Here is a 55,275-nt window from a genome sequence, read left to right as displayed (position 1 = left end):
TTTCTTGGTCGTGCAGCACGGCCAAGCCCATTCGCGCGTCGTTAATTTCGGTGAGCTGGTGATCTAAAGCGCCAGTTGGGCACACTTTGACGCAGGGAATATCCTCACACATTTCGCAAGGAATATTGCGTGCAGCAAAATACGGCGTTCCCCAGCCTATGCCTTGCCCTAAGCTGGCGAGTTTCAAGGTGTCGTAAGGACAATCGCGAACGCATAAACCGCAACGCACGCAAGCACTTTGAAACTGCGTTTCGGGCAAAGCTCCGGGCGGACGTAATGCTTGTACCGGCAGTGCTTTCGCTTGTTGACTGGCCAAAACCCCCAAGCCGCTAGACAGCACTAGGGCGCCACCACAGGCGGCTGCACTATTTTTTATAAACTGTCGTCGATTTGGTGTTGCTTTCATTTTATAAAGGTATTGCCATCCAAATCATTGCTAGCAATGTTTAGAAGGCAATACCCATCTCCCATTAGGCTTTAACGACTTTAACCGCACATTTTTTGTAGTCGGTTTCTTTAGAAATTGGACACGTTGCATCCAAAGTCAGCTTGTTGACCAAACGGCCTTCGTCAAAGAATGGAATGAAGATCAAACCCACTGGTGGTTTATTACGACCGCGCGTTTCGAGGCGCGCTTTGATTTCGCCGCGACGTGAAGCCACTTTGACCACCATACCGCGCTGCAAACCGCGTTTTTTGGCATCATTCGGATTCATAAACACCATCGCTTCGGGTACTGCTTTATGCAGCTCAGGAACGCGGCGCGTCATCGTGCCGGTATGCCAATGCTCTAGCACACGACCGGTACATAGCCACATATCAAAGTTGGCATCCGGCATTTCTGCTGGCGGATGATACGGTAGCGCGATGATGTTGGCGCGGCCGTCTTTGTTACCGTAAAAGCGTACGCCTTCACCTTTTTTCACATAAACGTCATAGCCTTCACGGTAGCGCCATTTGGTTTCTTTACCGTTCACCACCGGCCAGCGTAGACCGCGTGCTTTATGGTAAAGATCGAATGGGCCTAGATCATGCGCGTGGCCGCGACCAAACTGGGCGTATTCTTCAAACAAGCCTTTTTGCACGTAAAAACCCGCCAACTTGGCTTCAAAGTTTTCAAAGCCTTTTTGCAAATCAGTGTTTTTAAATTGATTGACCTGACCATTCATAAACAAGATGTCGTATAAGGTTTTGCCTTTTACGCTGCTTTGTTTGGCGATCAAATCGGCTGGCCAAACTTCTTCCACTTTGAAGCGTTTGGCAAATTGCATCAGCTGCCACAAATCAGATTGTGCTTCGCCCGGGGCATTGACTTGTTGACGCCAGAATTGCGTGCGGCGCTCGGCATTACCAAATGCACCTTCTTTTTCCACCCACATTGCGGTTGGCAAGATCAAATCGGCCGCCAAAGTTGACGCAGTTGGATACGGATCAGACACCACGATAAAGGTGTCTGGACGACGCCAGCCTGGGTAGAGTTCTTCGTTAATATTTGGGCCAGCTTGCATATTGTTATTGCAAAGCTGCCAGTAGACTTTGACTTTGCCGTCTTTAATCGCGCGCGCCATGGCTACGGCGTGCAAACCGATCTTGCCCGGAATCGTGCCATCGGGCAGCTTCCAGATTTTTTCGGCGGTTTTGCGATGTTCTGGGTTGGTCACCACCATATCGGCTGGCAAACGATGCGCAAACGTACCGACTTCACGCGCGGTACCACAGGCTGAAGGCTGGCCAGTCAATGAGAATGGGCTATTGCCGGGCTCGGCGATTTTGCCGGTGAGCAAGTGAATGTTGTAAATCATATTGTTCGCCCAAGTACCACGGGTGTGCTGGTTAAAGCCCATGGTCCAGAACGAAGTCACTTTGATTTTTGGATCGGCATAGAGTTCAGCCAAAGCAATCAAGCGGTCTTGCGGGATGCCACATAATTTACTGACTTTATCCACCGGATAGTCAGCAACAAATTTAGCAAACTGCTCAAACGAATAATCACTCATATCGTTTGGATTGCCCTTAGGCTTACCGTCGGCACCTGGGTAACCGTTGGCGGTGGCTTTGCTTTCTAATGGATTGTTCGGGCGTAAACCGTAGCCAATATCGGTCGTGCCGAGCTTAAATTTGCAATGGTCTTTAACGAATTTTTGATTCACTCGACCAGTAGAGATGATGTGATGACAGATGAAGTTCATCATCGCCAAATCGGTTTGTGGCGTGAAGACCATGCCATAACCACTGTCGGCCAATTCAAACGAGCGATGCTCGTAAGTTGAAAGCACTGATACTTTAACTTTCGGGTTGGATAAACGGCGGTCGGTAATGCGGCTCCATAAAATGGGATGCATTTCGGCCATATTCGAGCCCCACAACACAAATGCGTCGGCGACTTCGATATCGTCATAACAGCCCATCGGCTCATCCATACCAAAGGTACGCATAAAGCCAGTCACTGCCGAAGCCATACAATGGCGTGCATTAGGGTCCAGATTATTACTACGGAAACCACCTTTCATGAGCTTGGCTGCCGCATAGCCTTCCCAAACGGTCCACTGGCCTGAGCCAAACATCGCAATCGATTCTGGGCCGCTAGTCTTGAGCGCGTCTTTCCATTTCAATTCCATGATGTCGAACGCTTCATTCCAGCTCACTGGCGTGAATTCACCGTTTTTATCGTATTTGCCGTTCTTTTTACGCAATAGCGGCTGAGTTAAGCGATCTGAGCCGTACATGATTTTAGAAAGGAAATAGCCTTTGATGCAGTTTAAACCGCGATTGACTTCGGCATCAGGGTCGCCCTGTGTGGCCACCACGCGGCCATTTTGCGTGCCGACCAAGACGGCACAGCCAGTACCACAGAAACGACAAGGTGCTTTGTCCCAACGAATCGCGTCTTTACCATCACCTGCCATTGCCGGCAGGGTTTTGGCGGGGGCGGCTTGTGCTAACGGAATACCCGCGCTGGCGGCGGCAGCAGTAACAGCGGATATTTTAATAAAGTCACGGCGGTCTAAACTCATGCTCATTGCTCCTGTTTTAATGTTTTTGGCGGCGCGTTTTCTTCGTCGCAATATTCATAGGCCAACGTGGCTGAGGCGACGTTGGGGATGTTTTGAATTCGGGTCAGCATTTCTGTGCAGCGCACACCGGGTACGTCTTCAACGGTGATAATCAGCTTGCCTTCATGCTCGACGTGAATCTCAACGCCGGGCACTTGAACGACTGCGGCTTTGACTGCGTCAAGTTGGCCAGGAACGGCGCGGATCACGAGGCTGAAAATATTCATACAAGACACTCCCTTATTTGGATGCTTTGGCTGGGGCAAGGGGCAAAGCACGCGCCGCAACCGGTACATTGCTCGGTTTGAATTCGCGGCTGTGCCACTTTGCCGATAGCCAGTTCAAAGTGGATGGCTTTGGCATCACAACTTTCGCCGCAAATTCGGCAATCAACGCCGTGTTGCGCGAGGCAGCGATCATCGATGCTGGCGCGTAAATGCCAAGGCGTACAACGATCTAAATCGAGCGCCTTGCTCTGGCACACGGTGGTGCAATCGGCACAGAATGTGCATTCACCCTGTGAAAAATTGATCGTCGGAAAACCACCGCTACCCAGTTGAATAATGTGGCTGGGACAAGCTCTGACACAGTCGCCACAACGTGTACAGCGAGTAAAAAAATCCTCTGCTGACCATGGCGGTGCCGGCGTGGTCGACGTTTGTGGGCGGCGGCCTCGTAATAGATTGCGGCGTGATACATCCACAGCAGCATTCAACCCTATAATTAGATAAAAATAAGGGTATTCGGTGGCTCTAAAGCCGACAATGCCCTTAAGGGGGTAGGGTTTTTCTTTTGAAATTAACGTATTGCTTTGGAGGTAGGTCGATAGTTTGGCTAGGTTGCCTAAAGCAGGGTGGCGTGGTGTACTCGAGTTTTGCTGGCCAACTCGGCATGACAAGCCATGTGATCGAGGCGCAGCGTGCTTGCTTTGTGTGAATTGTTGTGCGGATTGACGATTGTTTTTGCTGTTGAATCACCGCACTATCGTGAGTATGGAAATTTGGAGGTATGGTTTTTGCGCATCATGAATTATTTTCGGCAAGCTTCAATCTTGCGCTTCATTACACAAGCCTTGCTTTTCATGGTTTTGCCCGCTTTTTTAGCTTTATTCTTAAGTTGGGTTACCGTGGTGTATTCGACAGGGGAAGGCACGGCGATCAATGTCGCGGGTTCACTGCGCAAGCAAACCTATCTGATCGTGGCTACCCATTTGGCTTCGCCATCGCATGTTTCGAGCAATATGCCGGCATTGCAGCAAGCCGTCCAAGAGTTTGAGCGCGATTTATATGGCCCCGAATTACTCAAAAACCTTTCGACCGACCCGAGTGACTCCGTTCGCCATGCGTATGATCAGCTAGAAAAAGCATGGCGTACTGAGGTCAAAGGCATTTTGGCTGCACCGCATACCAATGATAATTTGCTCTCTAGAGCGGTGCATTTTGTGGATTTGATTGATACCTATGTGCAAGCCATAGAAGCCAAACACGAGGCGCGTTTACAGTGGTTGGGACAGATTCAGTGGATTGCGATGGGCAGTATGGCGATTGTATTTGTGCTGACTTTATTGTGGCTCACTCGGCGAGTGACTCGGCCTTTAGTCGCCATGGCCGCAGCTGCCGAAAAAATCAAACAAGGGGATTTAAGCGTTCAAGCCCCTGAAGACGGCGCCGGTGAAATTACGCTATTGGGCCAAGCGATGAATCATATGGTGGCTGAGCTGGCGCTCGGCATCGAAGTGCTGGAAGCGCGCGTGCTCGAAAAAACCCAAGCTTTATCGCAAAATCAGCGCAGCTTAGAGTTGCTGTATAGCACCAAGCAGTTATTGTCCGACCAAGAGCCAAATCAGGCGACGTTTGATCAGGTCTTAGTGGATGTTGGCGCTTTAATCGAGCTGGAGCATGCGGCGATTTGTCTCACTGAAACCGAACAAGCACCTCAAGCTTTCCGCTTGGCTTTAATACCGAGCACTGCCGCTGAAAACTGCGATAAAAATGATTGTGCCAACTGCGTTGAAGGCGTGAACGCCACAGCACAATCGAATAACACCCCAGTGTTTCAGCTCACCGATGGCATTAATAATTACGGCATTATGCCGATTCAGCTTAAAACTCAGCAGGCTTTACTTGATTGGCAGCAGCAGTTACTTGAAGCCGTGGCGCGGCAAATCGGTACGGCGCTGGCCAATGCCAAACGCAAACAAGATTTGCATCGCTTGGCGCTGCATGACGAGCGCAGTGTGATTGCGCGCGAGTTGCATGACTCTTTGGCGCAATCGCTGTCGTATTTAAAAATCCAAGTGGTGCGTTTACAAAATCAGTTCCCTGAGGCGCAGCGCAGTGATACCGCTAATGCGGCATTGTTTGAACTGCGTGAAGGTTTAAATGGCGCTTATCGACAATTGCGTGAGCTACTCAATACCTTTCGCTTACAAATGAACGAGCGTGGTTTAACCGAGGCGTTGGAAAAAACCGTCAGTGAATTTGTCGATCGAGCACAGCACAGTATTAGCCTTGATAATCGTTTGCTCGGCGTTGAATTGGCGGCGCATGAAGAGATACATATTTTGCAAATTGTTCGCGAAGCCTTGGTCAATATCGAGCGCCATGCCGAGGCGCAGCATGCTTGGGTAAGTTTGGCTTGGGATAATGAACAGATTGTGGTCAAAATCGCCGATGATGGTGTGGGTTTAGCCAACTATCCAGAGCGTAAGCAGCATTATGGTTTGGGCATCATGCGCGATCGCGCGACCAATTTAAATGGTGAATTACAATTTTTACGCCGTGAGCCCTGTGGCACACTGATAGAACTACGCTTTATTCCGACTACGCCGTTTGCGGCGTCTAATTCAACGCAACCGACTTGAGAATCGAGAAAATGAACGAACAATTTAATGTCATCGTAATCGATGATCACCCGCTATTTCGTAAAGGTGTGGTGCAGCTGTTGGCACTCGATCCACGATTTGTCGTTGTGGGCGAAGCCGCCAGCGGCGCAGAAGGACTGCTGTTGGTGCAAGAACACAATCCAGATTTAGTGATTTTAGATTTGAATATGAAAGGTATGGACGGGATTGCCACGCTGCGCGCGATGAAGGAGCTCGATATTGATTCGCGCATTGTGATGCTCACCGTATCGGATCAATCCTCCGATTTGGTCGCCGCAGTGCGTGCGGGTGCGGATGGTTATTTATTAAAAGATATGGAGCCCGAAGAAATCGTCGCGCGTTTGGCCGAAGCACTTGACGGGCAAATGGCGATTCCAGAACGCTTGGGACGCGCCTTGGCTTTGGCTTTGCGTGAAGACGATGGCAGCGAGCGTAATGCGATGTTGGCATCATTGACCGATCGCGAGCGCGAAATCTTAGTATGTTTGGCGCATGGACTATCGAATAAATTAGTCGGTCGTGAGCTGGGCATTGCCGAAGGCACGGTTAAGGTGCACGTGAAAAGCTTGCTTAGAAAACTCAGCTTTCGTTCCCGCCTTGAAGCGGCGATATGGGCTGTGGAGCTGGGGATTAAGTAGGTATATTAATACAGAGTATTCTGTATATGCTCTGTGATTAAATACCTAATAAAAAATGACTTTGTTCAGATTACGTGTTGATGATTTTAAGTGCCTGCGGCACGGCTGTTTACAGTCGCAGTCAGTGGCGGAAACCCTAGCTCTTTGCTCGTCAAAGAGTTAGGGGAAAAGAAAGGCGATTTTGATCTCGCCCAGCTCCTTTGTGAGCTCTGCACCCAGCGTCGCTGTCGTGAGCCAAACGATATAGCTGTTGATGTCTCTGCTACAGAAGAGCAGCGTAGGAGCTGGCTTGCCAGTGAAGGTTCTCCTTATTGAGCTCGCATTCGCGGGCAAGCCCGCTCCTACAAATACCGCGCTTTGTATGGGCGTCTACCGCCCTCAATCTTGAAAAGCGCATAAGCCGCGGCTGCAGATCAAACGTCAACAGACCCTCAGGTCTGCTGGCGTTGAAGCTGGTTATTCTCTAGGCTAACTCGTCCTAAGCCGCGCATTTATTGCGCGGTTTTTGCTTTGCACGAGGCGAACCAATCGAGCTCGGTTTGATACAGTGACGTTTTAATGTCGAGTAAGCCTAAGGTCGAGTGAAATAGATTGTCGTGCGAATAGGCTTGCCCCGCTTTCTTTTGCATGCAGCCTAAGTCGATCTTGGCTTGCTGCGCAAATTCAGGCGATAGCCACATCATGGCAGGCACATGAGTTTGCTCGCTCGGTGCCAGCATATACGGCGCGCCATGCAGGTATAGGCCATTCTCGCCTAGTGATTCGCCGTGGTCAGACAGATACATCATGGCTGTATCAACGCGATGGCTATTTTTGCGTAATAGATCAATGACATTCGACAACACATAGTCGGTATACAGCAGCGAATTGTCGTAGCTATTGAGAATTTGTTCTCGGCTGCAACGGTTAAGTTGTTTGTCATTGCAGGTTGGTTGAAACTTTGCAAATTCCGGTGGATAGCGTTTGAAATACGCTGGGCCATGACTGCCCATCATATGCAGCACAATGACCGCGTCTTGCTGTTGAGCGTCGATTTTTTCTTGCAGCCCAGTAAGTAGCACTTCATCCAAGCACTCGCCGTCTTTACACAGTTTTGGATCGGCGGCCGCGGTCGCAATCGTGGTTTCATTGGGAACGCGATCACACGTGCCTTTGCAGCCTGATTGATTGTCGCGCCACAGCACTTGATAACCGGCTCTTTGCACCACATCAAGCAACCCTTGGTGGCTTTTAGCTTGTTTTTCGCTGTAGTTGTCTTTGCCAAATTTAGAGAACATACACGGCAGCGAAACAGCGGTATCGGTACCGCACGAGCTCACTTGTGGCAGGTTAATCAAGCCGGCTTGTTGCTTAAGCAGCGGATTGGTTTCTCGCTCATAGCCATTGAGTGAAAAATTAGCGGCTCTGGCGGTTTCACCAACGACAATAATGGTGAGTTTAGGGCGACTTTGCGGTAGCGGCGTATATTTGGCGTCGGTGCCAATTGCGGCAACGACAATGGGTTTGATATTCACGCTGTGTTTTAAATAGTTAGAGCTGGCTTGGATAAAATTCATTGGCGTAATTAAAAAACGCAATTCGCGGTTATTGCGAAACACCGAAGCAAAGTCTTTATAAAAGCCCAAGCTCACCAGCAATAGCAGCACAATACTGCCCACAATTACACTGGTTTTAACCATGGCTTCACGGCGAAATGGTCGATATTGAATCGGCGTTTTCCATAGCAGATACAGTGGCAAGCCACCTAAAACCAGCCAATACAAGGCCATTTTTAGGGTGAGTAAATCTAAGGTTTCGGTCAGATTGGTTTGCGCGGCATTACGCAGCATGCCGCCGTTAATCATGATGCCAAATTGCGACATGAAATACACCACAACCGGGGTAATCACGAGCAAGACACTTAAAACCGGCTTAAGCACATAGGGCAGAGCCAGCAGGTTGAGAAATAGATTGAGCACCAAGATTAAAAATAGCGCGCCAATCAGCATAAACAGCCAACCGGCGGCAGTACTCGGGTTTTGTATCGTATACAGCTGCTGCCAAAAAACACTATTGCAGGCAAAAACAAAAAATAGCGCAGCAATCAAACTGAGTTTTTCGCTGGTTAAAGCTTTAAATTTAAACATGCGTCAATTCCATTTTGCGTACAGGGGGCCATACGCAGTACCAAAGTAATAAAACCACCCAGATCGTCCACAACGTCCATAAATTGTGCGACAAAAAGTGTGCGCCGCGCATCATTTGCGCCCAGCCCATGGCCGTGCCAAAGATTAAACCTGCGGCTAAGCCAGCATAAGCCCAGCGCCGATTCAGATCGAGTAAGCCAAAATAAAACGCCAACAAAGCATAACCACCCGATGCATGACCGCCGGGCATGCACTGCCCGGGTTTAGCGCCGATGGGCAGTGCGCCCCACAAAGGAATTTCAGCGGCATCCCCGCCGTAAAGACTTAAATCCCACGGACAGGCATGATTGCTGAAAGATTTTAAAATCGAGATGCTGAGCGCAGCCAGCCCCATACCGCATAAAATCCAGCCAATTCGGCGGCGATGGGCGTGGATTTTTGGGTATTTCCAGCTTGCTAGCCATGCAGCGAGCAAGAGTAGCGCAGGTAAAATCATCAAGTTTTTTAGGCCTTGATGCATAAATTGGCTTAGAAAAGCTTGGTCTTTGAGGAAAAAACGCTGCTGAAGTGGATCAAAATACGGCGCGATCAGCGCATGATCCCATTGCGTTTGTGGATAAATCAGGGCGAGAAATACGCCGCTGACAACGGCGATGAGCCAATGCCATGGCAAAAATGGGAAACGCTGACGCATATTCATTTAGCTGGCAGGCCAGCTTGGCAAAATAAGAGGTGCTTAGTGTAGCGATACTTTTACTGGCGTGTCATAAAAATATTGTATCCAAATATGTAAGGTTTACAGGATGCTGTAGTTTTTAATTACTACATAAGTCAATTTTGCATTGTCGTGTATTCGTGCGGGAGGAATCGCAATGGAATCGGTTGATCAACTCAAGGGTCTTGGTCCAAAAAGTCGAGCAATGTTGGCGAAAATTGGCATTCACACCGCGCAGCAATTACGCGATGCCAATGCCTTTGAGGTGTACGCACAGTTGCGGCAAGTGGTGCCGAATGTTTCGCTCAATATGCTGTACGCGCTCTTTGGTGCGCAAGAAGATGTGTCTTGGCAAAGCATCAAAAAAGAGCGAAAAACCGAGATTTTGCTGCGGCTAGATGATATGGGAATTGCGCCAAAGCAAAAGTAAACCGGTGCTGATTTTAAAGAGCGTCGGCAAGAAAAATGGCACAGCGTTGCGGCTGTGCCATTGAAGTAGAACTCAAACTATTTTAGGGGTGGGCCGCAGCGGTGGGGCTTGAGGCTTGGCGCTCTTGGAGCGTGCGAATCTCACCTTTGAGCCAGACTTCATCTTCTGAGCCCGGATCAAGTAAAGCCAACAATTGCTTCCACCAGCGGATGGCCGAAGCGTAATCGCCACGCTCAACGGCAGCGCTGCCTGCCAGCATGAGTGCATCGGGCTCGCTGGCATTCAAATCGAGCGATTTCACCAATAGTTCAGTGGGTCGTCCGGTAAAACCATTGTTTTCAATGGCCAATACGCCAGCAAAACGGGCTAATTCACCTGGGTCTTTTTCCAGTAAAGGCCAGGATTTTTCATACGCTTGGGCGGCCTCGGTATAGCGCGCTTGTGCGCGATAGCTGCGTGCCAGCATTAACCAGCCGGCGGTATCATTGGGCTCGAGCGCCATTCTCGCTTCGAGTTTTTTGACCATGCTATCGACTTCGGCTGGGCCAACATTCGGGCTTTGATGCGTGCTTGGATCGAGCGCAGCAGGCGTGCCGATTTGAAAATAAAGCCCAGCCGCAGCCAGTGGCAAGACGATGGCAAGAATCAGTGCAATCTTGTTCGCTGGCAGCGTTTTTTGCTGTTCGCTGCTGGCATCAGAGCGACCCACTTCGGCCACTAATCGCGCTTCGGCTTCTTGTTTTGCGGACTCAAAATCATCTTGGCTTAAACGACCATTGTGCAAATCGTCATCGAGTTCTTCTAAAATCGTGGCATGCAAAGCATAGCGCGAACGGCGAATATCACCGGCCGCAGAGCGACCACGCAATAAAGGCCAGACTAGCATCAGTAAGCAAAGGACAATGAGCAGCGCGCACAGTAAAGTGAAAATGCCAATATTAGTCGCGGTCATGATTCTTCCCATCAAATTCTTGTTGCAATGCTTTAATCGCATCGGCGTCGGGTTTTGCCGCAGGCGGCGTGATGCGGCGCAGGCGCAGCCACAATAAAATCAAGCCGACAATTAGTAGCGCGGGTGGCAATAGCCAAAGTAATACAGTGCGCGCTTTAAAGGGTGGGCGGTAGGTTACAAAGTCACCGTAGCGATCAGTTAGATAACTGATGATTTCTGAATTATCTTTGCCCAGTGCGATCTGCTCGCGTACTTCGCGGCGTAAATCTTCCGCCAAGGGCGCTTGTGAGCTGGCTAAGCTTTCGTTTTGGCAAACGAGGCAACGCAACTCGGCAGATAACTCAATCAATCGCGCTTCGGCATTGGGATTGCTAGCGATGGATGAGGCGGTTTTGGCCGACACGGTGAGCGAGAACGCTAGCAGCAGCGGCATGAGCCAATAAAAAGAGTGCTTCATCGTTGGGCCTTTTGTAGCTCGGGCAAGAGTTTGTCTTTAAACACTTGCTGGGTGACTGGACCAATGTGTTTGTACACAATGCGACCGGCTTTATCGATGACAAAGGTTTCTGGCACGCCGTACACGCCATAATCCACGCCAACGCGGCCTTCACGATCGGCAATGACAACTTTATACGGATTGCCGCGCAGCGCCAGCCAATCTTTGGCATCTCGATCTTGGTCTTTGTAATTCAAACCAACAATTGGGAAGTCATACGATTTGGCGATGTCGTTCAGCACCGGGTGCTCTTGAATGCAGGCGCTACACCATGAGGCCCACACATTCAGTAGCCACGCCTTGCCTTTGAGCTCGCTCGGCGAAAACTGGCCTGGCGTATCGAGTCGATCTAATTCAAATTGCGGCGCGGGTTTACCGATTAACACCGAAGGCAGTTCACGCGGATTAAGCGTGAGCCCAATCCCAAGCAATACCGCTAAGCCAAAGAAAATCATTAGAGGTAGGTAGCGTTTCATGCTGATTTACCCCATTTTTTTTGCCGGTAACGGCGATCACTCAGCGCAATGATGCCGCCCAAGCCCATTAAAATGCAGCCATACCAAATCCAGCCCACTAGCGGTTTGTAGTGAACGCGAATTAACCAATCGTCTTTAAACGGGTCTTTGCCCAAAGGCTCGCCAAGCGATACATAAATATCTTTAATCGGCGTGTGATGAATCGCCGCTTCAGTCATTGGCATTTGGCTGGAGAAATACTGCCGTTTTTCAGGTAGTAAAACGCTTTCGACCTTGTCATTTTTGCTTAGCGTTAATCGCCCAACTAAGGCCGAAAAATTACTTGCTCGTGCCGAATTCACTGCGTCAAAGCGCAAGGTATAGCCCGAGATCGGATGCGTATCGCCCATCGCCATACGTAAATCATCTTCGTGCTCATAGCTCGATACAATCGTCACGCCAGCCACAAACACCGCCATCCCCAGATGGGCGATATGCATGCCCGAGAATGCTGCCGGTACTTTGCAAAAAGCTTGCCACCAAGAAGCACCATGCCGATGATTGCTGATTAAACGTAAACTCCAATCCCGTGCAGCAGTCAGCGCAATCCATAGCGCCACCGCCAGCGCCAGCGCCACGCCCCAGCGCCATTCGCCCCACAAGAGTGGCAAAAGTGCGCCGCCGACCAAGGCCAAAATCAACGGTAGTTGAATCGCCAGCCATAAAGTATGTGCGTCTTGATATTTCCAGCGCACCGTGCCGCTCAGCCCCATAAGGATGAGCGCTGGCATCATCAATGGAATAAACACACTATTAAAATACGGTGGGCCAACCGAGAGTTTGCCTTGCCCTAGCGCATCAATCAGCAAGGGGTAGAGCGTGCCAAGAAACACCGTTGAACAAGCGACTACCAGAATCACATTATTGGCTAGCAATAATGCTTCGCGAGAGCGCCAGCTAAATGCGCCACCGCCTTCTAGTAACGGGGCACGCCAAGCGTACAGCGCCAAAGAAGTACCGATCACCAAGCATAAGAAAATCAAAATAAACAAGCCACGCGCTGGATCAGTGGCAAAAGCATGCACCGAGGTTAAAACACCGGAGCGAACTAAAAAGGTACCGAGTAATGATAGAGAGAACGTGCCAATCGCCAGCAAGACCGTCCAATGCTTAAACGCATTGCGCTTTTCGGCCACGGCTAAAGAGTGAATCAAAGCGGTACCGGCTAACCACGGCATAAATGACGCGTTTTCGACCGGATCCCAAAACCACCAGCCGCCCCAGCCCAGCTCGTAATACGCCCAAGCGCTGCCGAGCATAATGCCCAAAGTCAGCGAAACCCAAGCGGCCAAAGTCCATGGTCGACTCCAACGCGCCCAGCTGGCGTCTAAGCGCCCAGAAATCAGCGCGGCCACGGCAAAAGCAAACGCGACTGAAAAACCGACATAACCCATATACAGCAATGGCGGGTGGAAAATCAGCCCTAAATCTTGCAATAGCGGGTTTAAATCAGCGCCATCAGCCGCCGCAGGCAATTGGCGAATAAATGGGTTGGAGGTGAATAAAATAAATAAATACAGCCCCGAGCCAATCCAGCCCAAAACGCCGCCGACCAAGGCTTGCACCGATAGCGGCAAGTTTTTCGCAAATACGGCGACCGCCGCACCCCAGCCTGCCAGCATCAATACCCACAATAACAGCGAGCCTTCATGGCCACCCCAAACTGCGGCGAATTTGTAAAACACCGGCAACAAGCTATTGGATTGTCGAACCACATAACGAATCGAAAAATCATCTTGCAAAAAAGCCGTCGCCAATAAGGCAAAGGCGATACTGGTGAGCAGCAACTGCAAGACCGCCGCCGGACGCGCAACGCGCATCAGCGGCAGATTATTATGAATACCACCCCAAATACCGAGTGTGCCTTGGGCTATCGCCACCAGCAGCGCCAAGATCAGCGCAAAGCTACCGAGTTCACCAATCATTGTTGTTCCTTATTGTGCTGCGAAGCTTGGCTGGCCGCGTGGGCTTTATTGTTGGCTGCCGTAATATGCGCTTGATTGACCGCTTCTTGCGCTTCGGGTGGCATATAGTTTTCGTCATGTTTGGCGAGCACTTCGCTGGCGATAAACGTGCCATTTTCCCAGCGCCCTTGCGCGACCACGCCTTTACCTTCTTTAAATAAATCCGGCAAAATACCGCGATATTGCACGGGGATATTTTGTGCGGTATCGGTGATGATAAATTGCATCGTTACGCCATCGGCAGCGCGCGCCAAGCTGTTTTCGGCGACCATGCCGCCAACGCGAAATGCGCTATTTTTTGGGGCTTCACCGGCGATAATTTGCGTCGGTGAATAAAAGAAAACCAGATTTTGTCGGAACGCATTCACAACAAAAAAAGTCACTAAGCTCAATGCAATGAGCGCGCCGATAATCCATGCGGCGCGTTTACGTCTGGGGGTCATGATGCATCCTTGCTGACTGCGGGGGAGGTTGGGTTCATCTGCTGAATCGTTGCTGCTCGGCGTATTTGCCGCACGATTTTGCGACGTTGGGTTTTAATTAATACCCACTCTAGGCATAGGGCTGCAGTACATGCAAAAAATGAGCCCCATACATATACCCCATGGTTTCCCATGGCGATAAAATCACTTAAATTATTCCAATACATCGCGGCTCCTAGGCTTTATTCGCAGAGATGGCGAGTAATTCTTGCACCCAGCGTGTGCGCGCTTCGCGCTGCAAAATCAAATTACGCACTCGGCTTAGCGTGGTGGTGATTGAATACATCCATGCCGCCAGCGACATCAGCAGCATGCCAATGAGCATGGTGCTGGCCATGGTGCTGCCTTTTTCAATTGAAATCGACGCGCCCTGATGCAGCGTATTCCACCATTTCACCGAAAAATAAATCACCGGCACATTAAACACGCCAACAATCGCCAATACCGAGCCGGCTTTATCGGCGCGATCGGGCTCATCAATGCTGCGGGTGAGGGCGATAAAACCCAGATATAGGAAAAACAGCAGCAACATCGATGTTAGCCGTGCATCCCAAACCCACCATGTTCCCCACATTGGCTTGCCCCATAGCGCGCCGGTGAATAGCGATAAAAATGCCATTAAAGCGCCGGTTGGCGCCAAGGCTTGCGCCATCATGGCCGATAGCCGCGTGCGTAAAATCAAATGCATCACCGACCAAAAAGCCATTGCCACATAAATCAGCATCGCCATCCAGCTGGTCGGCACGTGCAAGAAAATAATTCGATAGCCTTCACCTTGCTGGGCATCAGCTGGCGCAATCGCAAACCCCAGCCACAGGCCAGCAATGGCCAACAGCACCGCTAGCGTTGCAAATAATGGAATCAATCGACCCGCTAAAGGGTAAAACTGATACGGTGAAGCAAAATGAAAAATATTGAGCCAACGCGGCCCATCGGCATGGGGTTTCATTGCAGTCCTAAAGTTGAGTTTGGCATTATTCCACCGCCAATTTAATCGCCATCGCCGCCAGCCAAGGCGCCAAAAACAGCGATCCGCAAGCAATGGCCGCCAGCAAAGAGAGCTCGGCATAGCCGTTTAAACCGCCGGCTACGGCAGCTACCGCGCCACTACCAAAAATCAGCACCGGCGCATACAGCGGCAAGACCAATAGCGCCAGCAGCATATCGCCTTGGCGCACCCCTAAAGTGAGTGCCGCGCCGATACTGCCTAGTGCGCTCAGTACTGGCGTGCCGATGAATAAGGTCGCCATTAGCATCAGCAATAAATCGCTACTTAAGCCGTATTGCACGCCAAGCAAGGGCGCGATTAAGGTGAGCGGCACACCGGTGGTTAACCAATGGGCGACGATTTTGCCGGCCACCATCATGCTCGCTGGTGCTGGGGCGAGCAGTAATTGCTCTAGCGTGCCGTCTTGCCAATCGGCTTGAAATAAACGTGGCAAGGCGAGCAAATTGGCCAAAATGGCGGCAACCCATAAAACACCGGGGCCGATGCGGCTTAATAATTTGGCTTCAGGGCCAATCGCCAATGGAAACAAACACGCGACCAAGACAAAAAATACCAGCCCGACCAATAAATCACCGCGCTGTTGCCAAGCCAAAAATAAATCCCGCCGGATCACCGTACAGAAAAAAGCCCAACTGCTCATAGCGGCCTCGTGAGGGTGAATTCCCTTACCTGCTTGATTGTGCAGGGTAATTTCTGGTGTGAAGTGAAAATAACAAGCCCACCTTGCTGGCAATGTGTATTAATCCACTCTCCCAGCTCGCTTTGTGCCGCGGTATCGAGTGCAACAAAAGGCTCGTCAAGTAGCCACAGTGGCCGTGGCGTGGCCAGCAATCTGGCTAAGGCAGCGCGTTTTTTTTGTCCTTGCGACAAGCTGCGCACTGGTAGATCACATTGCTGTAATAAGCCTACTTTGGCCAAAGAGTGCAAAATTGCCGCCTCTGATAATGGATTACCAGCGATTTGTGCCGCCCAATGTAAATTTTGGTATGGACTGAGCAAGTCTTTCAGCGCATCTTTATGCCCTAAATAATGCAGCTGGCTGTGGTAATCGTCGCCAAGCTCAGTGAGCGCTTGGCCTTGCCACAAAATCTGGCCTTGATCAGGCTGAGAAAGACCCGCCAGCATTTTAAGTAAACTGGTTTTACCGATGCCGTTTTCGCCGCGCAAATGAATGCAATCTCCCGCCTGAAGGGCGAAAGAAAGATCCGAAAAAAGGGGGCGATCACCGCGCTGCGCAGCAATTTGGTCGATTAAAATCATAGGCTTAGTATACGGATTCACTGTTTATTACAGGTGGGTATTTGGTTCTATCTTAGGCTACCCCCAAAGAGGTAGTCCTTAATGCAAGCTGCAGATTAAAAAAAATATTTTATAGTGTTTAATTGTCTTAGCGGTTTTGCTGCCACCACTAAGGCTATCTACATCAGCAAAATTGCGCTTTGAATGATTGCTTTGACTACACTGTCAGAACGGCCCTCATGGCTCGACTGAGTCAATATGCCGTGTGACTCACGTGCATTTAACTTGCTGAAGTCAAAAGGAAAAATATGTCAACGTCCATCTTATCGAGTTCGACCGCTTTGCAAGACCGATTTGGCCGTGCCATACGTTATTTGCGGCTGTCGGTGACCGATCGCTGCGATTTACGCTGTAATTACTGTTTGCCCAAAGGTTTTGACGATTACGAAGAGCCCAAAAACTGGCTCAACTTTGATGAAATGACCCGCTTAGTCGGCATCTTTGCCAAAGCGGGGGTATCGCGAGTTCGCTTAACTGGCGGCGAGCCTTTATTACGCCGCAATTTGCCGCAATTGGCCGCCCGCTTGGCCGCTTTACCTGGCGTAGAAGACCTGTCTTTATCGACTAATGCCACTCAGCTGGGTAAACACGCGGTAGCGCTCAAAGCCGCAGGCGTTAAGCGCATCAATGTTAGTCTGGATTCACTGGATAAGGGCTGTATTAATACCATCACCGGTCGGGATAGTTTCGACGCGATTATGGCTGGAATTATGGCAGGCAAGGCCGCAGGCTTTGCGCCGATCAAGCTCAATATGGTTGCTATGCGCGGCGTAAACGAGCATGAAATTGAGCGTATGGTGGCTTTTTGCCTCGAAAACGGCTTTATTTTGCGTTTAATCGAAGCCATGCCGATGGGCGACACCGGCCGCAACGCGCAATATATGGATCTGAACCCAATTCGTGAGCAATTGGTGTCGCAGTTTGATCTGATTCCAGAAGTTGCCGAATTGGGTGGTGGGCCAGCGCGTTATTGGCAAACGCAAGATGGCAGTGGCCGAGTCGGTTTTATCACCCCAATTTCACAGCATTTTTGCGCCACGTGTAATCGAGTGCGTTTGTCGGTCGATGGCACTTTGTATATGTGTTTGGGCCAAGAAGAAAAATTTGAATTCGCGCCCTTATTGCGCGGTGGCGCAACGGATGAAGAAATCCTCGCTGCCTTGCAGCATGCGATTGAGTTAAAACCCGAAAAACATGAATTTAAAGAGCAGCCCGGCAAGATTATCCGTTTTATGTCGCAAACGGGTGGCTAGGTATTGGGCTGTGGCCATTGCTGGCCAATGCTTGTGTTGATATACGGTGGTATGTAGGTCGGATAAGGCGCAGGCCTTGTCCGATTTTTTTGTTTGAAGTTTTGAGAAGTGTGCTGGTCTTGGGTTGGTGTTTGCTGTGAGTTGGTTGCGGGGGGTTATGTGCCTGCGGCACGGTGGTTTGGGTGCGCGGGCTGCCGCGCGGCAGGTCTCTTTCTTTTGCTTCTCCAAAAGAAAGAGACGAAAGAAAAGGAGCCCCGAGCGCGCATCGGTCCCCGATGCCCTCGATTGTCGCAAGCCAAACGAAAAACCGTTCTTCTCGCTCCGCACTCGGTGCGCTTAAACGGGATGGAAAACCATGACGCCATCATTAACGTGCTTGGTCGCGTGATTTGCTTGGCATAGCAGGTTGGATTCGGGATTTAATTTTTATTATGTATTTGATTGTAGCCATTGATCCAAAATACTTTGCTGGCAATACATAGTGATTATTTCGCGCTAGTTGGTCTGGGTCTTAAAGGTCTGTTAAAAACGAACACTGAGCACGAAGCAAGAAAAGTGAGTGCCGCGGCGCATAGTCGCTGACGATGCTTGGAAGCAAATGAAATGAGTAGGTTAAACTGTCGTTTCTGAACGCATGGCGATTATTTTAAATTTAAATACTGAAAAGTGAGCGATATGACCCACATCCTCGGTATTACTGGTTATTCCGGTTCGGGTAAAACCACGCTGATTGAAGCATTGCTGCCGGAACTTGCCCAATTGGGTTGGCGGGTGAATGTGATTAAGCATTCACATCATGATTTGGAGCTGGAGCCGCCGCGTAAAGATAGCGCGCGGTTTCGCTCTGCTGGCGCAGGCGAGGTGATGGTGGTGTCGCCGTTTCGCTACGTGATTGTGCATGAACTGCGCGGTGCGGCTGAGCCTACGCTGGCCGAACAAATTGCACGGTTGGCGCCAGCGGATTTGACCTTGTTAGAAGGCTTTAAATCCGAAGAAATCCCCAAAATAGAAATCTGGCGCGAGGCCAATGGCAAACCACTGCTGTATCCAGATCATGCCAGTATTGTCGCCATCGCGACAGACAGCAAGCTTGAGCAGGCTATACCCCATCTTGATTTGAATGACGTGCCAGCATTGGCGCAGTTTATTTATGCTTTTTTTGCCACTGAATCTCGCGGCGTTTGAATTTAAATTGCGCATCACGAGTGATGTCTTACGTGGCAGGATCCTTGTGTGCTGTGTTGATCTCAATGACGCGTTTTATGGCGGGCGAAGCGCCGCAGCCGTGGTGGGCGTTTACTGCTGAGCGTAAGTGCAGTTTTAAAATTTAATAATGATTGGAGTTTTTATGCTGGATTTTGCGACTGCCCTAGCGAATTTATTGGCGACTGCGCGCCGAGTGAGCGAGTTTGAACATCTGGATTTATTGGCGGCCAATGGCCGAATTTTGGCGCACGATGTGATTTCGCCGCTGGCGGTGCCAGGCTTTGATAACAGCGCGATGGACGGATATGCGCTCAATATCGCCGACTTTAACTCCCCACCAGCGGATTTTTTGCTGAGCCAGCGTATTGCCGCTGGTGAGGTTGGACAGGCACTCGCGGTGGGTGAGGCGGCGCGGATTTTTACTGGTGCACCGATTCCGGCTGGCGCCAATGCGGTGGCGATGCAAGAAGTTTGCAGCGTGACCGATGGTCGAGTCGCGGTGGCGATGCCGCTGAAAAATGGCGCGAATATTCGCCGCGCCGGTGAGGATATAGCGGCGCAATCGGTGGTGTTGACTGCCGGAACTCGTTTGGGCGCGGCAGAAATCGGTTTGGCGGCGTCGATCGGTTGCCCGACTTTGCCGGTGGTGGCGCCACTGAAAGTGGCGCTTTTGAGTACTGGCGACGAGCTGGTTGAGCCGGGCAAGCCACTGGCGGCGGGGCAGATTTATAACTCTAACCGCTATGCGCTACATACTTTGCTGCAAAACTTAGGCTGCGCGGTGACTGATTTTGGCATTGTCGGCGATGATAGGGCGGCGACGATTGAATTACTGACGATTGCCGCCGAGCAAAACGATGTGGTGATCACGTCTGGCGGAGTATCAGTCGGTGAAGAAGACCATGTAAAGGCTGCGGTTGAATACCTAGGGTCACTGGATTTATGGAAAATCGCCATGAAGCCGGGTAAACCATTTGCCCATGGCCGAATTGGTGGGGCTGATTTTATTGGTTTGCCGGGTAATCCAGTGTCGAGCATGGTGACATTTTTAATGCTGGTACGCCCATTTTTATTAGCGCGCCAAGGCGTAACAGCACTTGATCCGGTCAGTTTGCCGCTGATCGCTGCATTTGATTGGAAAAAATCCGGAGATCGCCGTGAGTTTTTGCGAGTGCGTTTGAATTCGGCCGGCCAAGTGGAGTTATTCCCACGACAAGGATCGGGCGTGTTGACGTCGATGGTATGGGGCGATGGTTTGGTGGATTTGGCGGCAGGGCAAACAATTAGCGCTGGCGATACGGTGACTTACTTGCCCTTGTCGGCCTTGGTTTAAGGAGTTCAAATATGATTAATTTGGTTTATTTTGCTCGTTTAAAAGAAGTTTTTGGGGTGGCTGAAGAAGTGCTACCCAGCACGCCCGCCACGGTGGCCGACTTAATCGCACTTTTGGCGGCACGCGGCGGTGTTTGGCACGATGAATTGGCGACTGGCAAAGTGTTTCGCGTGGCAATCAATCAAGAAATGGCGCAATTAAGTGATGCGATTAGCGATGGTGCCGAGGTGGCGATTTTTCCGCCAGTGACGGGGGGCTGATATGACTCAGATGCAGGATGTGATTCGCGTGCAAACGCAGGATTTTGATGTCGCCGCCGAATATGCGCGCCTTGCCGGTGATGCCACGGTGGGCGCGGTGGTGATGTTTGTTGGCCGCGTGCGCGACCTGAATCCACAGCCAGAATTGATTGCTTTAGAGCTAGAGCATTACCCAAAAATGACCGAAAAAGCGCTCAATGCCATTGTGCTCAAGGCGCGTGCGCGTTGGGACTTAGGCGCAGTGACGGTGATTCATCGCGTGGGCCCCATGCCGCCCGCCGAGCAAATTGTGTTGGTTTTAACTGCCAGCGCCCATCGGGATTCTGCCTATATGGCAAATGCGTATATCATGGATTACTTGAAAACTGAGGCGCCGTTTTGGAAGAAAGAAGTGACTGCCAACCACAGCATTTGGGTTGATGCGCGCGAATCTGACAGCACGGCAAAGCAACGTTGGGAAGGGTAATAATGATGGTTGATGCGGTAATCTTGGCCGGTGGTGAAGGGCGTAGAATGGACGGGCGCGATAAAGGCTTGGTTGAGCTATCGGGCCGCCCTTTGATCGAATGGTGCTTAGAGGGTTTACAGCGTCAATCGGTATCGGTCGATCATGTATTGATCTCTGCAAACCGCAATTTGCCAGATTATGCGCGTTACGGTTATGCGGTGCTGCGCGATGTTTATCCAAGTCATCCCGGGCCTTTGGCTGGGATTCATTCGGCATTTTTGGCGTCGCCAGCTGAAATGATGCTGGTCGTTCCTTGTGATTTACCGTTTTTACCGCCGGATTTATTGCTTAAATTACGTGGAGAAATGGAGCGCTCGGGCGCGCAAGCTGTGGTCGCCAAAACCGCCGATGGCCGCATTCACCCGACGATTTGTTTGCTACGCAAAGGCGTGCTTGCGTCTTTAGTTGAGCATTTATCAAGTAATCGCTTAAAGATGTTGGATTGGTTAGAGAGTATTCAGGCAGTGAGTTTAACTTTTGCAGAAGGCAGTTTCCCAAATTTAAATACCTCCGATGATTTAGCTGGCTTGGCCGCGCGCTTATCCGGCGTTGAAGCCATCCCAGTGGCTGGTGGTTTAACGCATTTTAATAGCGCTGGCGACGCGCATATGGTCGACGTTGGCAAAAAAGCCGAAACGCATCGCATTGCCACCGCGCAAGGCGAAATTCGGATGTTGCCCGATACCTTGCGCATTATCGAAGACGGCACGAATAAAAAAGGCGATGTGCTCGGGGTCGCGCGAATTGCGGCGATTATGGCAGCGAAAAAAACCAGCGATTTAATCCCGCTATGCCATCCCTTGCCGCTCACAAAGGTGAGTGTTGATTTTAATATTGATCGACAAAAATCAACGGTGCGCTGCATCGTCACTTGTGAAACCTACGGCAAAACCGGTATCGAAATGGAAGCCTTAACCGCCGTTAACGTTGGCCTGCTCACGATTTACGATATGTGTAAAGCGGTGGATAAAGGCATGGTGATGAACGATATTCGCTTGCTGGAAAAAATCGGCGGTAAATCGGGGCATTGGTTAAGTGAGTCAAGCGACGCTGCGTCAGCAACGCCGCTGATTTAAGTCTCTGAACGATTTGGGTAAAAGCGTTTACTTTTGCCCAAATCCCAAATCCCAAATCCCAAATCCCAAATCCCAAATCCCAAATCGGTTTATCGTTTTGACTTAAGCCCAAATCATCGGGTTTTTGCTGATCGCCACAAAGATCATATACACAAAGACCGCGATTGCCGCGATAAAGGCGATGACGCGGGCGCGGTAGGTTTTACCGCGTTTAATCGCAATGGTTCCCAAAATAATATACAGCGCCAAAGCAATCAACTTGGCCATCAACCATGGGTGCGCGCCGGGTTTCATGCCGGCCATCAGCGCCAAACTAAAACCGGCAATCAATAGGCCGGTGTCAATAATATGCGGACTGATACGTAACACGGGGTGTTGTAACATTGCCGATTGCTTGAGCATTAATACGCCGCGCCATAAGAACAGCAGGCCAGAAAGGCCAATTAAAGTCAGATGCAAGTGCTTAATGCCTAGATAATATTCCATGCTTTTGTCTCGATGTGATGAATAGGTCTTATGCCTAGACGATTAAAACAGTAAAATGTTGCATTGTCGGCCTTTATTAGCAGAAAAAATTATGGAAGAACCCCTACGCTTATCCAAACGCATGGCCGAATTGGGCTTATGCTCGCGTCGCGAGGCCGATGAATATATTGCCCGTGGCTGGGTCTTGGTCGATGGCCAAGTGATCGATGTGCTCGGGACTAAGATTTTACCGAGCCAGCAGATTGAGCTGCATAAATTTGCCGCTCAAGTACAAGCTGGCCGCGCAACGATTTTGATTAATAAACCGGTGGGCTATGTTTCCGGCCAAGCCGAAGACGGCTACGAGCCAGCGGTGGTGTTATTTAAGCCAGAAAACCATTGGGTTGGCGACAATAGCGGCATTCCTTTTTCGCCGGTGCATTATCAAGGTCTCGCGCCAGCTGGGCGCTTGGATATTGATTCGGTTGGACTCTTGGTGTTGACGCAAGACGGCGTGGTGGCTAAAACCCTGATCGGCGAAAACTCGCAAGTTGAAAAAGAATATCTAGTGCGCGTTTCTGGGCATTTAAAAGCCGATGGCTTACGTTTACTCAATCACGGTCTTGAACTCGATGGCGTTAAACTTAAGCCAGCGCGGGTTTGGTGGCAAAATACCGATCAATTGCGCTTTATTTTGCGTGAAGGTAAAAAACGCCAGATTCGCCGGATGTGTGAGTTAGTGGGTTTGGAAGTGGTGGGTTTGCAGCGGATTCGGATTGGCCGGATTTTGCTCGGTGATTTACCGCGCGGCCAATGGCGCTATTTAAGCCCAGACGAATCGTTTATTTGATTGGATGGCACTGCGTTTGGCGCGGTGTTTGTTGGCGAATCGCCCTCTTTTTAGAGGGCGTTTTGATTGGTAGTGAATCCGTTGTGGCTTCGTTAATCGGCGCGCTGCGGATCTTTTTTTGGGATCAATATGCGTGCTGATTTATGGCTGCTTGAATTGGGTTTGGCCACGTCGCGCACTGCAGCGCAAACGATGATTTTGGCTGGACGAGTGTGGGTCGATGGTCAACAAATTCATAAAGTGGCGACTAAAGTGTCACCGGCGGCCCAAATCAGCGTCACACCGGATGAGTTGGATCGCTATGTGTCACGCGGCGGGCTTAAATTGGCGGGCGCTTTAGCCACGGCAGGCTTGGATGTCAGCGGCTGTTTGGCGCTGGATGTCGGGATTTCGACTGGTGGCTTTACCGATTGCTTATTGCAGTCGGGTGCGCGGCGCGTGGTGGGTATTGAGGTGGGGCATGATCAATTACACCCACGCTTGGCTGCTGATGCGCGAGTGGCGCAGTTTGAAGGCGTCAATGCGCGGCATTTAAATTTAGCCATGATTGAATCTGCGCTCGATGCGCCGCTGGATTTAGTGGTGGGTGATGTGTCGTTTATCTCGCTGAGCTTGGTATTGCCCGCATTGCGCTCGGTGTTACCGGTGGGTGGGCGTTTATTGTTTTTGGTGAAGCCGCAATTTGAATTAGGTCCACAGGCCTTGGGTAAAGGTGGCATCGTTCGCGATGACAGCCTGTATCCACAAGTTGAAGCCAAAATTTGCCTTGCCGCGACAGAAAATCAATTTCGCGTGCTCAGCTATTTCTCCAGCCCGATTGCCGGTGGTGATGGCAATCGAGAATTTTTTATTGATGCGGTGGCGATTTAATATCTTGAGGTAATGTTCAGATTTGGTGTTGATGCTGTGCCGCGCTCGTCGAGCTGGGGGTTAAAAACCCGTCTAAGCGCACCGAGTGAGGAGAGAGACAAACAGCTATATCGTTTGGCTCACGACGATCGAGGGCACAGCGGAGCTGGGCGCGCTCGGGGCGCCTTTCTTTCCCCCTCTTTCTTTGGCGAGTCAAAGAAAGAGGGTCCCCGTCGCGGACTGCGACTGTAAACAGCCGTGCCGCAGGCACTTAAAACCATCAACATGTAATCTGAATATTGCCTATCTTGACAGGGTATAGCTCGCTAGACTCCATCAATAAACTTGGTAATGGATATACATCAGTAAGAAAAACCCCAGCCCGAATAGCATGATGAGCTCGATGGCTTGATGCCAATAGCGATTTTTTTGCATCAAAATACCGGTGGCAATCACCAGTGGAAATAAGCTCATCAAATAGCGTGGGCCGGATAATAACCAGCTTGGCGAATACGACACCCATAAATACACCGCTGCATAGGCTAAATACGGCAGTGGCAGTTGTCGGCCACTGGTGAGCAGCAAGGCTATCGCGGCAAAGTAGCACAGCACGGTGGGCAGCCAAGTGCCTAGTGCTAGCTTTAAATCGCCTTGAACGAGATTGCTAAAGGCATTGGCGACATTACTTGGTAGAAATCCAAAGCTTTGTGACCAATTTTGCCGTTGATAAATTAAAAACTGTAGCCAATTGCCGGCTACAAAGTGGTTGATCGCTAAATAAGCCAGCAAACCCAGCGGCACCAACGCCATCCCCAGCAGTGCGCGCCAAGGGCGGTGGAGCTCGCCATTGCGCCAGCGCAATAGGATTTCAACGGCAAATGGAATCAGTAATAAAACCCCTTGATTACGGGTAAAGCCCGCCAGAGCAGCAAATAAGCCTGCTAGTAGCCAATACCCTCCACGTAAATACCAAAATGACAGCAAAGTGAGCAGTAAAAATAAGCTCTCGGTATACGGCATCGCAAAAAAGAAGGAAAAAGGAAAAATCACTAAGACTTTGCAGCAGTCCCAAGCTAATTGCGCATTTTGGCTTTCGCGCTCGACCAAACGATAGAGCACGATACAGGCACCACAAAAGGCGGCTAATGAGGCGATTAAGCTGGCCGCAAACAGCGGTATGCCAGTTAGGCCAATCAGCGCGACTAAGGCTGGGTAAAGTGGATAAAACACTAGATTGAGCTTTTCAGGCATTGCGTCGGTGACATAGCCGTGAGCCGCAATATTCAGATAGTGCACCGCATCCCAGCGCCACCAAATGGTTTTGAGGCTGTCAAAAAAGCCGACCACCTGATTTTCTCGAAAGATAAACAACAGCCAAGCCAATAGCCAAGTTGCTAAGCGCGCACCGAGGACCAACAAAACAATGGCGTAAATCGGGTGACGTTGTTGAAAAGGGGCTGCAGTATAGGTGTGCGGCGCAAATAAAGGCATGTGCTCGTCTGCGCTTTCGCCTAGCGATAAGCGAAACTCATAGACGCCGCGTAAGGCGATATAGGCCAGTAGCAGAACAAATGCCAGTAGCGCGATGGTGGTCATTAACATGGTCTCATCCATTATTTAAGTTGCGGCTTAGCGTCGATGCGCTATTACAGTAAATTATGCCGTAAGGATGTGGGTCGCTGATGAAATAAGGCACAAGGTTGGTGGCTAAGGCTGAAAAGGCAACAGATTGCACTGCAGCTAGCTACAAAAGGCAGATTGAGTGATCTGCGGTCAGTTATAAAAAAGCAGATCGAATGACTTGTAGATAGTCGTAAAAAAGGCAGATCAAAAGATCTGCAGATAGTTGAAAAAAAAGGCAGATCAAAAGATCTGCCTTGTGCTTAATAGCCTTAATTGCTCAATTAATTGATTGTTTCATCTTCAGGCTGTGTTGGGCGCTTTAATTTGAAATCGAGGTTGCGGTTAAAAAACTCGCGTCCTTCATCGACTTCTTTTACTAAGGCGCGCACTGCCGGTTCGTCAAATTTAAATAAGGTTTCGTAAAAATAATCATAGCTTTCTGGGTAAGCAAAAGCCGCTTGGCGCATCAGCTGCTGGGCAAGGGCTTGATTGCCATTGAGTGCTTCCATCACCGCTTGATCAGTCATTTGCCCAGGGTAAGGGCGAATCGCATTGATATTACGTAAGATGCCGAGCTTCCAAGGCATTTCGCTCTTGCTGGCGACGATGTAATTGGATAAACCAAAGTCAGCATAAAAGTCGATTAATGGATTGTTACGCATGCCTTCTAAGGTTTGAATTCGCGCCGCGTTGATTTTTTCGTCTTTGGCCGGATCCATAATCGGGTAAATCTTGAGATACAGCTGCGCGCCGAGTACGGATATTGTCAGCGCAATCGCTGCCCAGATGGTCCAGCTGATTCGCGCTGCGATCGCCGGTACTTGGTATTGCGGCCCATCGCTGCGCAACAAGAGCAGGGCGACGACAAAGGGGCCTAAGAAGTGGAAATACCACAGAGGATATTCAACTAAGCTATGCAAAATCGATACGATGGCCAGTGCCGCACCAAACACCACCACCGGTTGATTCCAATTGCGCCATAAATTAGCAAATGCCCAAGTAATCCCCGCGACGATGATCGCAGTACCAAAAATGCCGGTTTCTGCGAGTAAATTCAGTACTGAATTATGCGCGTGGGTAAATAAAACACTCTCAGACACGATGGCAAATTCAGGGCGAACTTGCAGCGCAATACTTTGCGCACCATATGCGCCCCAGCCCAGTCCAAGCCATGGATGCTGTAAAAAAGCTAACCAAGCTTTTTCCCATTCAACCAAACGACGTGAGCCATTAGAATCAATACGATCCAAGCCTGTTGGCACTTCATTTTTGGCTTTGAGTAGCGCTTGCAGTAATTCATTCACCAGTGGTGCTAAAAATTGCATCACAATGATTAAAACGGCGGCAATACTCAGCGCCTTACCAAATTGACGAACGATCTCGCCACCGCGCCACCACAAGAATAAACCGGCCGGTAGCCAGGCAAAGGCGTACAAAAATGGCGAACGTGAGCCACAAAACGCCAATGACAATGCCAACCACGGTGCAACAATCCAAAACATCCACTTTGGCAGCTCGTCTTTTTGCGTGACTAAATATGCCGCGCTCGCTAGGCCCCAAGCGAGGTAATGCCCATACATATTTTTTTGGCCGATATTGCCAAAAATCAGTCGTGGGCCTTCTTGTACTAATTGCATAATTTGTGGCACTGCTAGGCCGGAATTAAAGATGGCGCCAGCAAGTAAACCCCAGGCAAACATGGTGACAATACTTTGCGAGCCGTAGACCGCCATCGCGCGTGATAAAGACCAAGCCAGCATCCCGGCGCCCAGTGCATAGACCACAGGATAAACGACTTCGGTGGCGTAATACGGTTGAATAATCGCCGCTTGCACGCCAATAAAACTAGCAAAAGCCAACCAAAAGAGACTGGTCCATGGCGGATTGATTTTGTCTTTGTGATCACTTGGAATAAAAGCACAAGTGAGCGTAATCAAGACGCATAAAACAAAAGCAGCTAATTCAGAAGGGAAAACAGGATTGGGATTCCAGCGAAAAGGAATCCCACACGGCACGGCGGCAAATAAAAATAGCAAGGTCTGCAATAGGCGCAGTTGAATCGGCATAATGAACTCAGAGAAGAATCAAACGGGTACGACCGCTTTGGGGCGAAATAACATGGCGGCAATAAAAACGCCCAGCTCGTAGAGCAAACACAGTGGAATCGCGAGCATTAATTGCGATACCACATCGGGTGGCGTAACAATGGCTGCAATGACAAAAGCGCCGACAATGACATAAGAGCGGATTTCACGCAATTTTGCGATGGAAACCACGCCCATTTTGACCAATACAATCACTGCAATCGGCACTTCAAAAGTCACACCAAAAGCCAAAAACATACCAATGGCAAAATCCAGATATTCGCCAGAATCAGGCAACCATTGCATGCTGGCAGGCACCACCGAGACAATAAACTTAAAAACCACGCCAAAAACTAGAAAATAAGCAAAGGCCATACCCAGAAGAAACAATAGGCTGGAGGCGATGATTAAAGGGATGATGAGTTTTTTTTCATGCTGATACAGGCCGGGCGCAATAAAAGCCCAAGCCTGAAATAAAGTGTGTGGCAAGGTAATAACAAAAGCCACTAAGGCGGCGATTTTTACCTGCACCATAAACGGCGAAGCAATACCGATCGTGACTAATTTTTGGCCGGGTAATACCGCTGCCAGCGGGGCAACGAGTAAATCATATAGTTGCGCTGAAAAAGCAAAGGCAACGATAAAACCCAACAAAAACACCAGTACGCCACGAACTAGGCGGGTGCGTAATTCTAATAAATGGCTAAATAAAGGCTGTAGATTATCGATCATGTCTTTTTTCGCTGTCGGCAAGGGTGGGTCTATTCACAGCCGCAAGGTGATGAACCCAGTGATTCATCGTTCATTGAGGTTAGCGCCGATCGCGATAGGCACTATTGGGGAGTGTTGGCAAAGTGTCGATGGCGTGCTCAAGAGCGGCGCTACTGTCCTCATCACGACTTGTTGGCGGCATTTGTGCGCCTTCGGCGAGCATGGCAGCAGCATCGGCAAAGGGCTGATGAATTGAATTGCGTAAATCATCGGTCCCTTCGCGCAGCTCGGCTTCTAGCTTGGCGAGCTCGCCCATTTGCATTTCTTGGTGGATTTCAGATTTCACATTGGCGATAAAGCGCTGCAAGCGGCCAAGCAGCATGCCGGCCGTTCTGGCAACTTTAGGCATGCGTTCAGGCCCCACTACGATCAATGTGACCGCACCAATGACTAATAACTCACCAAAACTCATGTCAAGCACAGGCATTACCGAAAAAAGCGGGGTGAATAAAAATAGCTAAAACCTGAATGCCAAGCACGCTTAAGGTTTGTCGTTATCAATGACACGACCGACTTCTTTTTCGGCTGGTTTTTTGGCGTCAGCTTCAGCTTGTTCGCCTTCTTTTAGACCATCTTTAAAGCCTTTGACTGCTGAGCCCAAATCTTTGCCGACAGAACCGAGTTTTTTGGTACCAAAAACCAAGATGATAATGACCAGTACCACTAACCAATGCCAAATACTAAATGAACCCATGATATGCCTCGATAAGTAGAGGGCGATTGATCGCCGATAAATTCAAAATTTCTGTATCAATACAAGTAGATATATTGCTACAGGGTAATTAATCTGCGTCTGAGCGTCTATGACTCTTGTGGGGTACCCAAGACATGTAAATGCAAGTGATACACTTCTTGCCCACCTGCTTCACCGGTATTGATCGCCGTTTTAAAGCCAGCTTGTAAACCTTGTTCACGCGCAATGTGTGGTACTCGTGCCAAAAGTTTACCCAGTAAAACTTGATCTTGTTCGGTGCAGCCAAGTAAAGAATCAATATGTTGCTTCGGAATGACTAAAAAATGCACTGGGGCTGCTGGGCGAATATCGTTAAAGGCGATGACATCATCGTCTTCATAAATGATTTTCGCAGGAATCTGTTTGCCAACAATTTTACAAAATAAACAATCGCTCATTGTGCTTCCCATTAGACCTAAGTAGATAAGCAAAAGTTTTCGTGCATCGCCGCTTTGCCAACCAACGTTAAACTTTGGCGGCTAGGCTGGGCGATAAAACTTTTGCACGAATGCTTATTTACGTGCTGCTTTTTCATCAATACCTGAAATGCCTTCACGTCTTGCTAATTCGGCCAGTACATCTTCATGGCTTAAGCCTTGATGTGCCAGCAAAACCATAGTGTGAAACCATAAATCAGCAACTTCTCGCACCAAATGCAGTTTGTCGCCATCTTTAGCCGCCATAATGGTTTCTACTGCTTCTTCGCCGATTTTCTTGAGGATTTCATCGGTGCCTTTATGATACAGCTTGGCAACGTATGACGAAGTTGGATCAGCTAAACGACGCTCAGCCAGCGTAGTCGATAGACGTTCAAGAATTTCAGCGGAAACCATAGCGAGCTCCATACAGCAAACATGAGGGATTATATTGCGCTTACGTTACAAGTTCGTGGCAATTGTAACGGTGTGAGATTTTTTAATGTTGATGATTCGCACCATAAATCGACTTTGGATCTTTTAAAACGGCTTCGGAAACAATCCATTGGCCATTTTGCAAAGTGCGGAAAAAGCAGCTTTCACGGCCGGTATGGCAAGCGATGCCACCTTCTTGGCGGATCTTATAAATCAGCACATCGCCATCGCAATCGAGCTCAATCGCTGATACGTGTTGAAAATGCCCTGATTCTTCGCCTTTGTGCCATAACTTTTGTCGTGAACGAGTCCAATAATGGGCGGTATGTCGCTCGGCGGTAAGCGCAACGGCCTCTCTATTGGCATACGCAAACATCATTACCCGTCCTGACGCTTCGTCTTGGGCGATGACGGGTACCAGACCTTTGTCATCCCACTGGATTTCATCCAGCCAAAGTGGCTGGCTCATAGACGCACCTCGATGCCCGCAGCTTGCATGGCCAGCTTAGCATCTCGGACTGAATATTCGCCAAAATGGAAGATGCTCGCTGCTAGTACCGCATCGGCATGGCCTTGCTTTACGCCATCGACCAAATGCTGCAAATTACCTACACCGCCTGAGGCGATGACTGGAATATTGACCGCATCGGATACGGCACGCGTTAGTGGCAGATTAAAACCAATCTTGGTGCCGTCTCTATCCATGCTGGTGAGTAAAATTTCACCGGCGCCAAGTTGCTGCATTTTTAGCGCCCATTCCACCGCATCAAGCCCGGTTGCACGGCGACCGCCGTGGGTGAAAACTTCCCAACGGCTATTGGTGGCATTGGTGGCTTTGGCGTCAATGGCCACCACAATGGCTTGGCTGCCAAAACGACTCGCAGCTTGTTCGACCACTTCGGGATTGGTCACTGCCGTGGTATTGATGCTGACTTTATCGGCGCCAGCATTGAGTAAGCGACGAACATCGTCAGGAACGCGAACGCCACCGCCAACGGTGAGCGGAATAAAAACTTGCGAAGCCACCGCTTCGATGACGTGCAAAATTAAATCGCGGTTGTCGCTTGAGGCGGTAATGTCGAGAAAGGTCAGCTCGTCAGCGCCTTGTGCATCATAACGGCGCGCAATTTCGACAGGGTCTCCGGCATCACGTAGTTCGAGGAAGTTGACGCCTTTGACGACACGGCCAGCGGTGACATCAAGGCAGGGAATAATACGTTTGGCTAAAGGCATTTTATTTCCGTGCGGTGAGGCACCGCAGATTAATCGAGTTGTTGCTGTTTCCAGTTTTCCCAAATGGCGGCCGCAGCTTCAGCGTATTGGCTGCGGCTGCCAGCAAATTCTGGCGTAAACCATTGGGTGAAAACATTAAAAAGAAGTTGTTGTACGTCGTCGACGTTCAAGCACTGCGGTAGACTGCGTAAAATACTACCTACTTCTGGCGCATAACCTTCCGGCTCGCTGACTAGCGAAATCGTCATCGGGTCATATTCAAACAAAATCTGGCAAACCTCGGCAAACCACTTGGGGTTATTGGCGCGAATCCAATCACCCGTTTTTCTTTCGTCATTTGCCCAATTGAACCAGTCTGGTTTTTCCATGCGCCCTCGCTGACGATTTAGGCGGAAAGTTCATCCGCTAAGTCTTGTGCCTTGGCAAAGTCGATCGTGCCTTCATAAATAGCACGGCCAGTGATCACACCTTCAATGCCTTCATCGGCCACTTCGCATAATTTACGCACATCGTCCAAATTAGTTAGACCGCCAGAGGCAATGACCGGGATGGTTAAAGCTTGGGCTAATTTGACGGTGGCTTCGATATTCACCCCAGACAGCATGCCATCACGGCCGATATCAGTGTAAATAATGCTTTCAACGCCGTAGCCTTCAAAGCGTTTGGCCAAATCAATCACATTGTGATCGGTGACTTTGGCCCAACCATCGGTGGCGACCATGCCGTCTTTGGCATCTAGACCGACAATGATTTGACCCGGAAAGGCATCACACGCTTCGTGTAAGAACCCCGGTTGTTTGATTGCGGCAGTACCAATAATGACGTAATCAATCCCGGCATCAAGATACATTTCGATGGTTTCCAGCGAGCGAATGCCGCCCCCTAATTGCACCGGCACTTCGCCATTGATTGCCGCGAGGATTTTTTTTACCGCGGCCAAATTTTTTGGCTTACCCGCAAACGCACCGTTTAAATCGACTAAATGCATCCGACGCGCACCTTGATCGAGCCAATGACTAACGAAGCTTGCTGGGTCGTCAGAAAATACGGTGGCGTCGTTCATTTCACCTTGGCGCAGGCGTACGCACTGGCCATCTTTTAAATCAATTGCAGGAATAATCAGCATGATGTTAGCGTGTAAAAGTAAATGAGTCGTTAATAGGTCAAAGCCAAGTAAGCAGTATAGGTTAAAACTAGCCAAATTGAGCGAAGCGATTTAAATCTGAATATCTATTTAGCTTATTGCTTACCATTCCAATGCACAAAATTTCTTAATAATTGCAGCCCAGCAGTGTGGCTTTTTTCGGGGTGGCATTGGATTGCAAAGACATTGTCTTTAGCAATCGCCACGGCAAAACGATTGGGATAACTGGTTTCAATGATGGTGTCGTGTGGCTCGGCCGGCGCAAAATGATAGCTGTGAACGAAGTAAAAGCGCTCTTTGTCGGCAATGCCAGCCCATAGAGGGTGGTCTTGCACAATGAACATTTCATTCCAGCCCATATGCGGCACTTTGAGTTTTTGGCCTTGCTCGTCATGCATATTTTCGGGCTTGAACTTAATCACTTTGCCTTTAAAGACGCCAAGACAATCTATGTCGCCTTCTTCGCTATGTTCAAACAACAACTGTGCACCAACGCAAATGCCTAAAAAAGGTTTGCTTGCCGCAGCATCGAGTACCGCTTGCTTTAAGCCGCTGGCCTCGAGTTCACGCATACAATCGGGCATCGCACCTTGACCAGGAAAAACCACTTTATCCGCGCTAGCCACAACAGTCGGGTCGGCGGTGAGGATAATCTCGGCTTGGCCTTGGGCAACCAGCTCAAACGCCTTAGTCACCGAATGCAAATTGCCCATACCGTAATCTACGATTGCTATTTTCATTAAAAATCCAAACCTTAAAAAGAGCTCTCAACGCAGAGACGCAGAGGCGCAGAGTTCAATTTTGGATTTTCTCTGCGTCTTTGCGGCTCTGCGTCGGATCTTGTTGGTATCAGCCGACTAGCGTGCCCTTGGTCGATGGTGTGATGCCCGCCATGCGAGGATCGTGCTCAACGGCCATGCGTAAAGCGCGGCCCAGTGCTTTAAAAATCGTTTCGGCTTGGTGGTGGGCGTTTTTGCCTTTGAGATTGTCGATATGCAAGCTAATTGCGGCATGGTTAACAAAACCACGGAAGAATTCACCAAATAAATCGACATCAAAACCGCCGATCATTGCGCGGGTGTATTCGCAATCGTATTCCAAGCAAGGGCGGCCCGATAAGTCGACCACCACCCGTGATAGCGCCTCATCGAGTGGCACATAGCTGTGGCCATAACGCACAATGCCTTTTTTATCGCCAACCGCTTGAGCAAAAGCTTGGCCCAAGGTAATACCGACATCTTCAACCGTATGATGGGCATCAATATGCAAATCACCAACGGCTTTGATTTCGATATCAAATAGGCCGTGGCGAGCGACTTGGTCGAGCATATGTTCAAAAAAGGGCACACCGGTATCAAATTTGCTGATTCCCGTGCCGTCTAAATTGAGGGTAATGGTGATTTGAGTTTCTAAGGTATTGCGGCTAACTGTTACTTGGCGCATGAGTCTGTTCTCGAGATTGGCAAAGGGCATTCAGCGGAATGCGCGGACCACGATGATGTCGCACTATTCTATCAGAATCCGCCGAATCGTTACGGTCGCCGCCGCGTTTCTTTCTTACAAAAGTGAATGGGCTCGAAGCTTGTCGCAGATCATTCATGTTCAATCTGACACTATTATTTGCAGTGATGACATTTATCTTGGCGCCTCGCTCAAGTAATCGAGCCTTGATGACGATAACAAAGCAAATAGCCGTCTACAAAATGCAATCTCGTTCGTACTATACCGCGGATCATTGGCGCTAAGTTGGTACTTGGCGCGGATGAATTAGATACCACAAATTCAAGAGGTAAATCCATTCTGTGTTTGAGCTGCCTTTAACTGAGCAAGTAGTGCGACAACAGCGCGTATTGGTGGTAAAGCAATCGATGTTTATCGAACCGGTTGGTGCGCGCACGCAGTGCTTGGCCTTGCTGGCTGAGGCGCGGCAAGTGTTTGATGCGCCTTGTTTGATTGATTGCGCTTTGTTGCTCTCGCAAATCGAAGATCAGCTCGGCGATGTAAAGCATGCGCTGAGCTGCTTAACAGAAGCGTTGGTGTACGCCGAAGAATTTAAGCAAATGCAGCGCACGCCGGAAATTTTGGAGCAAATCGGCCGTTGTTATTACTCGCAAGCGTGTTATCCCCAAGCGCTTGAGCATTGGCAGCAATGTGCGGTTTTATGTGGCAAACAAGTCGAGTTTTTAACAACGCGCAGTTTGGCCTTGATTGGCTTGGGGCAAATTTGTGATGCCGGTGGTGACTATGCATTGGCGGCGAAAATGCACAGTCTGGCGCATGGCCTATTGCTAGGGCAGGGTGATCCTTTTTTATTGGTTAAGGCCAAAATTAATTGGGCGGTTAATTTAAAAAAGATCGGTGAAGTCCCCGCAGCAAAAGCGTTACTGCGCGAAGCTTTGCAGCTGTGTTTACAGCAGAAACTGCCACATTATGCGGCGACCAGCTCGTTTCGTTTGGCTGAAATTAAGCTAGAAACCGGAGATTTAATTACAGCAGAAAACTTAATATCGGATGGTTTAGCGATTGTTGCTAGCACGCCATATCATTGGGCCGAGATTAATTTATTGGCCTTATGGGCGCAATTAATGGCAAAAAAAGGGCTGCTGGTATCGGCGCTGAGCATTATTCAGCGTGGCTTGCTGATTGCAAAGGCAGATGGGCTACGGCATTTAGAAATGCGTTTAAGTGAGCAAGCCGAGCGTTACGCTCGCAGCACTGGCCAGTTTGAATTAGCGGATGATTTGGCGCGCCGAGTTAATTTTATTTTGCTGCATTTAAATGCTGGGATGGTGCCCAATATTTCACCCAATCTGAGCGGTCTAAGTGAGTTACTTATTTAGGGTATGTGGCTATAGAGCATTTATTTATTATTTTGTAGAGCAATACATAGGCTTTTTATTTGTGGCATCAACAGCCCCGCAATCGCCATTGCGGGGCTGTTTGCTTTAGGCTTTTAAGCGTAGTTCAGCGGCATTGGCGTGTGCTGTTAGGCCTTCACCGTGCGCGAGAACGCTGGCAATTTTGCCCAATTTTTGTGCGCCGGCTTCAGATACTTTGATAATCGACGAGCGTTTTTGGAAGTCGTATACGCCAAGCGGGCTAGAAAAACGTGCGCTGCGGGCGGTTGGTAAAACGTGGTTGGGTCCGGCGCAATAGTCGCCCAAGCTTTCTGAGGTGAATTGCCCCATAAAAATAGCGCCAGCGTGGCGGATTTGCGGCAATAGCGCATCAGGATCTGCAACGGACAATTCCAAATGTTCTGGTGCGATGTAATTGCTAATTTCGCACGCCTCAGCCAAGTCTTTCACTAAAATTAGCGCGCCGCGATTAGCCAGTGATGCGCTAATAATATCTTTGCGTGGCTGTGTTGGCAGTAATTTGCTGATGCTGGCTTGGACTTCAGCGAGATAGGCGGCATCGGTGCATAGCAAGATCGACTGGGCGATTTCATCGTGTTCGGCTTGGCTAAATAAATCCATCGCCACCCAATCGGCTGGCGTTGTGCCGTCGGCAATCACTAAAATTTCGGATGGGCCGGCCACCATATCAATACCGACGATACCAAACACTGCGCGTTTGGCGCTCGCCACGTAGGCGTTGCCTGGGCCAGTGATTTTATCGACTTGCGGAATCGTTGCGGTACCAAATGCCAATGCACCAACGGCTTGCGCGCCGCCAATGGTAAATGCCCGGCTCACACCTGCAACATACGCTGCACCGAGCACCATATCATTGCGCTCGCCACGCGGTGTTGGCACCACCATGATGATTTCTTGAACGCCAGCAACGTGCGCTGGAATGGCATTCATCAGTACTGATGATGGATACGTTGCTTTGCCACCTGGAACATAAATGCCAACGCGATCGAGCGCGGTCACTTGCTGGCCGAGCAGCGTGCCGTCTTCATCTTCGTACGTCCAAGATGCCATTTTTTGTTTTTCATGAAAGCTGCGTACTCGCGCTGCCGCGGCTTGTAATGCCGCGGCTTGATCGCTTGGCAGGCGCTCGAATGCGGCTTTGAGTTCTTCTTGGCTTAGCTCCAAATCGGCCATGGTTTGCGCGCTGGTGCCATCAAATTGATTGGTGTATTCAATCACGGCGGCGTCGCCACGGGCTTTTACATCGGCCAAAATGCCAGCAACACGAACGTCGACTTGTGGGTCTTGCGAGGTTTCAAACGCCAGCAGTGCGGTGAGTTCAGATTGAAAATCGACGGAAGTAGAATCAAAACGGCGAATCATGGCGTAGACCCAATGCAAGAAAGAATGGCGTTGATTATACCCTGACTTATCCGTCTATCGGCGGCGATCCAGCTAAATGTCATTTAGGGCCTCAAGCTGAAAATCAGAAGTAATAAAGGCGCGGTGCGCTGTTGTTTTTCGCGATGAGACAATAAAAAGCGCCGTCACAAGGACGGCGCGCTGTATCGATGGGACTGTGCTTAGTGCGGATTAGATACCGAATGCAGTAGTTTATCGGTGTAAGCGAGCGCCGCAGCAGACACGAGGAAAGACAAATGAATAATCACTTGCCATTTCATTGTTGCTTCTGAGGTTTGTGCGGCGTTGATAAAGGTCTGCAATAAATGGATCGATGAAATACTGATAATCGCCATCGAGAGTTTGACTTTAAGTACTGTCGCGTTCACATGATCTAGCCATTCAGGCTGGTCTGGATCATTGTCAATGTGCAGTCGAGAAACAAAGGTTTCGTAACCGCCAACAGTCACCATGAGCAATAAATTCGCAATCATGACCACGTCGATCAAACCCAATACGGCGAGCATAATTTGGGTTTCGCTCAATGAGGTTAAATTCATCAGCATATTGTAAAGCGCAGCGAGAAACTTATAAGCGTAAACGCCTTGCACCACAATCAGGCCGAGGTAAATCGGTAGTTGTAGCCAGCGGCTACTAAAAATGATTTTTGAAATAAACGGTGTTTTTAGATTGGATGCTGTTGAGGGTTTCATCTCACAAGGTCTCATAAATTTGAAGAAGTGGAGTTGTCAGTTTTACTGACCGCGTGATCGTCGTTGAGTTCGGTTTTAGGCTCGATTTTGGCTTTACGCGGCGTTTTGGGTTTGGATTGCGGAAAAATCACCCGACTAAAAATTAAAGTCATAAACACGCCAAAATGCGTGGTCCCAATCAGTGATTCGGCAATAAATAGCATTTGCCCTTGATCAGAACACGGCAGTAAATCGCCAAAACCAACGGTAGAAAAAACCTCAGCTGAAAAATAAATCGCCTGTAGTAACGTCGGCTCTTTCAGGCAATGCAGCGGTGGGCCAAATAAAGCAAAATGATGCCAACCGACCGCAAACACCATGGCCAAAATGATATTACTTAAGACAAACAACCAAACTGCATGTTCGGGCGTCACGCCTTCACTCAGGCGCTGGCCTTTAGCAATACTAAAAATAAAGTAAAAATAATTAGCGTAAATGGCAACAATAAAAAAAATCAGCCGCTCATTGACGTGGGTAAAGGCAAATAGCTGCAATAGCCATGGCCAGCAAAACATCATTGCCAGCGCATAAAATGGCGCTTTGCGCCAACTAATCCAGCTTTGCCAGCGCACGGTGCTTAGTTTTTCCGACCGTTAACAGTCGCAGTAAACGCATCCAGCATCGGTTGAATCCGCGCTTGTTTGAGTTTGAGTGCTGATTGATTGATGACTAAACGACTCGAAATATCGCGAATATGCTCAACGGCGACTAAATCATTGGCTTTGAGCGTGCTGCCAGTTGAAACCAAATCGACAATGGCATCAGCCAAACCCACTAAGGGGGCTAATTCCATTGAGCCATACAGTTTGATTAAATCGATGTGCACGCCTTTGCTGGCAAAATGCTCTTTAGCCTGTTCAGTGTATTTGGTGGCGATGCGTAAACGCGCGCCTTGTTTCACCGCTTCGGCATAATCAAAGCCATTTTGTACCGCCACCATTAGGCTGCATTTGGCGATTTCTAAATCTAGTGGCTGATACAAACCTTGGCCACCATGCTCAATCAGGACGTCTTTACCGGCGACACCTAAGTCGGCCGCGCCATATTGCACATAAGTGGGTACGTCCGAAGCACGTACAATAATCAGCTGCACATCGGCTTGATTGGTGCCGATAATGAGCTTACGCGTGCTTTCGGGCGCTTCACTTGGCACAATCCCTGCCGCTGCCAATAAGGGGAGCGTTTCTTCAAAAATACGGCCTTTCGATAGCGCGATCGTAATCATTAGGATTTCCTGCAGTGGCGCCCAGCGCCACGGTTTTATTTAAATAGTTTGAGACCGGCAGGGTATTTAGCAGGCCAGCCATTTATGGCTTTGGCCGCTTCCCAAACTGAAAACAAAGAAGCACCAATGGCAACCCACCAAATAAAAATGGGCGTTTTAAAGAATAAAGTCGCAATCAGCGCCAATACATAAAAACAAGCCATTAGCATTTGAAAATTACAAATTTGCACCGCGTGTTGTTCAACGAATTCCGAGTGCGCGCGGGCAAATTGCAAACCCAAAAAAGGCACAATCAGCGCCAATACTTGCAGCGGAATAATCGGCAACCAACATAAGCCAGACAAATGCAAAATCACGGCACAGGTTTTTTCCGCCTGTGTGGGTGGCTTGAGTTTGCCGTCGCTATCTTCACTTGCTGGTTTGGGATTGATATTGAACATTAATGAAATCGCTCAATACTTGCGCCAATGCCAGCGAGTTTGGTTTCAATATGCTCATAGCCGCGATCAAGATGGTAAATACGATCAACAATAGTTTCGCCTTCAGCAATCAAACCGGCAATCACTAAGCTGGCAGAAGCGCGTAAATCAGTAGCCATGACGACTGCGCCAGATAGTTTTTCAACGCCGGTGATAATGGCGGTATTGCCTTCGGTATTGATTTTTGCGCCCATGCGAACCAATTCAGGCGCATGCATAAAACGATTTTCAAAAATCGTTTCAGTCACCACGCCAGTGCCCTCAGCAATACAATTGAGCATCATAAACTGCGCTTGCATATCGGTTGGGAATGCTGGATACGGCAGCGTGCGTAAATTCACTGCGCGTGCGCGATGCTTCATTTCCAGTGAAATCCATGTTTCACCGGCTTCGATATAAGCGCCAGCTTCACGTAATTTATCGAGTACCGAATCCAAAATGTCTGCACGGGTGTTTCTTAGCAATACTTTACCTTGCGCGGCGGCAGCGGCGACTAAGAAAGTGCCGGTTTCGATACGGTCGGCAATGATGGCGTGTTCTGCGCCATGCAAGCTGGCAACGCCTTCGATGGTAATGGTATCAGTACCGTGGCCGGTGATTTTGGCACCCATTTTGATCAGGCATTCTGCCAAATCAACAACTTCGGGTTCACGCGCGGCGTTTTCGATCACGGTAATCCCGTCGGCCAGTGTGGCGGCCATCAATAGGTTTTCTGTACCGGTAACGGTGACCATATCGCAAACAATGCGCGCGCCTTTGAGGCGGCCTTTGGCTTTGACATAACCGTGCTCGATAATGATTTCAGCGCCCATAGCTTCAAGGCCTTTGATGTGCTGATCAACAGGGCGAGCACCAATGGCGCAACCGCCAGGCAAAGACACTTGCGCTTCACCAAAGCGAGCTAGCGTTGGGCCGAGCACCAAAATTGAAGCACGCATGGTTTTAACCAATTCATACGGCGCAGTGAGGCTGGTGAGTTCAGCAGCAGTGAGTTCGTACTCGTGGACGTTATCTGTCATCACGCGAACGCCCATGCCTTGTAGTAATTTTTGCGTGGTTTTCACATCGGCCAATTGCGGCACATTGGTCAAGCGCAATGTGTCAGCAGTGAGCAAGCAGGCACATAAAATCGGTAATGCGGCGTTTTTGGCGCCAGAAATAGTAATTTCACCAGCCAGTGGGTGACCACCGATAATTCTTAATTTGTCCATGATGTATCAATTCTCTAAAAACGAAATAGGCAATGAAATCCGTCGGCTTATGGCTTGCGCCGCATCGAATGCGAGATCGCATGATGGCTGGCGGTGGCTTGGCGACGGTGAAGTTTTATTTAAACCAAGTCCACCACACCCAAGCGACAATGCCAATGAGCCACGGCAAATTGCTCAGCGCGACTAAGCGGCCCATGCTGCGGCGATCTTGGGGTTTTTTGGCGTCGATTTTGGCTTGTTCAATAACGGCTTTGGCGTCATCAATGGCCGATAAATCAAAACGTTTATCGGGGTCGGCCATTAACGCTTGGCCATTTCAGCCGGTGTGAGGGTCGCGCGCATTGAGATTGCGTGCAGTTCACCTGAATCGATATAGGATTTTAAGCCGTCGTTGATTAAGCGATGTCGCGCTAATAAACCCAAACCTTCAAAGCGGCTTGAGACTATCGTGGCATAAAAATGATGACCATCGCCTTCAACATCCAGCTGTTCGCAAGGCAGGATTTGGGCAATAAGGGCTTGTACTTGTTCTGGCGTCATGATGCTCTTTAGGGGGTCAAATCGACTCTAGGCGATGAAATTATCGCTGGAGTAAATAGTTAGCGGCGAATTTTGTATCCCGATTTTATCAAGGAGAAGGCCATTGCGGCGAGAATAAGTAAACTAAATCCGACTACGGACAAAGAAAGCCATGGATTGACATCACTTTGACCAAAAAAACCGTAGCGAAAGCCGTCAATCATATAAAAAACCGGATTAAAGTGCGATACCTTTTGCCAAAATGGCGGCAAGCTATGAATTGAGTAAAACACGCCAGATAAAAACGTCAGCGGCATAATCAAAAAGTTTTGAAAGGCAGCTAGCTGATCAAATTTTTCGGCCCAAATCCCTGCAATCATGCCCAATACCGCCATGATGCCGCAGCCTAATAGCGCAAAAATTAAGATCCATAAGGGGTATTTAAGGCTAGGCATGTCAAATATTAGTGCAGTGAGCGATACCCCTAGGCCGACCACCAGTCCACGCACAATTGCGGCCAAGGTATAGGCTGAGAAAAACTCAAAGTGCGATAACGGTGGCAGCAAGACAAATACCATACTGCCGGTGACTTTGGATTGAATAATGCTCGAGCTGGTATTGGCAAAAGCATTTTGCAGCATGCTCATCATCATCAAGCCAGGAATCAAAAACGCGGTATAGCTCACGCCGGCTAAAGGTTGCACGCGATCGGCTAATACTTGTGCAAACACCAATAAATACATCAATGCAGTCAAAATCGGTGCGGCGACGGTTTGAAAGCCAACCTTCCAAAAACGTAATATTTCTTTATAAAACAGCGTGTAAAAACCGGTCATTGTCGTTGCCTAAGGTCAAGCGGTGAGAGGACGGTGGCGCGCGTTTAAGCACTCATCATTTGAACGAAAATGTCTTCTAAATCAGCTTGAGCAATTTCGATGTCTTTGAGCGTAAGGCCCGCTTGGCGCAAGGTCATTAAAATATGCTCAAGTGCATTGCAGTCTGCCAGTTTGATTTCAAAGCCATTGTCCCGCTCGCGCAGCAACAGCGACTGCAAAACCGCCGGCCATGCTCCAGCAGTGAGTTTGATCAGTGCGGTGCGCGCTGCGCCTCGGCTCATGATTTGTTCTTTGTTTTCTAGCGCCAGTAAACGGCCTTGCTTGAGCATCGCGATGCGATTACACAGCGTTTGCGCTTCTTCGAGGTAGTGCGTGGTGAGCACAATGGTATGGCCAGCTTGATTCAGGCTGCGAATAAAGGCCCACAATGTTTGCCGTAATTCGACATCGACTCCAGCAGTCGGCTCATCAAGCACGATAACAGGGGGTTTATGCACCAAGGCTTGAGCTACCATAACGCGGCGCTTCATACCCCCAGAAAGGGCGCGCATATTGGCGTCGGCTTTACTTGTTAGGCCGAGGTTTTCGAGAATATCGTCAATCCAAGCGCCGTTGTTTTTTAAACCAAAATAACCCGATTGAAATTGCAAGGTTTCGCGCACAGTAAAAAAAGGATCAAACACCAATTCTTGCGGCACGATACCGACGGCGCGCCGCGCTTGACGGTAATCGCTGCTAACGTCGTAGCCCATGACGCTGGTGCGCCCTTGGCTGGCTTTACTCAGGCCAGCAAGGATAGAAATCAGCGTGGTTTTACCTGCGCCATTGGGGCCAAGTAGGGCAAAGAAATCGCCTTCTTCAACGCGAAAACTAATGTCGTTTAGCGCAGTAAAGTCGCCAAATTGTTTGCTTATGTGGTCAAAAATAATTGCGCTCATGGGGTTTCCGAGGTGACTGCGCTTGGGGCTCTGGCGATCGGTGCTGCTTCAGGACCAGCATCAGCGTCTAAGTCGTCTGCTGAGCCCATGGGTAAAGGAAACGGTGGATTGCCATCGTGAATTTTAAACCAGCGGCGTTGCAAATAGCTGTCGCGGATAAACGCGTAAGGATCCGCTTGTTCGTCGATGATTTTATCTAACGGCAGGATTTGTGCCCGGGCGTTGACGATATAGACGCTGTAATAAGTGATTTGTCCGGCCAAATCATCGACGTAATCAATCGGCCCCCAAATAAAGCGCGACAAAGGCTCTACGCTATCGCGTAAGGTGGTTGGGCCATAAAATGGCACCATCAAATAAGGCCCTGTTGGCAGCCCCCAATAACCGAGGGTTTGGCCTAGGTCTTGATTTTGTTTTTCAATCGGTAAATCGCTGGCCCAATCAATTAGGCCGCCCACGCCCACGGTTGAATTGACCAAAACTCGGCCAAAGCTTTTAGAGGCCGGTGTGGCTTTGCCTTGCAATAAGGCGGCAGGAATGCTGAATAAATCGTCGATGTTTTCAAAAAAGTTATCCACGCCTTTACGTAGCGGTGGCGGCACAAAGCGCACATAGCCTTTGGCTACTGGGCGCAATACCGCATCGTCAACCGCTTTATTCATTTTATAAATGGGGCGGTTGATCGGCTCGAGTGGGTCGTAATTATTTTGCGGCGTTGCACAAGCACCGAGCAGCAATAAAGGGAACACAATCAGGCGGCGTAACATGGCGGACTCAAAAAGCAAATTAGATGGATGAAGTATAGAGAGCATTTTTAGCAACTTGATTCGCTTTCGCTGGCATTATAAAAAAAATGACTTAAGCCATAAACGGCGATCAGTTGCAGCAGATTAGCGGGTAAATGAATCAGCCGTAATGTGCATTGTGCCGCGCTAGCACGGCGCTGCCATTCGAGCAGTAAGGCCACGGCACTCGAATCGACTTGCTTTAAATCGCTAAAATCGAGCGTGAGATCAGCTTGCGACAATGAGGCGTCGAGTAGATTGAGTGCTGCGGGGCTACTGGCAAAGCTAAGCTCTGCGCTAATGCGGATCTCGGTCTTCATTTGCTTTGACGTGAACTGTTATTTTTTTCGCTCAGCGATTTAATCAAACCATCAATCCCATCTTTGCGAATCACTGCGCCAAACTGGTTGCGATGATTATTAATAAAGCTAATGCCTTCAACGCTGATATCAAATACTTTCCATTCGCTGCCGATTTTTTCAAAGCTAAAATCCAGCGGAATCGGTTTTTGCCCCGGTAAGGTGACTTCGGTGCGCACGGTTTGCTCGCTGGCGTCGTTACCGGCACGCGTGCCGCGTACATTGATTTGCGCATTTTTGTATAAAGTCAGCGCCGATAGATAAGTACGAATCATCATGGTGCGAAATTCTTTGCTCAGCGCGTCTTGCTGCGCGGGCGTTGCGCTTTTCCAGTAACGGCCTACAGCTAGCGAAGTCATTCGATTGTAATCGGCGAGTGGCGATAGGCGTTGATCGACTAAGTCGCGCATTTTGCTGGTGTCTTTATCATTTTTTTTAATGATATCGAGCACGTCTTTACTGGTGCTGCGCACAATTTGTTCTGGGTTATCATTGTTGGCAATACTCGCGCCGGCGGTAAAGCTTAAGGTGATGATTAATAATAATTTACTAACAAGCGAGTACATATTTATTGCTCCGAGTTGTTGGCTTTGTCGCCTTGACTAAATAAAAAGCGACTAATGAGTTGCTCCAGCACAATGGCAGAAGAGGTGACTTTAAAGCGATCACCATTGACGAGATTTTTCTCGTCGGCGCCCGGCGTGATGCCAATATATTGCTCGCCCAATAAGCCCGAAGTCAGAATTTCTGCCGAGCTGTCTTTGCTAAAGTGATAGCGGCTATCCATCGCCATTTCGACCTTGGCAACGTAGCGTTCATTGTCAAAACTAATATTGCTAACGCGGCCCACCACCACCCCAGCACTTTTAATTGGTGCTCTAGGTTTAAGGCCGCCAATGTTTTCAAAATCAGCGCTTAATTCATAGCTCGATGTGGCGGGTAAACTGCTGGAGCTACTGACTTGTAAAGCTAAAAACAACAGGGCGGCAATGCCAGCTGCGGCAAACAAACCCACCCAAAAATCAATCATGCCTCGTTTCACTATTAAACCCCTCGGAACATAAACGCGGTCAAAATAAAGTCCAGCGCCAAAATAACTAAAGAACTCGTGACTACCGTGCGCGTCGTAGCACGTGATACACCTTCCGCGGTGGGCGGTGCATCGTAGCCTTCAAAAACGGCAATTAAAGACACGGCAAAACCAAAGAACACACTTTTGATAATGCCATTCATCACATCAAGGCGAAAATCGACCGCGCCTTGCATTTGCGACCAAAAACTACCGTCGTCCAAGCCCAATAAGTGCACGCCGACCAAGTAACCGCCAAAAATCCCCATCGCACTAAAGATCGCGGCCAGTAAAGGCATGGAGATCACCCCACCCCAAAAGCGCGGCGCAACCACGCGGGCAATCGGATTAACCGCCATCATTTCCATCGCCGACAATTGTTCGGTGGTTTTCATTAAGCCAATTTCAGCAGTGATCGCACTACCAGCGCGGCTGGCAAATAGCAGCGCGGCGACCACTGGGCCTAATTCCCGCACCAAGGACAGAGCGACTAAAATCCCGAGCGAGCTCGAAGCGCCAAAGCGTTGTAGCGTGTCATAGCCTTGTAGCGCCAATACCATGCCAACAAACAGCCCCGACACCGAAATAATCAAAACGGATAAAACGCCAGCAAACCAAATCTCACGCATCGTCAACTGTGGGCGCAGCAGGCAGCTGCCTGAATGGCGCAAAATCGCAATTAAAAATCGGCAAGCAAAACCCAGCTTAATCAAAGCATTGGTGAATGGTGCGCCAAGACGGCTAAAAAAATTAAACAACAAAAGTGGCCTCCGCGATGGTGGTGTTCAACATGGCAAACCCAGTTGCTCTGCATAAGGTACTGCTGGCTTATGAAATGGCAATGGGCCATCGGGGCGTGCATGAATAAACTGCTGCACAAAAGGGTGGGTTGACGCTTTGACTTCTGCTGGCGTGCCTTCGGCAACGATTCGGCCTTCGGCCAAAAAATAAACGTAATCGACAATTGCCAGCGATTCGGCCACATCATGCGTCACCACAATCGATGCCGTGCCAAGTGCATCATTGAGTTCACGAATTAATTTGCCCACCGTGGCCAAAGAAATCGGATCTAAACCGGTAAACGGTTCGTCATACAACATCACAGCAGGATCTAAAGCAATGGCGCGCGCCAAAGCCACTCGTCTTGCCATACCACCGGATAATTCATGCGGCATTTGCTGCGCAGCGCCGCGCAAACCGACGGCTTCGAGCTTCATCAGCACTAAATCTTTAATCATCGATTCAGGTAACTGAGTGCGTTCGCGCAGTGGGAAGGCGACGTTATCAAACACCGATAAATCCGTAAATAACGCCCCAAATTGAAACAACATGCCCAATTTACGGCGCATTTGATACAGATCGTGCTCGTTGAGTTGGCCAACATTTTGCCCATCCAGCCACACTGCGCCTTGCTTGGCCTGTAATTGGCCGCCAATCAATTTGAGCAAGGTGGTTTTACCTGAGCCTGAGCCCCCCATGATCGCCACCAGTTGACCACGGCGTATCGATAAAGATACGTCGCGCAATATCTGGTTTTCAGCATAGGAAAAGCTGACATTTTGAAATTCAAGCAGGTTCATGGATTTAAGCTGAGTGATTGAAAACGAATTTTATGGCTTTCTAAGTATACAGGCTAGAGGTCATTATTGATGCTGCGTTGCAGCAAAGAACTCGCGTTACCGTCATTGCGCTGATGACTGGCTTGCGCTTCTTCAATCATAAAGTCGGATTATACCGTGTATATATTTTCTCACATCTGACTATTTGACATATCGCTCGCCAGCGTTTTGTTTTTAGGTTGGTGATTGAGATCCCCAAGTGTTGCCAGCGCATATTCTTTCTTTACGTTTACTTACAATTTGTTTATACAGACGTTATGCTATTTGACAGATGAAATCTTGTTTTCAAGTCACTGTCATATGATTTATGTCATGGGGTTTAATTTTGTATCAAACGTATTTTGGTTTACATAGCCCACCATTTCGCCTGACTTCGCATCCCGATTTTTTCTTTTTTGGAGCGGGTCGCGGTGAAATCCTTGATACCGTGCTAAACGCTATTCAGGCCGGTGAAGGCTTGATTCAAGTGATCGCTGAAATCGGCGCGGGCAAAACGCTATTGTGCCGCATGTTGCTGACACGGCTATCCAATTGCGTTGATACGATCTTTATGCCGAATTTTGCCGTGCTTGAGAATGAATTTTTAGTCACGATTGCTGCGCAATTACAAATTCAACTCAGTAGTGGCAGTAGCCATCAAGTTTTTGATCAGATCGAAGTTGAGCTCATGCGTCGGCATGCCGCAGGTCGGCAGGTGGTGTTATTGCTCGACGCTGCGCAGGCAATGCCGCTTGAGTCTTTTGAACTATTACGCTTATTGAGTGATTTAGCCATTCGATCGCAGCCATTATTGCAAATCGTGCTGTTTGCGCGCCCAGAGTTAGAGCAGCAATGGGCCAATACGGCGTTAAGTCCGCTGTGCGAACGAGTCAGTCACAACTTGGTTTTGCCTTTACTTACGACAGATGATGTGAGCGAATATTTGGCTTGTCGCTTATCGGCGGCGGGTTATCAAGGGGAAACCTTGTTTAGCGCCCCAGCGGTGCAATTGATTGCCCAAGCCACGCAAGGGATCAGTCGGCAGATTAATGTTATTGCAGATCAAGCCTTGCTGGCGGCCTATACCGATCAAGCCGTGAGTGTGGAGGCGAAGCATGTGCAAAGTGTACTGCAAGATGAGGCGGTAACGTCATCGCGTTTTAGCCATATTCAGCGATGGGTGGCACTCATTGTACTTGGCGCTTTGTTGCTACTATTTTGGTTTTTTTATCCCAATCCAGTGCAAATTAGCGAGCCATTACTTTGGCCGCGTTCGGAAAAACTCTCGTCGCTAAGCGAAAACGCCGACATCAAATTACGCTCTGCAGCTGCACCCTTGTTTCTCAATGAACGAGTGATGCAATCAAATAAAAAGCTGATTGCCGCTGACGCCAATAGCATGACGATTCTGGTTTCTAAAGTGCCACAAACTCAGCTGCTGCGCTTAGAACAGCTAGTGAGTGATTTAGAAATGCATCTAGGGACAAGTCGTGTGTTGGTGTATCCCACATTACTTAATGACAACTTGGCATGGGGCGTGTTGGCAGGGCTGTACCCAGATGAGAAAAAAGCGCGCGAGATAACGCAGTTGCTGGAACAAGCGCATCCACAGCGTAAGCATAAAATTCAAACCATCGGCGTTTTGCGCGGCGAAATGTTGTTGCTGCGCGACTAGATGAATCAGCAAGTCGCTGAAACTTTAAATTTTTAAAAGCTATGCTAGCTTGAGGTAAGTTAATAAAAAGAAACCAAGTATGCAAAAGGCTTTGTTGATCGCAGGATGTTTCTTGCTGTTCGGTAGTGCTTGCTCAACATCCAACGGTTTACAAGTCACTGGGCACATCAGTCAAAGCACTGCGTCTGCCGCGATGCCCAGCGCAGCGATTCCGTCGGTGGTGCCGTCAATTCCGGTTTTACCCAAGCCTAATGTGCGCCAGCAGCTCGAGGTTTATAGCGTCGTTGTGAGTCAGCTTGGGGTCCACGATTTATTGTTTGCTTTGGCGCGCGACGCACGCATCAATATCGACGTGCACCCTGCGGTGAGCGGCAATATTACGTTGAACGCGATTAACCAAACCTTGCCACAAATTCTCGATCGCATTGCTGGCCAAGCTGATATTCGGTGGAGCATGGTCAATGGCGTGCTCACCGTGGTGCCCGACACGCCAACGCTGCGCATTTATCAGCTCGATTACTTTAATTTGCAGCGTAATATGCGCTCGAGTTTAAATATTTTAAACTCAGTTAAATCGGTTTCAGATCCCAGCAACGCCAGCAATAGCACCGGTAGTACTTCGTTTTCGGCGATTGATAGCGAGTCGAAAAATCTATTTTGGCAGCGCTTAGAAAGTAATCTCAAAGAAATCCTCGACATTAAATCTGAGCCAGCGCCGACGAGCACAGCCACGAGCAAGCTGAGTCAATACGCAACACAACAAGCCTTGCTGCCAGGTCAGGCACAAACTACTGCCATCGAAAACAGCGCCAAGCTAGAAAAAATGCTGGCGCAAATTGACAAAATCCAAGCCGAAACCCTCGCCATCCAGCAGCAAGCCGTGCAAGCAGCTTCCTCCGTTGCGCCGGTGCACAATTTGGTGGTGATTCATCCTGAAACCGGCACTATTAGCATTCGGGCGCCGCAAAAATCGCAGCAAAAAGTCGCCGAATATTTGGCCAAGATTCAAGCCTCAGCGCAGCGGCAAGTCTTGATTGAGGCCACGATTGTTGAAGTGGTGCTCAGTGACCAATATCAGGCGGGCATTGATTGGGCGCAAATCGCCACTGGTGCGGGTTGGAGCTTTGGGCAAAGCGTATTGGCGAATAATCTGGCGACGGCACCGGTGAGTTTATTGGCTTACAAAAGTAATAACTTTAATGCCACGGTGAAATTACTTGAGCAGTTTGGCAAAACCCGGGTGCTCTCTAGCCCCAAAATTACCGCGCTGAATAACCAACCGGCGGTGATGAAAGTCGTGGAAGAGCTGGTTTATTTCACCATCACGGTCACGCCGGCCACGTCAGACACCAATGGCATCATTACCCCTGCGGCGTATGAGAGCGTGCTGCATACCGTGCCGGTGGGTTTGGTGATGCAGGTGACGCCGCAGATTTCTGAATCGGGCGCGATCTCAATGAATGTGCGGCCGACCATTACCAATGTCAGCGGCTATGTCGAAGATCCAGCGGTAGCGATTATTGCATCGACCACCAAGGTGGCATTAAAAAGCTTGGTGCCGGAATTACAAGTGCGCGAGTTTGATTCCACGCTCAAAATTGCCAGCGGCCAAATCGCTGTCTTGGGTGGCTTAATTCAAGACAAACAAGTCAATTTACGCCAAGGCGTGCCGGGTTTGTCGCGCTTGCCGTGGATTGGGGATGCGTTTAGCTATCGTGATGACAAAGTTAGCAAAATCGAATTAGTGGTGTTTTTGCGCCCGATCATGATTAAAGATCAGGGGGTTGACCCGCAGATTTTGCCAAGTGCTGATTTTTTTGATTCAAAATCAGCGCCAGAATTGTCGGCGTTTCACAGCGGACTGATGCCTGCGATGGGGCCGGCGCAATGAATTTGCCAAGCTTAAAATCCCCCGCGGGCAAAGTTTCCGCGGATTTCAGCGCCGTCGATGAAGCTGCCGCGATCGTCAATCGCTCGGCTGGCGCCGACCGTGCTAGCCAACTTAAGCGTGCATTGGCGGCGAGTTTACCGTGGTTGATTGTCGGCGGTGGCATTGTGCTTGGTGCGGGGTTGGCATACGTTTTTTTGCCGTATCAAATATCAGCAAAACCAATTATGGCGAGCGCAGCGCTTGGCCGTGAATCCGTTTCTAGTGAAGTAGTCAAAAGTGAATCAATCACCAGTGCTTCGGTGGCAATAACGGCGGCATTGAATACTCAATTGGATGGGTATGTTAATGCAGCGTCCTTGGTTAAAGCGCTAGATGCCAATACCCAGCCAATTCAAGCATCAGCACCTTCGGCGACTCCCACGCGCGTAGCGCCGCAATTACGCTTTAACGCCAGCGCTCAGATCGTTAGGCCAAGCGGGCCGGCGCGTATGGCGGGCGTGACGCAGATTCAAGCGCAGATAAAACGGCAGCCTGCGAACCCGGTAGATCCCGTACAGCAAGCATGGCAAGCCTATCAAAAAGGTGAGTTTACGCAGGCCGAGCAGTATTACCAGCAGGCGATGCAGCAAAACCCTCGGCAGCGCGATGCGGTTTTGGGTTTGGCAGCCATCGCGCAAATCCGTGGTGATACACCACGCGCACACAGCCTGTATCAACATCTTTTGCAGCTGCACCCTCAAGACGCCGCCGTGAAACAGGCGTTAATGGCGCTGCCACAAGCGGTGGCTGAACAAGATATTTTGCAATTAGAGCAAAGCGGCCAAGCTGATCCACAGGTTTTAGCGCAGTTTTATGCCAGCGAGCAGCGCTGGAGCCAAGCACAGGCGCAGTTTTTTATCGTCTATAGCCAAAACCCCAGCGCCACGGCGGCATTTAATTTAGCGGTGAGTTTGGATCATTTGCAGCAGCCTACATTGGCGATTCAATATTATCGTCAAGCGTTACAAGGGGTAGGGGCGTTTGATCGCTCGGCAGTGCAGCAACGGATTGCGGTCTTAAGCGCGCAGCCCATGTCGAGTGAGGCGCAACATGCAGCACAGCACTAAACGGCGCTTGGGTGAGCAGTTAATTGATAAAGGTTTGATTTCTGACGATCAACTGCGCATCGCCTTGCTTGAGCAGCGCCAATCGGGGCTGTTATTGGGCAAAATTTTAGTGGACTTGGGGTTTTTATCTGATCACGTGTTACGCGAAGCACTGTCTGAAAATCTAGGCCAAGTTAGTATCGATTTAAGTCGCGTCATTTGTGATGCGCTGGCGATTGCTTTGCTCCCCAAGGCGATGGCCAAGCGCTTATTGATTTTGCCAATAGGCTTAAATCCAGCGCAAACTAAGCTGACGGTCGCCATGGCCAATCCCAATCATTTATTACAGATTGATCAGCTGCGGCTCCACACGCAAGGCCAATTTGAGATCGACGTGGTGTTGGCGGCAGAATCGGATTTAATCCGCGCCATTGATCAATATTATGGTTTTGAATTATCCATTGATGGTATTTTGCGCGAAATCGAAACCGGAGAAATTGATTACGGCAGCTTAAATCATTCGCAGTTTGAGTATTCGCAACCGGTAGTGCGTTTGATCGATGCCTTATTGGCTGACGCCGTGCGCTGCGGCGCGTCGGATATTCATTTTGAGCCAGAGTTGTCTTTTGTTCGCATCCGTTATCGTATTGACGGGGTATTACGGCAAATTCGCGCGCTGCATAAAACCTATTGGCCAGCGATAGTGGTGCGGCTAAAAGTGCTAGCTCAGATGAATATTGCCGAAACGCGTGCAGCGCAAGATGGGCGAATTTCGCTGACTTTGGCCGGACGAGCGATGGATTTTCGCGTGTCGGCGCAGCCAACCAGTTGGGGCGAAAACCTCGTGTTGCGGATTTTAGATCGCCAAAATGGCCTATTGAGCTTGGCTGAGCTCGATTTTAGCGTGGCTAATTTAGTGCTATTGCAGCAGATGATTCGCCGCCCCGCGGGGATGATTCTGCTCACTGGGCCGACTGGATCGGGCAAAACCACCACCTTGTATTCGATTTTGAATCACATCAATTCGGTCGCGCTCAATATCATGACGCTGGAAGATCCGGTTGAATATCCCTTGCCTTTGATTCGGCAAACGTCAGTGAGCGAAGCGTCCAAAATGGACTTTGTGAATGGCATTCGCTCGATGTTGCGCCAAGATCCGGATGTGATTTTGATTGGTGAAATTCGCGATCATGCCACCGCCGAGATGGCGTTTCAAGCGGCGATGACTGGGCATTTGGTGTATTCAACCTTGCACAGTAATTCGGCAATGGGCGCGGTGCCGCGCTTACTCGATATTGGCGTGCTGCCCGATATTCTGTCGGGCAATATCATCGGCATTATCGCCCAGCGCTTAATTCGCCGCGTCTGCATGGCTTGCCGTGAGGGGTATAGCCCTGATGAGTATGAAAAAAGCGTTCTGCAGATCGATACTCAAGATACACAAATCTATCGTGCGGTAGGTTGTCCACAGTGCGCGCAGCAAGGTTATCAAGGTCGCAGTACGGTGAGTGAAATCTTAAAGCTGGATATTGACCTCGATGAATTGATTGCCCGCCGCGCCAGCTTTAAAGAAATCCGCGAACTGGCGATGCGTAAAGGTTTTAAAAGCTTGGCCGATGACGCTTGCCGCCGAGTGAAAGAGGGCGTGTCGACTTTCGACGAAATTGCTCGCGTAGTGGATTTAAGCGAGCGGATGCTGTGATGCAGTTTGAATATCGCGCCGCCGATGCGCAGGGCAAAATCCAGCAAGGCGGCATGGATGCGGCCAATTTAGCCGATATTGAGTTGCGCTTGTCGCGCTTGGGTTTAACGCTGATTGACGCTCAAAGCCATACGCAGCCGCGCCGCCGTTGGCGCAGCGCGCGCATCAGTCGCCGCGATTTAATCACTTTTACTTTTCATTTAGAGCAATTACTGCGCGCCGGTTTGCCTTTGCTGGCGGGTTTGATCGATTTGCGCGATCACCTCGATCAGCCGCGATTTCGTGAAGTGCTGGCCACGGTGATTGAAGATATCGAAGGCGGCAGCTTATTGTCGCAAGCCTTGGCAGCGCATCCCTTGGTGTTTGATGCGGTGATGGTGCAATTGATTCATGCTGGAGAAGTTAGCGGGCAATTGGTGACGGTATTGCAAGGGCTGACTGCCTCCTTGCAGTGGCAAGATGAGCTAAGCGAGCAAACGCAAAAAATCTTACTGTATCCAGTCTTTGTCGCTTGTTTGGTGTTGGCGGTGCTGGTGTTTTTATTGCTGTATTTAGTGCCGCAATTATTAGGGTTTTTGCAGGCGATGCAACAAAGCATACCGTGGCATACCCAGCTGTTATTGGCGTTGGCGGATTTTTTACAGCATTTTTGGTGGCTGATATTAATCAGCCTGGCCGCAATGTATGCGCTGCTATCGTGGGCGCGCCAGCATGATGAGCGCTTTGCTGATCGACTTGCGGCGTGGCAATTGCAAATTCCGCTGCTGGGGCCGATCCAACAAAAAATTATTTTGGCGCGCTTTGCCAATTGTTTTGCGCTGCTATATCGCGCTGGGATTCCGATTTTAGATTGCCTAAAGATTTGCCAAGGTGTGGTTGGGAATCGGGTGGTCGCTGCTGAATTACGCCAGATTACGCAATTAATGCATGAAGGGCAGGGGCTGGCCGCGAGCTTTACTCAGCGGCGGTTTTTCCCGCCGCTGGTGCTGCGCATGCTGCATATTGGCGAAACCACCGGGCAACTAGATCAAGCTTTGGGCAATGTGGCGTATTTTTATCAGCGCGATATTAAATTGGCGGTCGCGCAAGCACAAACGCTGCTCGAACCAATGTTAACGGTGATTTTGGGTTTGTTGCTCGCTTGGGTGATGTCGGCGGTCTTGCTACCGATTTTTGATACGTTGAGTCAAATTCGATGAAGCGCCTAGTCTTGCTGCTAACGCCAACGCATATCGCCGCCTTGTGCTGGTCCAATCAAGGCGCGCGGCCCTTAGCGCATTTTAATCACGATGCTGCTGGCCTTGCCGACTTGGCGCAGTTCGCGCTGCAGCAGCAACAGAGCTTATTTTATATTTTGACCGATTTAGCTGAGGAAGACTTTCAACAAGAAATGATTCCCCATTTGGCGCGTAAAGATCAGCAGCGCTTGATGGCGCGTAAGCTCGAACAGCGCTATCGCGGCGCGCCTTATCGGCAAGGACAGGTGCATCGCCAGCTTGGCGCGCAAGATCAATTGCAGTTGTCGGCCTTACTCAATGAAGATCTTCTCAATGCGCTGATTGCGACTTTATTGGCGGTGCAATGCGCGATTGTTGGCGTGTATTCGGTGGCGCTGTTAACGCAAAATTTACTGCAAAAATTGTCGCTGGATTGGCCGCACTTACTCGTTATGTCGCGCTCGACCCCCGAGACGCTGCGGCAAAGCTATTTTGCCAATGGCGCTTTGCAGTTTTCTCGTTTAGGTCGTTTGGATTCAACTCAGGGTTTATTGGCGCAAGCGCAAGAAATTATTCAAGAAGTACGGCGTGCGCGGCAATATTTGACGACGCTGCGTGTTATGGCGCGCGATGAAGTTTTGCAGGTCTGGACTTTATTTGACAGCCACATTGCCCAGTCGCTACAGCAAGTGGCCGCGGATTTGGCGGTAGACGGCGACGAATTAAAGCTTGATTTGCAAGTGGATCTGGCTTTTTTGCGTCAGCAATTGCAGTTGCCCAGTGAGTGCTCAAGCTGGCTGGATGTCTTGGTTGCGGCATTATTTCGCCTGAATTTGCCAAATCAATATGCGCAGCCTGCAGTGCTGCGTTTTG

Annotated in this window: 63 protein-coding genes (2 of these 63 running past the window's edge); 18 read left to right on the top strand and 45 right to left on the bottom strand. The window is 49.5% G+C overall.

Annotation, left to right across the window (positions count from 1 at the left end):
- The 4 genes from napG to napF form a co-directional block, all read right to left on the bottom strand.
- A protein-coding gene (napG, locus tag K4H25_RS00585) for a ferredoxin-type protein NapG (protein WP_221021555.1) crosses the window boundary here: on the bottom strand, nt 1–406 show its 5' portion. It extends 344 nt beyond the left edge of the window; only the first 406 of its 750 coding nucleotides appear in the window; the start codon lies at nt 404–406; its stop codon lies off the left edge, out of view.
- Between the two features lie 64 nt (nt 407–470).
- Nucleotides 471–3,014, bottom strand: coding sequence for a nitrate reductase catalytic subunit NapA (gene napA / locus K4H25_RS00580; RefSeq protein WP_173532579.1), 2,544 nt, complete (start codon nt 3,012–3,014; stop codon nt 471–473).
- A gap of 2 nt (nt 3,015–3,016) precedes the next feature.
- The gene (locus K4H25_RS00575; RefSeq protein ID WP_221021554.1) at nt 3,017–3,280 is read right to left on the bottom strand and encodes a chaperone NapD; all 264 of its coding nucleotides are present in this window, start codon (nt 3,278–3,280) and stop codon (nt 3,017–3,019) included.
- On the bottom strand, nt 3,277–3,756 hold the full coding sequence (napF, locus tag K4H25_RS00570) for a ferredoxin-type protein NapF (RefSeq protein WP_221021553.1): 480 nt from the start codon (nt 3,754–3,756) through the stop codon (nt 3,277–3,279). Before napF ends, K4H25_RS00575 begins: the two co-directional genes overlap by 4 nt.
- A 321-nt stretch (nt 3,757–4,077) precedes the next feature.
- Here napF and K4H25_RS00565 point away from each other — a divergent pair, with 321 nt between their 5' ends.
- A complete protein-coding gene (locus K4H25_RS00565; RefSeq protein ID WP_221021552.1) occupies nt 4,078–5,916 on the top strand; it encodes a HAMP domain-containing protein in 1,839 nt (612 codons plus the stop codon).
- A gap of 11 nt (nt 5,917–5,927) precedes the next feature.
- Nucleotides 5,928–6,575, top strand: coding sequence for a two-component system response regulator NarL (gene narL, locus K4H25_RS00560; RefSeq protein WP_221021551.1), 648 nt, complete (start codon nt 5,928–5,930; stop codon nt 6,573–6,575).
- 491 nt (nt 6,576–7,066) lie between these two features.
- On the opposite strand, the gene K4H25_RS00555 is transcribed toward narL, so the two are convergent.
- Both K4H25_RS00555 and K4H25_RS00550 read right to left on the bottom strand, forming a co-directional pair.
- On the bottom strand, nt 7,067–8,701 hold the full coding sequence (locus tag K4H25_RS00555; RefSeq protein ID WP_221021550.1) for a phosphoethanolamine transferase: 1,635 nt from the start codon (nt 8,699–8,701) through the stop codon (nt 7,067–7,069).
- Nucleotides 8,694–9,401: a phosphatase PAP2 family protein gene (locus K4H25_RS00550; RefSeq protein ID WP_221021549.1), complete on the bottom strand. Its 708-nt coding sequence runs from the start codon at nt 9,399–9,401 to the stop codon at nt 8,694–8,696. The genes K4H25_RS00555 and K4H25_RS00550 overlap by 8 nt, the downstream gene beginning before the upstream one ends.
- Before the next feature lie 172 nt (nt 9,402–9,573).
- Between K4H25_RS00550 and K4H25_RS00545 the strand changes: the two genes are divergently transcribed.
- Entirely contained in the window at nt 9,574–9,846 is a 273-nt protein-coding gene (locus tag K4H25_RS00545; protein ID WP_221021548.1) for a TfoX/Sxy family protein, read from the top strand.
- A gap of 82 nt (nt 9,847–9,928) precedes the next feature.
- Here K4H25_RS00545 and ccmI read toward each other — a convergent pair whose 3' ends face one another.
- Genes ccmI through ccmA form a run of 9 tightly spaced genes read right to left on the bottom strand, consistent with a single transcriptional unit; the run spans nt 9,929 to nt 16,524 of the window.
- Entirely contained in the window at nt 9,929–10,798 is an 870-nt protein-coding gene (gene ccmI / locus K4H25_RS00540; protein ID WP_221021547.1) for a c-type cytochrome biogenesis protein CcmI, read from the bottom strand.
- Entirely contained in the window at nt 10,785–11,255 is a 471-nt protein-coding gene (locus K4H25_RS00535; RefSeq protein WP_221021546.1) for a cytochrome c-type biogenesis protein, read from the bottom strand. The genes ccmI and K4H25_RS00535 overlap by 14 nt, the downstream gene beginning before the upstream one ends.
- Nucleotides 11,252–11,770 (bottom strand): DsbE family thiol:disulfide interchange protein, encoded by a 519-nt coding sequence (locus tag K4H25_RS00530; RefSeq protein WP_221021545.1) that lies wholly within the window; start codon nt 11,768–11,770, stop codon nt 11,252–11,254. Before K4H25_RS00530 ends, K4H25_RS00535 begins: the two co-directional genes overlap by 4 nt.
- A complete protein-coding gene (locus K4H25_RS00525; RefSeq protein WP_221021544.1) occupies nt 11,767–13,734 on the bottom strand; it encodes a heme lyase CcmF/NrfE family subunit in 1,968 nt (655 codons plus the stop codon). Before K4H25_RS00525 ends, K4H25_RS00530 begins: the two co-directional genes overlap by 4 nt.
- Nucleotides 13,731–14,216: a cytochrome c maturation protein CcmE gene (ccmE, locus tag K4H25_RS00520; RefSeq protein WP_221021543.1), complete on the bottom strand. Its 486-nt coding sequence runs from the start codon at nt 14,214–14,216 to the stop codon at nt 13,731–13,733. The genes K4H25_RS00525 and ccmE overlap by 4 nt, the downstream gene beginning before the upstream one ends.
- Nucleotides 14,213–14,422 carry a heme exporter protein CcmD gene (gene ccmD / locus K4H25_RS00515; protein WP_221021542.1) on the bottom strand — a complete coding sequence of 70 codons (210 nt, stop codon included), beginning with the start codon at nt 14,420–14,422 and terminating at the stop codon, nt 14,213–14,215. The genes ccmE and ccmD overlap by 4 nt, the downstream gene beginning before the upstream one ends.
- Nucleotides 14,423–14,430: 8 nt before the next feature.
- Nucleotides 14,431–15,204 (bottom strand): heme ABC transporter permease CcmC, encoded by a 774-nt coding sequence (ccmC, locus tag K4H25_RS00510; RefSeq protein WP_221021541.1) that lies wholly within the window; start codon nt 15,202–15,204, stop codon nt 14,431–14,433.
- Between the two features lie 25 nt (nt 15,205–15,229).
- On the bottom strand, nt 15,230–15,904 hold the full coding sequence (gene ccmB / locus K4H25_RS00505; protein WP_221021540.1) for a heme exporter protein CcmB: 675 nt from the start codon (nt 15,902–15,904) through the stop codon (nt 15,230–15,232).
- Entirely contained in the window at nt 15,901–16,524 is a 624-nt protein-coding gene (gene ccmA / locus K4H25_RS00500) for a cytochrome c biogenesis heme-transporting ATPase CcmA (RefSeq protein ID WP_221021539.1), read from the bottom strand. The genes ccmB and ccmA overlap by 4 nt, the downstream gene beginning before the upstream one ends.
- A gap of 287 nt (nt 16,525–16,811) precedes the next feature.
- Between ccmA and moaA the strand changes: the two genes are divergently transcribed.
- The 6 genes from moaA (at nt 16,812) to moaC (ending at nt 22,199) form a co-directional block, all read left to right on the top strand.
- Nucleotides 16,812–17,816, top strand: a complete 1,005-nt coding sequence (gene moaA / locus K4H25_RS00495; RefSeq protein WP_221021538.1) for a GTP 3',8-cyclase MoaA — start codon at nt 16,812–16,814, stop codon at nt 17,814–17,816.
- 675 nt (nt 17,817–18,491) lie between these two features.
- Nucleotides 18,492–19,001 carry a molybdopterin-guanine dinucleotide biosynthesis protein B gene (mobB, locus tag K4H25_RS00490; RefSeq protein ID WP_221021537.1) on the top strand — a complete coding sequence of 170 codons (510 nt, stop codon included), beginning with the start codon at nt 18,492–18,494 and terminating at the stop codon, nt 18,999–19,001.
- A gap of 163 nt (nt 19,002–19,164) precedes the next feature.
- A complete protein-coding gene (locus tag K4H25_RS00485) occupies nt 19,165–20,355 on the top strand; it encodes a molybdopterin molybdotransferase MoeA (protein ID WP_255587853.1) in 1,191 nt (396 codons plus the stop codon).
- A gap of 11 nt (nt 20,356–20,366) precedes the next feature.
- Entirely contained in the window at nt 20,367–20,615 is a 249-nt protein-coding gene (gene moaD / locus K4H25_RS00480) for a molybdopterin converting factor subunit 1 (RefSeq protein ID WP_221021535.1), read from the top strand.
- Nucleotide 20,616: 1 nt separating this feature from the next.
- A complete protein-coding gene (gene moaE, locus K4H25_RS00475; RefSeq protein ID WP_255587850.1) occupies nt 20,617–21,081 on the top strand; it encodes a molybdopterin synthase catalytic subunit MoaE in 465 nt (154 codons plus the stop codon).
- 2 nt (nt 21,082–21,083) lie between these two features.
- Nucleotides 21,084–22,199, top strand: coding sequence for a cyclic pyranopterin monophosphate synthase MoaC (gene moaC, locus K4H25_RS17180; protein ID WP_445347053.1), 1,116 nt, complete (start codon nt 21,084–21,086; stop codon nt 22,197–22,199).
- Nucleotides 22,200–22,301: 102 nt separating this feature from the next.
- On the opposite strand, the gene K4H25_RS00465 is transcribed toward moaC, so the two are convergent.
- The gene (locus K4H25_RS00465) at nt 22,302–22,685 is read right to left on the bottom strand and encodes a SirB2 family protein (RefSeq protein ID WP_221021534.1); all 384 of its coding nucleotides are present in this window, start codon (nt 22,683–22,685) and stop codon (nt 22,302–22,304) included.
- Nucleotides 22,686–22,776: 91 nt separating this feature from the next.
- Between K4H25_RS00465 and K4H25_RS00460 the strand changes: the two genes are divergently transcribed.
- A complete protein-coding gene (locus K4H25_RS00460) occupies nt 22,777–23,514 on the top strand; it encodes a pseudouridine synthase (protein ID WP_255587849.1) in 738 nt (245 codons plus the stop codon).
- 129 nt (nt 23,515–23,643) lie between these two features.
- Nucleotides 23,644–24,384 (top strand): TlyA family RNA methyltransferase, encoded by a 741-nt coding sequence (locus K4H25_RS00455; RefSeq protein WP_221021533.1) that lies wholly within the window; start codon nt 23,644–23,646, stop codon nt 24,382–24,384.
- A gap of 315 nt (nt 24,385–24,699) precedes the next feature.
- On the opposite strand, the gene K4H25_RS00450 is transcribed toward K4H25_RS00455, so the two are convergent.
- From K4H25_RS00450 to hisB, 13 genes are all read right to left on the bottom strand, one after another.
- Nucleotides 24,700–25,965, bottom strand: coding sequence for a mannosyltransferase family protein (locus K4H25_RS00450; protein ID WP_221021532.1), 1,266 nt, complete (start codon nt 25,963–25,965; stop codon nt 24,700–24,702).
- Between the two features lie 302 nt (nt 25,966–26,267).
- Nucleotides 26,268–28,052, bottom strand: a complete 1,785-nt coding sequence (locus tag K4H25_RS00445; protein ID WP_221021531.1) for a PglL family O-oligosaccharyltransferase — start codon at nt 28,050–28,052, stop codon at nt 26,268–26,270.
- Between the two features lie 18 nt (nt 28,053–28,070).
- On the bottom strand, nt 28,071–28,802 hold the full coding sequence (tatC, locus tag K4H25_RS00440) for a twin-arginine translocase subunit TatC (protein ID WP_173532553.1): 732 nt from the start codon (nt 28,800–28,802) through the stop codon (nt 28,071–28,073).
- A gap of 79 nt (nt 28,803–28,881) precedes the next feature.
- Nucleotides 28,882–29,253 (bottom strand): Sec-independent protein translocase subunit TatA/TatB, encoded by a 372-nt coding sequence (locus K4H25_RS00435; protein ID WP_221021530.1) that lies wholly within the window; start codon nt 29,251–29,253, stop codon nt 28,882–28,884.
- A gap of 69 nt (nt 29,254–29,322) precedes the next feature.
- Nucleotides 29,323–29,535 (bottom strand): Sec-independent protein translocase subunit TatA, encoded by a 213-nt coding sequence (gene tatA, locus K4H25_RS00430; protein WP_173532551.1) that lies wholly within the window; start codon nt 29,533–29,535, stop codon nt 29,323–29,325.
- A 107-nt stretch (nt 29,536–29,642) separates the two neighbouring features.
- Entirely contained in the window at nt 29,643–29,972 is a 330-nt protein-coding gene (locus K4H25_RS00425; protein WP_221021529.1) for a histidine triad nucleotide-binding protein, read from the bottom strand.
- A 114-nt stretch (nt 29,973–30,086) separates the two neighbouring features.
- Entirely contained in the window at nt 30,087–30,407 is a 321-nt protein-coding gene (locus K4H25_RS00420; RefSeq protein ID WP_173532549.1) for a phosphoribosyl-ATP diphosphatase, read from the bottom strand.
- Between the two features lie 82 nt (nt 30,408–30,489).
- Complete coding sequence (hisI, locus tag K4H25_RS00415) at nt 30,490–30,894, bottom strand: phosphoribosyl-AMP cyclohydrolase (RefSeq protein ID WP_221021528.1); 405 nt, start codon at nt 30,892–30,894, stop codon at nt 30,490–30,492.
- The gene (gene hisF, locus K4H25_RS00410) at nt 30,891–31,658 is read right to left on the bottom strand and encodes an imidazole glycerol phosphate synthase subunit HisF (RefSeq protein WP_221021527.1); all 768 of its coding nucleotides are present in this window, start codon (nt 31,656–31,658) and stop codon (nt 30,891–30,893) included. Before hisF ends, hisI begins: the two co-directional genes overlap by 4 nt.
- A 29-nt stretch (nt 31,659–31,687) precedes the next feature.
- Nucleotides 31,688–32,026, bottom strand: coding sequence for a hypothetical protein (locus tag K4H25_RS00405; protein WP_173532546.1), 339 nt, complete (start codon nt 32,024–32,026; stop codon nt 31,688–31,690).
- 17 nt (nt 32,027–32,043) lie between these two features.
- Nucleotides 32,044–32,784 carry a 1-(5-phosphoribosyl)-5-[(5-phosphoribosylamino)methylideneamino]imidazole-4-carboxamide isomerase gene (gene hisA, locus K4H25_RS00400; RefSeq protein ID WP_173532545.1) on the bottom strand — a complete coding sequence of 247 codons (741 nt, stop codon included), beginning with the start codon at nt 32,782–32,784 and terminating at the stop codon, nt 32,044–32,046.
- Between the two features lie 113 nt (nt 32,785–32,897).
- Nucleotides 32,898–33,542 carry an imidazole glycerol phosphate synthase subunit HisH gene (gene hisH / locus K4H25_RS00395; RefSeq protein WP_221021526.1) on the bottom strand — a complete coding sequence of 215 codons (645 nt, stop codon included), beginning with the start codon at nt 33,540–33,542 and terminating at the stop codon, nt 32,898–32,900.
- 109 nt (nt 33,543–33,651) lie between these two features.
- A complete protein-coding gene (gene hisB / locus K4H25_RS00390) occupies nt 33,652–34,245 on the bottom strand; it encodes an imidazoleglycerol-phosphate dehydratase HisB (protein WP_173532543.1) in 594 nt (197 codons plus the stop codon).
- Between the two features lie 359 nt (nt 34,246–34,604).
- Between hisB and K4H25_RS00385 the strand changes: the two genes are divergently transcribed.
- Nucleotides 34,605–35,642 carry a hypothetical protein gene (locus tag K4H25_RS00385; protein ID WP_221021525.1) on the top strand — a complete coding sequence of 346 codons (1,038 nt, stop codon included), beginning with the start codon at nt 34,605–34,607 and terminating at the stop codon, nt 35,640–35,642.
- A gap of 105 nt (nt 35,643–35,747) precedes the next feature.
- Here the strand turns inward: K4H25_RS00385 and hisD are convergent, their stop codons facing one another.
- From hisD to K4H25_RS00305, 16 genes are all read right to left on the bottom strand, one after another.
- Nucleotides 35,748–37,043: a histidinol dehydrogenase gene (gene hisD / locus K4H25_RS00380; protein ID WP_374706351.1), complete on the bottom strand. Its 1,296-nt coding sequence runs from the start codon at nt 37,041–37,043 to the stop codon at nt 35,748–35,750.
- 200 nt (nt 37,044–37,243) lie between these two features.
- Nucleotides 37,244–37,774 carry a TIGR00645 family protein gene (locus tag K4H25_RS00375; protein ID WP_221021524.1) on the bottom strand — a complete coding sequence of 177 codons (531 nt, stop codon included), beginning with the start codon at nt 37,772–37,774 and terminating at the stop codon, nt 37,244–37,246.
- A gap of 11 nt (nt 37,775–37,785) precedes the next feature.
- On the bottom strand, nt 37,786–38,331 hold the full coding sequence (locus K4H25_RS00370) for a potassium channel family protein (RefSeq protein ID WP_221021523.1): 546 nt from the start codon (nt 38,329–38,331) through the stop codon (nt 37,786–37,788).
- A 59-nt stretch (nt 38,332–38,390) separates the two neighbouring features.
- Nucleotides 38,391–39,038 carry an ATP phosphoribosyltransferase gene (gene hisG / locus K4H25_RS00365; RefSeq protein WP_173532539.1) on the bottom strand — a complete coding sequence of 216 codons (648 nt, stop codon included), beginning with the start codon at nt 39,036–39,038 and terminating at the stop codon, nt 38,391–38,393.
- Nucleotides 39,039–39,073: 35 nt separating this feature from the next.
- Nucleotides 39,074–39,478, bottom strand: coding sequence for a DUF4870 domain-containing protein (locus K4H25_RS00360; protein ID WP_221021522.1), 405 nt, complete (start codon nt 39,476–39,478; stop codon nt 39,074–39,076).
- Nucleotides 39,478–40,728: a UDP-N-acetylglucosamine 1-carboxyvinyltransferase gene (murA, locus tag K4H25_RS00355; RefSeq protein WP_221021521.1), complete on the bottom strand. Its 1,251-nt coding sequence runs from the start codon at nt 40,726–40,728 to the stop codon at nt 39,478–39,480. Before murA ends, K4H25_RS00360 begins: the two co-directional genes overlap by 1 nt.
- A 115-nt stretch (nt 40,729–40,843) precedes the next feature.
- Nucleotides 40,844–41,029 (bottom strand): hypothetical protein, encoded by a 186-nt coding sequence (locus K4H25_RS00350; protein WP_221021520.1) that lies wholly within the window; start codon nt 41,027–41,029, stop codon nt 40,844–40,846.
- Nucleotides 41,029–41,271 (bottom strand): BolA family protein, encoded by a 243-nt coding sequence (locus tag K4H25_RS00345; RefSeq protein ID WP_173534600.1) that lies wholly within the window; start codon nt 41,269–41,271, stop codon nt 41,029–41,031. The genes K4H25_RS00350 and K4H25_RS00345 overlap by 1 nt, the downstream gene beginning before the upstream one ends.
- A 56-nt stretch (nt 41,272–41,327) precedes the next feature.
- Complete coding sequence (locus K4H25_RS00340; RefSeq protein WP_221021519.1) at nt 41,328–42,083, bottom strand: ABC transporter permease; 756 nt, start codon at nt 42,081–42,083, stop codon at nt 41,328–41,330.
- Between the two features lie 44 nt (nt 42,084–42,127).
- Nucleotides 42,128–43,021 (bottom strand): ABC transporter ATP-binding protein, encoded by an 894-nt coding sequence (locus K4H25_RS00335; RefSeq protein ID WP_221021518.1) that lies wholly within the window; start codon nt 43,019–43,021, stop codon nt 42,128–42,130.
- A complete protein-coding gene (locus K4H25_RS00330) occupies nt 43,018–43,788 on the bottom strand; it encodes an MlaA family lipoprotein (protein WP_221021517.1) in 771 nt (256 codons plus the stop codon). The genes K4H25_RS00335 and K4H25_RS00330 overlap by 4 nt, the downstream gene beginning before the upstream one ends.
- 47 nt (nt 43,789–43,835) lie before the next feature.
- A complete protein-coding gene (locus K4H25_RS00325; protein ID WP_221021516.1) occupies nt 43,836–44,126 on the bottom strand; it encodes an STAS domain-containing protein in 291 nt (96 codons plus the stop codon).
- Nucleotides 44,123–44,731 (bottom strand): MlaC/ttg2D family ABC transporter substrate-binding protein, encoded by a 609-nt coding sequence (locus K4H25_RS00320; protein WP_221021515.1) that lies wholly within the window; start codon nt 44,729–44,731, stop codon nt 44,123–44,125. Before K4H25_RS00320 ends, K4H25_RS00325 begins: the two co-directional genes overlap by 4 nt.
- Before the next feature lie 2 nt (nt 44,732–44,733).
- The gene (mlaD, locus tag K4H25_RS00315; RefSeq protein WP_217390239.1) at nt 44,734–45,207 is read right to left on the bottom strand and encodes an outer membrane lipid asymmetry maintenance protein MlaD; all 474 of its coding nucleotides are present in this window, start codon (nt 45,205–45,207) and stop codon (nt 44,734–44,736) included.
- A gap of 2 nt (nt 45,208–45,209) precedes the next feature.
- Nucleotides 45,210–45,995, bottom strand: a complete 786-nt coding sequence (gene mlaE / locus K4H25_RS00310; protein WP_308443226.1) for a lipid asymmetry maintenance ABC transporter permease subunit MlaE — start codon at nt 45,993–45,995, stop codon at nt 45,210–45,212.
- Nucleotides 45,996–46,019: 24 nt separating this feature from the next.
- Nucleotides 46,020–46,814, bottom strand: coding sequence for an ABC transporter ATP-binding protein (locus K4H25_RS00305; protein ID WP_221021514.1), 795 nt, complete (start codon nt 46,812–46,814; stop codon nt 46,020–46,022).
- A 346-nt stretch (nt 46,815–47,160) separates the two neighbouring features.
- Between K4H25_RS00305 and K4H25_RS00300 the strand changes: the two genes are divergently transcribed.
- The 6 genes from K4H25_RS00300 to K4H25_RS00275 all read left to right on the top strand — a co-directional run.
- Entirely contained in the window at nt 47,161–48,507 is a 1,347-nt protein-coding gene (locus K4H25_RS00300) for an ExeA family protein (RefSeq protein WP_221021513.1), read from the top strand.
- A 79-nt stretch (nt 48,508–48,586) separates the two neighbouring features.
- Nucleotides 48,587–50,398, top strand: a complete 1,812-nt coding sequence (locus tag K4H25_RS00295) for a pilus (MSHA type) biogenesis protein MshL (protein WP_221021512.1) — start codon at nt 48,587–48,589, stop codon at nt 50,396–50,398.
- The gene (locus K4H25_RS00290) at nt 50,395–51,504 is read left to right on the top strand and encodes a tetratricopeptide repeat protein (protein ID WP_221021511.1); all 1,110 of its coding nucleotides are present in this window, start codon (nt 50,395–50,397) and stop codon (nt 51,502–51,504) included. The genes K4H25_RS00295 and K4H25_RS00290 overlap by 4 nt, the downstream gene beginning before the upstream one ends.
- Nucleotides 51,488–53,185, top strand: a complete 1,698-nt coding sequence (locus tag K4H25_RS00285; RefSeq protein WP_221021510.1) for a GspE/PulE family protein — start codon at nt 51,488–51,490, stop codon at nt 53,183–53,185. Before K4H25_RS00290 ends, K4H25_RS00285 begins: the two co-directional genes overlap by 17 nt.
- Entirely contained in the window at nt 53,185–54,384 is a 1,200-nt protein-coding gene (locus K4H25_RS00280) for a type II secretion system F family protein (RefSeq protein WP_221021509.1), read from the top strand. The genes K4H25_RS00285 and K4H25_RS00280 overlap by 1 nt, the downstream gene beginning before the upstream one ends.
- Nucleotides 54,381–55,275, top strand: the 5' portion of a protein-coding gene (locus K4H25_RS00275; protein ID WP_221021508.1) for a hypothetical protein. It continues 614 nt past the right edge of the window; 895 of the gene's 1,509 nt are visible here — the first part of the coding sequence; the start codon lies at nt 54,381–54,383; the stop codon falls past the right edge of the window. Before K4H25_RS00280 ends, K4H25_RS00275 begins: the two co-directional genes overlap by 4 nt.

Origin of the sequence: Deefgea piscis (genome assembly GCF_019665785.1) — a bacterium.
Lineage (GTDB): Bacteria > Pseudomonadota > Gammaproteobacteria > Burkholderiales > Chitinibacteraceae > Deefgea.
Note: the sequence above shows the minus strand (reverse complement) of the source record. Positions and strands in the feature narration are given on the sequence as shown.

Bases quoted from the DNA above. Each gene is read 5' to 3' on its own strand.
- ccmB (WP_221021540.1), bottom strand. From the start codon at position 15,904: ATGAGCAGTTGGGCTTTTTTCTGTACGGTGATCCGGCGGGATTTATTT.
- K4H25_RS00460 (WP_255587849.1), top strand. From the start codon at position 22,777: ATGGAAGAACCCCTACGCTTATCCAAACGCATGGCCGAATTGGGCTTA.
- hisI (WP_221021528.1), bottom strand. From the start codon at position 30,894: ATGAGCCAGCCACTTTGGCTGGATGAAATCCAGTGGGATGACAAAGGT.
- K4H25_RS00330 (WP_221021517.1), bottom strand. From the start codon at position 43,788: ATGTTACGCCGCCTGATTGTGTTCCCTTTATTGCTGCTCGGTGCTTGT.
- K4H25_RS00405 (WP_173532546.1), bottom strand. From the start codon at position 32,026: ATGGAAAAACCAGACTGGTTCAATTGGGCAAATGACGAAAGAAAAACG.
- hisH (WP_221021526.1), bottom strand. From the start codon at position 33,542: ATGAAAATAGCAATCGTAGATTACGGTATGGGCAATTTGCATTCGGTG.
- K4H25_RS00370 (WP_221021523.1), bottom strand. From the start codon at position 38,331: ATGATGTTTTGCTGGCCATGGCTATTGCAGCTATTTGCCTTTACCCAC.
- hisA (WP_173532545.1), bottom strand. From the start codon at position 32,784: ATGCTGATTATTCCTGCAATTGATTTAAAAGATGGCCAGTGCGTACGC.
- K4H25_RS00285 (WP_221021510.1), top strand. From the start codon at position 51,488: ATGCAGCACAGCACTAAACGGCGCTTGGGTGAGCAGTTAATTGATAAA.
- ccmC (WP_221021541.1), bottom strand. From the start codon at position 15,204: ATGAAACCCCATGCCGATGGGCCGCGTTGGCTCAATATTTTTCATTTT.
- K4H25_RS00565 (WP_221021552.1), top strand. From the start codon at position 4,078: ATGAATTATTTTCGGCAAGCTTCAATCTTGCGCTTCATTACACAAGCC.
- K4H25_RS00300 (WP_221021513.1), top strand. From the start codon at position 47,161: ATGTCATGGGGTTTAATTTTGTATCAAACGTATTTTGGTTTACATAGC.
- moaE (WP_255587850.1), top strand. From the start codon at position 20,617: ATGACTCAGATGCAGGATGTGATTCGCGTGCAAACGCAGGATTTTGAT.
- mobB (WP_221021537.1), top strand. From the start codon at position 18,492: ATGACCCACATCCTCGGTATTACTGGTTATTCCGGTTCGGGTAAAACC.
- ccmI (WP_221021547.1), bottom strand. From the start codon at position 10,798: ATGACCGCGACTAATATTGGCATTTTCACTTTACTGTGCGCGCTGCTC.
- K4H25_RS00375 (WP_221021524.1), bottom strand. From the start codon at position 37,774: ATGAAACCCTCAACAGCATCCAATCTAAAAACACCGTTTATTTCAAAA.
- K4H25_RS00555 (WP_221021550.1), bottom strand. From the start codon at position 8,701: ATGTTTAAATTTAAAGCTTTAACCAGCGAAAAACTCAGTTTGATTGCT.
- K4H25_RS00435 (WP_221021530.1), bottom strand. From the start codon at position 29,253: ATGAGTTTTGGTGAGTTATTAGTCATTGGTGCGGTCACATTGATCGTA.
- K4H25_RS00485 (WP_255587853.1), top strand. From the start codon at position 19,165: ATGCTGGATTTTGCGACTGCCCTAGCGAATTTATTGGCGACTGCGCGC.
- moaA (WP_221021538.1), top strand. From the start codon at position 16,812: ATGTCAACGTCCATCTTATCGAGTTCGACCGCTTTGCAAGACCGATTT.
- K4H25_RS00290 (WP_221021511.1), top strand. From the start codon at position 50,395: ATGAATTTGCCAAGCTTAAAATCCCCCGCGGGCAAAGTTTCCGCGGAT.
- ccmE (WP_221021543.1), bottom strand. From the start codon at position 14,216: ATGACCCCCAGACGTAAACGCGCCGCATGGATTATCGGCGCGCTCATT.
- hisF (WP_221021527.1), bottom strand. From the start codon at position 31,658: ATGCCTTTAGCCAAACGTATTATTCCCTGCCTTGATGTCACCGCTGGC.
- K4H25_RS00450 (WP_221021532.1), bottom strand. From the start codon at position 25,965: ATGTTAATGACCACCATCGCGCTACTGGCATTTGTTCTGCTACTGGCC.
- moaC (WP_445347053.1), top strand. From the start codon at position 21,084: ATGATGGTTGATGCGGTAATCTTGGCCGGTGGTGAAGGGCGTAGAATG.
- K4H25_RS00420 (WP_173532549.1), bottom strand. From the start codon at position 30,407: ATGGTTTCCGCTGAAATTCTTGAACGTCTATCGACTACGCTGGCTGAG.
- K4H25_RS00360 (WP_221021522.1), bottom strand. From the start codon at position 39,478: ATGTTCAATATCAATCCCAAACCAGCAAGTGAAGATAGCGACGGCAAA.
- hisG (WP_173532539.1), bottom strand. From the start codon at position 39,038: ATGATTACGATCGCGCTATCGAAAGGCCGTATTTTTGAAGAAACGCTC.
- K4H25_RS00550 (WP_221021549.1), bottom strand. From the start codon at position 9,401: ATGAATATGCGTCAGCGTTTCCCATTTTTGCCATGGCATTGGCTCATC.
- ccmA (WP_221021539.1), bottom strand. From the start codon at position 16,524: ATGATTTTAATCGACCAAATTGCTGCGCAGCGCGGTGATCGCCCCCTT.
- K4H25_RS00325 (WP_221021516.1), bottom strand. From the start codon at position 44,126: ATGAAGACCGAGATCCGCATTAGCGCAGAGCTTAGCTTTGCCAGTAGC.
- K4H25_RS00525 (WP_221021544.1), bottom strand. From the start codon at position 13,734: ATGATTGGTGAACTCGGTAGCTTTGCGCTGATCTTGGCGCTGCTGGTG.
- K4H25_RS00445 (WP_221021531.1), bottom strand. From the start codon at position 28,052: ATGCCGATTCAACTGCGCCTATTGCAGACCTTGCTATTTTTATTTGCC.
- K4H25_RS00335 (WP_221021518.1), bottom strand. From the start codon at position 43,021: ATGAGCGCAATTATTTTTGACCACATAAGCAAACAATTTGGCGACTTT.
- K4H25_RS00535 (WP_221021546.1), bottom strand. From the start codon at position 11,255: ATGAAGCACTCTTTTTATTGGCTCATGCCGCTGCTGCTAGCGTTCTCG.
- K4H25_RS00530 (WP_221021545.1), bottom strand. From the start codon at position 11,770: ATGAAACGCTACCTACCTCTAATGATTTTCTTTGGCTTAGCGGTATTG.
- narL (WP_221021551.1), top strand. From the start codon at position 5,928: ATGAACGAACAATTTAATGTCATCGTAATCGATGATCACCCGCTATTT.
- ccmD (WP_221021542.1), bottom strand. From the start codon at position 14,422: ATGTATTGGAATAATTTAAGTGATTTTATCGCCATGGGAAACCATGGG.
- hisB (WP_173532543.1), bottom strand. From the start codon at position 34,245: ATGCGCCAAGTAACAGTTAGCCGCAATACCTTAGAAACTCAAATCACC.
- K4H25_RS00340 (WP_221021519.1), bottom strand. From the start codon at position 42,083: ATGACCGGTTTTTACACGCTGTTTTATAAAGAAATATTACGTTTTTGG.
- K4H25_RS00455 (WP_221021533.1), top strand. From the start codon at position 23,644: ATGCGTGCTGATTTATGGCTGCTTGAATTGGGTTTGGCCACGTCGCGC.
- K4H25_RS00350 (WP_221021520.1), bottom strand. From the start codon at position 41,029: ATGGCCGACCCCGATAAACGTTTTGATTTATCGGCCATTGATGACGCC.
- K4H25_RS00425 (WP_221021529.1), bottom strand. From the start codon at position 29,972: ATGAGCGATTGTTTATTTTGTAAAATTGTTGGCAAACAGATTCCTGCG.
- tatA (WP_173532551.1), bottom strand. From the start codon at position 29,535: ATGGGTTCATTTAGTATTTGGCATTGGTTAGTGGTACTGGTCATTATC.
- tatC (WP_173532553.1), bottom strand. From the start codon at position 28,802: ATGATCGATAATCTACAGCCTTTATTTAGCCATTTATTAGAATTACGC.
- K4H25_RS00545 (WP_221021548.1), top strand. From the start codon at position 9,574: ATGGAATCGGTTGATCAACTCAAGGGTCTTGGTCCAAAAAGTCGAGCA.
- K4H25_RS00305 (WP_221021514.1), bottom strand. From the start codon at position 46,814: ATGAACCTGCTTGAATTTCAAAATGTCAGCTTTTCCTATGCTGAAAAC.
- K4H25_RS00295 (WP_221021512.1), top strand. From the start codon at position 48,587: ATGCAAAAGGCTTTGTTGATCGCAGGATGTTTCTTGCTGTTCGGTAGT.
- K4H25_RS00280 (WP_221021509.1), top strand. From the start codon at position 53,185: ATGCAGTTTGAATATCGCGCCGCCGATGCGCAGGGCAAAATCCAGCAA.
- K4H25_RS00320 (WP_221021515.1), bottom strand. From the start codon at position 44,731: ATGTACTCGCTTGTTAGTAAATTATTATTAATCATCACCTTAAGCTTT.
- murA (WP_221021521.1), bottom strand. From the start codon at position 40,728: ATGGACAAATTAAGAATTATCGGTGGTCACCCACTGGCTGGTGAAATT.
- hisD (WP_374706351.1), bottom strand. From the start codon at position 37,043: ATGATTCGCCGTTTTGATTCTACTTCCGTCGATTTTCAATCTGAACTC.
- K4H25_RS00575 (WP_221021554.1), bottom strand. From the start codon at position 3,280: ATGAATATTTTCAGCCTCGTGATCCGCGCCGTTCCTGGCCAACTTGAC.
- K4H25_RS00465 (WP_221021534.1), bottom strand. From the start codon at position 22,685: ATGGAATATTATCTAGGCATTAAGCACTTGCATCTGACTTTAATTGGC.
- moaD (WP_221021535.1), top strand. From the start codon at position 20,367: ATGATTAATTTGGTTTATTTTGCTCGTTTAAAAGAAGTTTTTGGGGTG.
- napA (WP_173532579.1), bottom strand. From the start codon at position 3,014: ATGAGTTTAGACCGCCGTGACTTTATTAAAATATCCGCTGTTACTGCT.